Annotated in this window: 40 protein-coding genes, 1 tRNA gene and 1 rRNA gene (1 of these 42 cut by a window edge); 17 read left to right on the top strand and 25 right to left on the bottom strand. The window is 40.4% G+C overall.

Annotated elements, in window-relative coordinates:
- The 3 genes from J4N25_RS19670 to J4N25_RS19660 all read right to left on the bottom strand — a co-directional run.
- Positions 1–79: ribosomal RNA gene (locus tag J4N25_RS19670) — 16S ribosomal RNA — on the bottom strand; the annotation flags it as partial.
- Positions 80–274: 195 nt separating this feature from the next.
- Entirely contained in the window at positions 275–490 is a 216-nt protein-coding gene (locus J4N25_RS19665) for a hypothetical protein (protein ID WP_207423502.1), read from the bottom strand.
- 572 nt (positions 491–1,062) lie between these two features.
- A complete protein-coding gene (locus tag J4N25_RS19660; protein WP_207423501.1) occupies positions 1,063–1,203 on the bottom strand; it encodes a hypothetical protein in 141 nt (46 codons plus the stop codon).
- 1,018 nt (positions 1,204–2,221) lie between these two features.
- Here J4N25_RS19660 and J4N25_RS19655 point away from each other — a divergent pair.
- The 3 genes from J4N25_RS19655 (at position 2,222) to J4N25_RS19645 (ending at position 6,165) form a co-directional block, all read left to right on the top strand.
- Complete coding sequence (locus tag J4N25_RS19655) at positions 2,222–2,968, top strand: rhamnogalacturonan acetylesterase (protein ID WP_207423500.1); 747 nt, start codon at positions 2,222–2,224, stop codon at positions 2,966–2,968.
- A gap of 83 nt (positions 2,969–3,051) precedes the next feature.
- Positions 3,052–4,491, top strand: a complete 1,440-nt coding sequence (locus J4N25_RS19650; protein WP_207423499.1) for a pectate lyase — start codon at positions 3,052–3,054, stop codon at positions 4,489–4,491.
- Positions 4,492–4,509: 18 nt separating this feature from the next.
- Positions 4,510–6,165, top strand: a complete 1,656-nt coding sequence (locus tag J4N25_RS19645) for a glycoside hydrolase family 43 protein (RefSeq protein ID WP_207423498.1) — start codon at positions 4,510–4,512, stop codon at positions 6,163–6,165.
- 127 nt (positions 6,166–6,292) lie between these two features.
- Here the strand turns inward: J4N25_RS19645 and J4N25_RS19640 are convergent, their stop codons facing one another.
- Complete coding sequence (locus J4N25_RS19640) at positions 6,293–6,763, bottom strand: Lrp/AsnC family transcriptional regulator (RefSeq protein WP_207423497.1); 471 nt, start codon at positions 6,761–6,763, stop codon at positions 6,293–6,295.
- Between the two features lie 101 nt (positions 6,764–6,864).
- Between J4N25_RS19640 and J4N25_RS19635 the strand changes: the two genes are divergently transcribed.
- Positions 6,865–8,736, top strand: a complete 1,872-nt coding sequence (locus J4N25_RS19635) for an Nramp family divalent metal transporter (protein WP_207423496.1) — start codon at positions 6,865–6,867, stop codon at positions 8,734–8,736.
- A 797-nt stretch (positions 8,737–9,533) separates the two neighbouring features.
- Here the strand turns inward: J4N25_RS19635 and J4N25_RS19630 are convergent.
- Positions 9,534–11,747, bottom strand: coding sequence for a TonB-dependent receptor (locus J4N25_RS19630; RefSeq protein ID WP_207423495.1), 2,214 nt, complete (start codon positions 11,745–11,747; stop codon positions 9,534–9,536).
- A 92-nt stretch (positions 11,748–11,839) separates the two neighbouring features.
- Between J4N25_RS19630 and J4N25_RS19625 the strand changes: the two genes are divergently transcribed.
- Together J4N25_RS19625 and smpB are read left to right on the top strand one after the other, a co-directional pair.
- A complete protein-coding gene (locus J4N25_RS19625; protein WP_207423494.1) occupies positions 11,840–12,496 on the top strand; it encodes a metal-dependent transcriptional regulator in 657 nt (218 codons plus the stop codon).
- 42 nt (positions 12,497–12,538) lie between these two features.
- Positions 12,539–12,988, top strand: coding sequence for an SsrA-binding protein SmpB (gene smpB, locus J4N25_RS19620; RefSeq protein WP_207423493.1), 450 nt, complete (start codon positions 12,539–12,541; stop codon positions 12,986–12,988).
- Between the two features lie 42 nt (positions 12,989–13,030).
- Here the strand turns inward: smpB and J4N25_RS19615 are convergent, their stop codons facing one another.
- On the bottom strand, positions 13,031–13,690 hold the full coding sequence (locus J4N25_RS19615; RefSeq protein ID WP_207423492.1) for a protein-L-isoaspartate(D-aspartate) O-methyltransferase: 660 nt from the start codon (positions 13,688–13,690) through the stop codon (positions 13,031–13,033).
- 146 nt (positions 13,691–13,836) lie between these two features.
- On the opposite strand from J4N25_RS19615, the gene J4N25_RS19610 reads away from it, so the two are divergent.
- Complete coding sequence (locus tag J4N25_RS19610; RefSeq protein WP_207423491.1) at positions 13,837–14,574, top strand: hypothetical protein; 738 nt, start codon at positions 13,837–13,839, stop codon at positions 14,572–14,574.
- On the opposite strand, the gene priA is transcribed toward J4N25_RS19610, so the two are convergent.
- Positions 14,571–17,051, bottom strand: a complete 2,481-nt coding sequence (gene priA, locus J4N25_RS19605; RefSeq protein ID WP_207423490.1) for a replication restart helicase PriA — start codon at positions 17,049–17,051, stop codon at positions 14,571–14,573. The two genes, J4N25_RS19610 and priA, sit on opposite strands and share 4 nt — an antisense overlap.
- A complete protein-coding gene (locus J4N25_RS19600; RefSeq protein ID WP_207423489.1) occupies positions 17,038–17,430 on the bottom strand; it encodes a DUF423 domain-containing protein in 393 nt (130 codons plus the stop codon). Before J4N25_RS19600 ends, priA begins: the two co-directional genes overlap by 14 nt.
- Positions 17,431–17,455: 25 nt before the next feature.
- Between J4N25_RS19600 and J4N25_RS19595 the strand changes: the two genes are divergently transcribed.
- From J4N25_RS19595 to J4N25_RS19585, 3 genes are read left to right on the top strand one after another with little or no spacing between them, the layout of a single operon-like run.
- Positions 17,456–19,111: a DUF3352 domain-containing protein gene (locus J4N25_RS19595; protein WP_207423488.1), complete on the top strand. Its 1,656-nt coding sequence runs from the start codon at positions 17,456–17,458 to the stop codon at positions 19,109–19,111.
- Positions 19,108–19,506 (top strand): hypothetical protein, encoded by a 399-nt coding sequence (locus J4N25_RS19590; RefSeq protein WP_207423487.1) that lies wholly within the window; start codon positions 19,108–19,110, stop codon positions 19,504–19,506. The genes J4N25_RS19595 and J4N25_RS19590 overlap by 4 nt, the downstream gene beginning before the upstream one ends.
- Position 19,507: 1 nt before the next feature.
- Positions 19,508–20,932: a DUF5723 family protein gene (locus tag J4N25_RS19585; protein ID WP_207423486.1), complete on the top strand. Its 1,425-nt coding sequence runs from the start codon at positions 19,508–19,510 to the stop codon at positions 20,930–20,932.
- Here the strand turns inward: J4N25_RS19585 and tsaB are convergent.
- The 7 genes from tsaB to J4N25_RS19550 all read right to left on the bottom strand — a co-directional run bounded on the left by tsaB (position 20,918) and on the right by J4N25_RS19550 (position 24,232).
- Positions 20,918–21,610: a tRNA (adenosine(37)-N6)-threonylcarbamoyltransferase complex dimerization subunit type 1 TsaB gene (gene tsaB, locus J4N25_RS19580; RefSeq protein WP_207423485.1), complete on the bottom strand. Its 693-nt coding sequence runs from the start codon at positions 21,608–21,610 to the stop codon at positions 20,918–20,920. The genes J4N25_RS19585 and tsaB overlap by 15 nt on opposite strands.
- 45 nt (positions 21,611–21,655) lie before the next feature.
- The gene (gene yidD / locus J4N25_RS19575; protein WP_207423484.1) at positions 21,656–21,901 is read right to left on the bottom strand and encodes a membrane protein insertion efficiency factor YidD; all 246 of its coding nucleotides are present in this window, start codon (positions 21,899–21,901) and stop codon (positions 21,656–21,658) included.
- Positions 21,882–22,274 (bottom strand): ribonuclease P protein component, encoded by a 393-nt coding sequence (locus J4N25_RS19570; RefSeq protein WP_207423483.1) that lies wholly within the window; start codon positions 22,272–22,274, stop codon positions 21,882–21,884. Before J4N25_RS19570 ends, yidD begins: the two co-directional genes overlap by 20 nt.
- Before the next feature lie 55 nt (positions 22,275–22,329).
- On the bottom strand, positions 22,330–22,488 hold the full coding sequence (rpmH, locus tag J4N25_RS19565; protein WP_013632808.1) for a 50S ribosomal protein L34: 159 nt from the start codon (positions 22,486–22,488) through the stop codon (positions 22,330–22,332).
- A gap of 114 nt (positions 22,489–22,602) precedes the next feature.
- The gene (locus tag J4N25_RS19560) at positions 22,603–23,196 is read right to left on the bottom strand and encodes a hypothetical protein (protein ID WP_207423482.1); all 594 of its coding nucleotides are present in this window, start codon (positions 23,194–23,196) and stop codon (positions 22,603–22,605) included.
- Entirely contained in the window at positions 23,183–23,680 is a 498-nt protein-coding gene (locus J4N25_RS19555; RefSeq protein WP_207423481.1) for an RNA polymerase sigma factor, read from the bottom strand. Before J4N25_RS19555 ends, J4N25_RS19560 begins: the two co-directional genes overlap by 14 nt.
- A gap of 30 nt (positions 23,681–23,710) precedes the next feature.
- A complete protein-coding gene (locus J4N25_RS19550) occupies positions 23,711–24,232 on the bottom strand; it encodes a hypothetical protein (RefSeq protein WP_207423480.1) in 522 nt (173 codons plus the stop codon).
- Positions 24,233–24,365: 133 nt separating this feature from the next.
- Between J4N25_RS19550 and J4N25_RS19545 the strand changes: the two genes are divergently transcribed.
- The 3 genes from J4N25_RS19545 to J4N25_RS19535 all read left to right on the top strand — a co-directional run bounded on the left by J4N25_RS19545 (position 24,366) and on the right by J4N25_RS19535 (position 26,872).
- Positions 24,366–25,742 (top strand): dicarboxylate/amino acid:cation symporter, encoded by a 1,377-nt coding sequence (locus J4N25_RS19545; RefSeq protein ID WP_207423479.1) that lies wholly within the window; start codon positions 24,366–24,368, stop codon positions 25,740–25,742.
- A 200-nt stretch (positions 25,743–25,942) separates the two neighbouring features.
- Positions 25,943–26,016 (top strand) — tRNA-His (locus J4N25_RS19540).
- A 283-nt stretch (positions 26,017–26,299) separates the two neighbouring features.
- A complete protein-coding gene (locus J4N25_RS19535) occupies positions 26,300–26,872 on the top strand; it encodes a hypothetical protein (protein WP_207423478.1) in 573 nt (190 codons plus the stop codon).
- Between the two features lie 92 nt (positions 26,873–26,964).
- Here the strand turns inward: J4N25_RS19535 and J4N25_RS19530 are convergent, their stop codons facing one another.
- The 3 genes from J4N25_RS19530 to J4N25_RS19520 all read right to left on the bottom strand — a co-directional run bounded on the left by J4N25_RS19530 (position 26,965) and on the right by J4N25_RS19520 (position 29,779).
- Positions 26,965–27,330, bottom strand: coding sequence for a DUF2200 domain-containing protein (locus J4N25_RS19530; protein WP_207423477.1), 366 nt, complete (start codon positions 27,328–27,330; stop codon positions 26,965–26,967).
- A 22-nt stretch (positions 27,331–27,352) separates the two neighbouring features.
- Positions 27,353–27,742 carry a DUF1801 domain-containing protein gene (locus J4N25_RS19525; RefSeq protein WP_207423476.1) on the bottom strand — a complete coding sequence of 130 codons (390 nt, stop codon included), beginning with the start codon at positions 27,740–27,742 and terminating at the stop codon, positions 27,353–27,355.
- 462 nt (positions 27,743–28,204) lie between these two features.
- Entirely contained in the window at positions 28,205–29,779 is a 1,575-nt protein-coding gene (locus tag J4N25_RS19520; RefSeq protein ID WP_207423475.1) for a glycoside hydrolase family 43 protein, read from the bottom strand.
- Positions 29,780–30,110: 331 nt separating this feature from the next.
- Here J4N25_RS19520 and J4N25_RS19515 point away from each other — a divergent pair, with 331 nt between their 5' ends.
- The 4 genes from J4N25_RS19515 (at position 30,111) to J4N25_RS19500 (ending at position 36,385) form a co-directional block, all read left to right on the top strand.
- Positions 30,111–31,898 (top strand): glycoside hydrolase family 43 protein, encoded by a 1,788-nt coding sequence (locus J4N25_RS19515; protein ID WP_207423474.1) that lies wholly within the window; start codon positions 30,111–30,113, stop codon positions 31,896–31,898.
- A 166-nt stretch (positions 31,899–32,064) separates the two neighbouring features.
- Positions 32,065–34,458: a glycoside hydrolase family 127 protein gene (locus J4N25_RS19510; protein ID WP_207423473.1), complete on the top strand. Its 2,394-nt coding sequence runs from the start codon at positions 32,065–32,067 to the stop codon at positions 34,456–34,458.
- A 23-nt stretch (positions 34,459–34,481) separates the two neighbouring features.
- On the top strand, positions 34,482–35,306 hold the full coding sequence (locus J4N25_RS19505) for a CE1 family esterase (protein ID WP_207423472.1): 825 nt from the start codon (positions 34,482–34,484) through the stop codon (positions 35,304–35,306).
- A gap of 188 nt (positions 35,307–35,494) precedes the next feature.
- Positions 35,495–36,385, top strand: coding sequence for an alpha/beta hydrolase-fold protein (locus J4N25_RS19500; protein ID WP_207423471.1), 891 nt, complete (start codon positions 35,495–35,497; stop codon positions 36,383–36,385).
- Positions 36,386–37,035: 650 nt separating this feature from the next.
- Here the strand turns inward: J4N25_RS19500 and J4N25_RS19495 are convergent.
- The 7 genes from J4N25_RS19495 to J4N25_RS19465 all read right to left on the bottom strand — a co-directional run.
- Positions 37,036–39,174 (bottom strand): endo-1,4-beta-xylanase, encoded by a 2,139-nt coding sequence (locus J4N25_RS19495; protein WP_207423470.1) that lies wholly within the window; start codon positions 39,172–39,174, stop codon positions 37,036–37,038.
- A 23-nt stretch (positions 39,175–39,197) separates the two neighbouring features.
- Positions 39,198–40,169, bottom strand: coding sequence for a DUF5627 domain-containing protein (locus J4N25_RS19490; protein ID WP_207423469.1), 972 nt, complete (start codon positions 40,167–40,169; stop codon positions 39,198–39,200).
- Between the two features lie 38 nt (positions 40,170–40,207).
- Complete coding sequence (locus tag J4N25_RS19485) at positions 40,208–41,971, bottom strand: RagB/SusD family nutrient uptake outer membrane protein (protein WP_207423468.1); 1,764 nt, start codon at positions 41,969–41,971, stop codon at positions 40,208–40,210.
- Between the two features lie 31 nt (positions 41,972–42,002).
- Positions 42,003–44,909: a SusC/RagA family TonB-linked outer membrane protein gene (locus tag J4N25_RS19480; protein WP_207423467.1), complete on the bottom strand. Its 2,907-nt coding sequence runs from the start codon at positions 44,907–44,909 to the stop codon at positions 42,003–42,005.
- Positions 44,910–44,938: 29 nt separating this feature from the next.
- Positions 44,939–46,834: a RagB/SusD family nutrient uptake outer membrane protein gene (locus J4N25_RS19475; protein WP_207423466.1), complete on the bottom strand. Its 1,896-nt coding sequence runs from the start codon at positions 46,832–46,834 to the stop codon at positions 44,939–44,941.
- A gap of 9 nt (positions 46,835–46,843) precedes the next feature.
- Complete coding sequence (locus tag J4N25_RS19470) at positions 46,844–50,020, bottom strand: SusC/RagA family TonB-linked outer membrane protein (RefSeq protein ID WP_207423465.1); 3,177 nt, start codon at positions 50,018–50,020, stop codon at positions 46,844–46,846.
- Between the two features lie 516 nt (positions 50,021–50,536).
- A protein-coding gene (locus J4N25_RS19465) for a hybrid sensor histidine kinase/response regulator transcription factor (RefSeq protein WP_207423464.1) crosses the window boundary here: on the bottom strand, positions 50,537–50,703 show its 3' end. The gene runs 3,871 nt beyond the window's last position; the window shows 167 of its 4,038 coding nt (coding positions 3,872–4,038); its start codon lies beyond the right edge, outside the window; the stop codon is at positions 50,537–50,539.

Here is a 50,703-nt window from a genome sequence, read left to right as displayed (position 1 = left end):
CTCCCCAATCGCGTTCGACTTGCATGTATTAGGCCTGCCGCTAGCGTTCATCCTGAGCCAGGATCAAACTCTCCATTGTAATGAATGTTTGTTTCTCTGACCCTATTATATCTCAAATAGAATCGTTGTTTTCCGAATTGCTTCGGTTATTTTGTCTATCCGAGGGAATTGATTTTGGATAAATTTTCTAACGAAAAGTTTCCTTCCCGTTATGCTACATGATTATTTCTTTTTAAGAACTTTTGCGCCTCTCCATCTCGGTTCAGCTTTATTTTCAAATGATTTCACCGATTTGACCTGGCGATTTCACTGATTTTACTTTTTCAATTTTCGCTTTCTGCGTTGCGCTTCGGCGACCCTTTTTGTTTGGGACTGCAAAGATGAGAAGTTTTTTGTTTCTCTGCAAATTTATTTGAAGATTTTTTTCTTCGTTTTCATTTGCTCTTTGCTGGTTTTCAGTAGCGTTAAAGCGTTTTGCTTTTGCTTTCAAACCTCCCCGTTTCGGGACTGCAAAGGTGAGAATCTTTTTTTAATTTGGCAAGAACTATTTTAAAATTCTTTTTGCCTTCTTTTTTCTCTCTTCTTTCAACTCCGGTAAGCCTTGCGCTCTTCCGTTTTACCCAGTCCTGTTCGTTTTGGGACTGCAAAGGTGGGAGTTTTTTCTTTAGCCGTCAAGCTGTTTTTTAAAATAGTTTAAAACAAGTTGATGATCTGCGTGTTAGTGTTGGTTTTCCCCTCAGCAGATCTCCCATTCCTGTAAAACCTATTCCTAAACGAGGGGATTTTGTCCTTTAGTATCATATATCCTTTCTTTTTTATTCTTTTCAATTTAGTGCTTTCCATCGGACTATCTATGCTTTATCTGTGCTTCATCTACGCACTATCTATGCCTTTGGTATTCATGAGAAATGTCTTTGCCGGAATTGTTGAAGGCAAAGAAGTATCAAATCCGCTAATTGGTACACTTCATACCTAATCTTTCAGAAAGAAGACCAGCTTAACCTGCACATTCTCCCCCCCTTTGTTCAGTTCTCGCTCATACCTTGGTTACCCTTTCTTCAGCTAAACAGGCCGGAAACGGGGTTTGAACTGAACAAGAACTAAAGAAGGACTGAACAAGAGCTGAAGAAACCACTCGCCAAGTGAGTGGATTGTCATCACTTCACCGCCAAGTGCCGCCATTTCGCCGCCAGATACCGCCATCGATTTTCTTGAATGTCTGGTTGTTTTACATTTGCCCAGAAGAACCTTCAAAAACTTTTATCCGCCGTTGTGAGCTTCTGTTCATGGAGGTTTTTCCGGAAAATTAGCAGCAAATCCCTACCTGCTTTTGTACTGCTTCGGATCTCTAGCCATCAGCTTCCGATCATCTGCAGATATCGTGCGCTGAAACCGCACGTTATCGGCAACTGATAAGCAACTGAACGGAAGCAGACCGCACCAGATCCGAAGGGGGTAGGAAGCATATAGGAAGAAGGTTCTCAGCCAAAACTCACTAAAGCCTGAACAAGAATTTAAAAATCCTGGCAGCTGGACATTTCCAGCCAGTCAGAAAGGGGTCAGATTCGGGAAAGGTTCGAGGCAGCTTCGGGAAAGCCCCCCAATTTTCCGAACAAAGTACCCCCTTTACCCGAACACTCCCCGAAGAAAGTACCCATCCTTCCGCATCTGGCCGCAAATACCCGCAATTCTCCGCAAAACGCCGCAAGGGCCGGTTTCTTTGGTAAAAATGCTTTTTGACTTCCTTACATTTGTGCTGTTGGAATTTTCTTTGCTGTAGCCGTTACCTGAGTAAAGATAAATAGCCATGCGATACAACTTCCCGCCTTCGCTGTCCAGTTTTCGAAAAACATCTATCGCCGAAGGACTTGATCTCCTTGTCTCGATATTTTTTGGTATAATTTCCGTGTGGCCATTTTAGATTGTTGTGATCTTAATTTTCATAATAATATACCATAGGAGAAAAATTAGAAAGCTAACAGGAAAACAACTATTAATGGAAGTTTATCTAGTGTTACTTTATAACATTACGGGCCACTATAATAAAGAACCTAATCCAACTCAATTGTTACCAAACAATTCCACTAACACAGACACGGGAACGTTTGCATAAAAAATTATAGGCATACAATAGTATGTCATTAAAATTGTTCATAATCTTGCGTAGGGTACTTCCCTTCAAACAACCATTTTATTAATCATTTATACTAATATTTATTAAATGAAAGCTTTTGCCCTAAAAGGAAGCCTATTTTCCTTACTTATTCTTTTAAGCTCTTTTCTACTAAAAAAAGATAAAATTACGCTTTACATTATCGGAGATTCGACTGCTGCTAACAAGGAGGCAAAGTTTTACCCGGAAACGGGATGGGGCATGAAGCTGCAGAATTTCTTTAATAACGATGTTCTGATTGATAATAGAGCTTTAAACGGTAGGAGCACTAAATCCTTCCTTACGGAAAACAGGTGGCAGCCAATCGTTGATCAGTTAAAGGCAGGCGACTATGTTTTTATAGAGTTTGGCCACAACGACGAGAAGATCAACAAACCAGGAACCGGTACAACGTTGGAGGAGTTTAAGATCAACCTCATTAAATATGTAAATGAAACGCGTTCAAAAAAAGCTAATCCTATCCTTCTTACACCTGTAATGAGAAGATCTTTTATAAACGGAGTGTTTCAAGATTCGCATGTTGGGTATCCTGCTGTAACCCGCCGGGTTGCTGATTCTCTAAATGTCCCTTTAATTGATATGCATAAAAAAACCGAAAGGCTTATCCTTAGTCTGGGCGAAGAAAAAGCAAAATCCCTCTTCAATTATGTCGACTCCGGGCATGTTAACTATCCTAAAGGAAAAAAAGACGATACGCATTTCAGTCCTTACGGCGCACAAACGATGGCCGAACTAGTGGTTGAGGGTATAAAAGAGCAAAAACTTGGTCTTATTAAGAAATTGAAAACTAAATAGTCGGGATGTAAGCGAACAAGGTCTTTAAAGCCTAAAGCGAATACAAGTAAACAAAGTCAAAAACAGTATAAAGAGAGGGAAATATGGGCAATAAGGTCGGAGTGTTCGCAGCTATCTTAGGAATTTGCACGTTGACTGCGTGCTCAAAAAAAAGCGCAGTAGCAGAAAAGGAACCGGAAATAGTTCCAAAGGTTAGGCCTGTTGATGAAACAGCTTTAGCATTTCCAGGAGCTGAAGGATTTGGAAAAGAAACGACAGGCGGACGTGGTGGCAGAGTTATTTATGTAACAACTTTAGAAGACGGACCTGAGCAGGGAACGCTACGTTATGCTATAAATCAAACAGGTGCGAGGATAATTCTATTTAAAGTTTCGGGTAATATTGTTCTTAAGAGTCGCCTTCAGATAAAGAACGGTAATGTAACTATAGCCGGGCAAACTGCTCCCGGTGACGGTATATGCATTCAGAATTACGATGTTAATATTGATGCGGATAATGTAATAGTACGCTATCTCAGGTTCCGATTGGGGGATCTAACGCAGTATGAGCAAGATGCGTTTTGGGGAAGATATCATCAAAACATTATCATTGATCATTGCTCTATGAGTTGGTCTATTGATGAGTGTGCGTCGTTCTATGCAAATAGAAATTTCACGATGCAGTGGTGTATCCTTGCAGAAAGTTTGAACAAATCTTTTCACGGGAAAGACGACCATGGATATGGAGGAATTTGGGGCGGTAATGGAGCTACCTTCCATCATAATTTGCTCGCACATCATAATAGCAGGAATCCGAGGTTCGACGGCGGATTCAGGACTGGAACAGGGGTAAGTCCTGTAGGGAAAGACCGGGTGGATTACAGGAACAATGTGATCTATAACTGGAGCGGAAATAGCGCATATGGAGGAGAAAACGGTCAATATAATATCGTTAATAATTATTATAAACCAGGCCCTGCAACTCCCTCTTCAAGAAACAGGCGTATTATGCAAATTTCGATGGAAACTACGAATTTGTCAGCTTACAGTCCGGGTTATGGTACTTTCTTCATCAATGGCAATTACGTATTTGGGAATACTACCGTAAGTGCCGATAACTGGAATGGAGGCGTTAATTTAGATGCCGGAGTAAATACAACTGCGGCAAGAAGAACAACTGCCTTTGACTTTGCCGGCATCACTTCTTATACGGCAGAACAAGCATACAACGCCGTACTTGACTCTGCTGGTGCAAGCTATAAACGGGATGAAATTGACTCGCGAGTAGTTAATGAAGTAAGAAATGGCACTGCCACTTATAGTGGATTGAAAACGGGACTTCGCGGAATTATTGATTCGCAGACTGACGTTGGCGGTTGGCCAATTCTTAAACAAACCACTCCCCCAACGGATACCGATGGAGATGGGATGCCCGATGCATGGGAAATAGCGAAAGGTCTTAATCCTAATACGCCAAATGCTAACGGAAAAGATCTTAGTACCGCTTATGACAACATTGAAGTATATATAAACAGTATAAAATAATACCACTCTAGCACACAGATGAACAACCTTAAAAACTTCCTTCTAACAGGTACACTAGCGGTTGCGGGACTAGGGCTTTACGCTCAGACCAGTAAACCAAATTATGTATCAAAAGTATGGGTAGCAGACCAGGGAAATGGAACCTACAAGAATCCTATTCTAAATGCTGATTACTCAGATCCTGATGCCATTCGTGTTGGTGACGATTATTATCTAACTTCTTCCTCGTTCGAAGATATCCCTGGATTACCTATTCTGCATTCAAAAGACCTCGTAAACTGGACTCTCATCGGTCATGCTCTTTTGAGACAACCACCTTTTGAGCACTTTATGAAAAGCAGACATGGAGAGGGTGTATGGGCTCCATCCATCCGGTATCATAAAGGCGAGTATTACATTTACTATCCTGATCCAGATTTTGGAATTTACCTGGTAAAAGCAAAAAATCCTGCAGGACCATGGTCGGCCCCTGTAATGGTTGCAGAGGGAAAAGGCTTAATAGATCCTTGTCCGCTATGGGACGAAGACGGTAAAGTATATCTGGTTCATGCCTATGCTGGAAGTCGAGCGGGAGTTAAGAGCGTTATTGCTGTACGCCAGTTGAATGCTGAGGGCACTAAATCAATTGATGAAAGTGTTTTAGTTTATGATGGTCACGAGATTGATGTAACCATTGAAGGTCCGAAATTCTATAAACGCAATGGATATTACTACATCTTCGCTCCTGCGGGTGGTGTACCTACCGGATGGCAGCTTGCGCTAAGATCAAAGAACATTTATGGCCCCTACGAGCGTAAAGTTGTAATGGCACAGGGAAAAAGTACAGTGAACGGCCCACATCAGGGTGCATGGGTAACTACACAAACGGGAGAAGACTGGTTCCTTCACTTCCAGGATAAGGAAGCCTATGGCCGGTTGGTGCATCTAAATCCGATGAAATGGATCAATGACTGGCCAGTGATTGGTGTGGATGCTGATGGAGACGGAACCGGAGATCCTGTTCTTACCTATAAAAAGCCAAATGTTGGCGGGAAAGTATATCCTATTGCCACGCCGCCAGAAAGTGACGAATTTAACGGCGTGAAATTAGGATTGCAATGGCAGTGGCAAGCTAATCCAAAGTCAACATGGGTGTTTACAAACCCGGGAAAAGGCGCGTTAAGACTTTTCACAGACAAGGCTCCTGAAGACTCAAGAAACCTGTGGGAATCGCCAAATGTATTGCTACAGAAGTTCCCTGCCGATAATTTTATGGTCACTACTAAAATGGAATTCACTCCCAATGAAAAGCTTGAGAATGAAAAGGCGGGACTAACTATAATGGGCTTCAGCTATGCCAACCTTGCGTTGAAAAGCAGGAAAGACGGCGTTTATCTTGTTTACACACTGGGCAAAGATGCTGTAAAAGGTAAGCAAGAGGACGAAAAAGTAATCAGCAAACTGGATAATAAAAAGCTGCCTGTTTACTTCCGGGTAAAAGTAACCGCCGGAGCTAAGTGCCGGTTCAGCTACAGCCTGGACGGCAACCAATTTACGGAGGTTGGAGATGAATTCCAGGCTGAAGTAGGAAGATGGAAAGGAGCAAAAGTCGGACTATTTGCTACTCGTGACGCCCAAACTAATGACTCAGGCTATGCAGACTTTGATTGGTTCAGAGTAGAGCCAGTTAAATAATTCATTAAGGTTAATAGATAGGGCAATAGTGGTTCACACTGTTGCCCTATTTTTTTGACCAATTGGAAATGCAAAATATCCGGGATTAATACTAATGTCTCAAGTATTATTGCCAGATTTAGTTACACTAATAATCCAGTGGCATCACCGGGTCCTGTTTGCTGGTGGAGAGGATCATCATGGTCTGAAAAGTTTTCACCACACTGATGTTGCTGATCTTTTCCATGATTAACTTCTCATAAGCTTTGATATCCTTCACGTAGACTTTAAGGATGAAGTCACAACCACCCGTCACGTGATGACATTCCACAACTTCCTTAATTTCCCTCACCTCGTCGGCAAAGGTTTGAATGGTATTACTTTTATGAAAATCAAGCTGAACCTGAATAAACGTTTTAATGCCGAGGCCTAGCTCTTCTTCGTCGATTACGGCGTGGTAATTCTTTATCACTCCTGAATTTTCCAGCTTTCGTACGCGTTCCAATGTAGGCGCAGGCGAAAGCCCTATCATATTAGATAACTGAAGGTTGGTAATCCGTCCGTTTTCCTGCAGTATCTTCAATATCTGAAGGTCAATTTTGTCGGGTTGATAAGACATGGGAGTCGATTTTAAGACGCCAAAATAAAACAATTTAAAAACTTCTCTTATTGTTAGATTGACCTAATTTAATTATTAGATTTGCAAAACACGTAACATCCATGGTTGCAGACAAATACAGTGAGTCATTAGAAGAAGTTCATTCGTCGGTACATACAAAAGGCAAAACAGGTTGGCGTAAATTGCTGGCTTATATTGGTCCCGCTTATCTTATCAGCGTTGGTTATATGGACCCAGGTAATTGGGCCACTGACCTGGCCGGGGGAAGTCAATTTGGCTACCAGCTAATCTGGGTATTATTAATGTCGAACCTGATTGCCTTATTGTTGCAATCCCTAAGTTCCCGTTTGGGGATTGTAAGAGGTTTAGACCTCGCGCAAGCGTCTCGTAATGCCTATCCTCATTGGGCTAATATTCCTCTTTATGGCCTAGCTCAAATAGCTATAGTAGCCTGTGATCTGGCTGAAATCATCGGTATGGCCATCGGCTTGAACCTTCTTTTCGGACTTCCGCTTATCTGGGGAATATCCGTCACGATCCTCGATACATTTCTGCTTCTCTTTCTATTGAACAAAGGGATGCGCATGATGGAGAGCTTTATTGTGTCGATGGTTTTCATTGTGGGTGTTTCTTTTCTTGCAGAGATGTTTATCGTTAAACCCGGACTGGCTGAAGTTGTCGGTGGTTTTAAGCCTTCACTTCTTAGTGGAAACGCACTCTATATTGCTATTGGAATTATTGGGGCTACCGTAATGCCTCATAATCTTTACTTACACTCGTCTCTTGTACAAACACGGAAAATAGAACGAAGTCCTTCCGGAATAAAGGAGGCACTCAAGTTTAACTTTATTGATACAACCGTTGCACTTAATCTCGCATTCCTGGTAAACGCATCGATCCTTATCCTTGCCGCCACTGCTTTTTATAAAAACGGATTTTACGAGGTTGCCGAAATTCAGGATGCCTACAAATTACTCGAAGGGATTTTTGGTTCCCTTGCTCCTACCCTATTTGCTGTAGCATTAATAGCTTCAGGTCAAAGCTCGACTATAACCGGGACGCTTGCCGGCCAAATTGTAATGGAAGGTCATCTTAACCTCCGCATACAACCTTGGTTAAGAAGATTAATCACGCGTGTACTTGCTATCGCTCCTGCGTTTTTTACAATCCTTTATTTTGGCGAAGATTCATTAGGGAAACTTCTTGTATTAAGCCAGGTAGTACTTAGTCTTCAGCTAGGTTTTGCGATTATACCTCTAATACACTTTACCAGTGATAAAACACTGATGGGCCAGTTCGCCATTAAAACCTGGACGAAAGTATTGGCATGGTTAAGCGCAGCGGTGATCATAGGATTAAATGCAAAACTGGTTTTTGAGGAAGTTTATGGTTGGATAAAAGAAACTGAAGGTAGCTGGTGGATCTATGTATTTGTTCTACCTCTAATTCTTGCAATATTCATGCTTCTTTTATATACGCTTGTGATGCCATTGTTTAAACCTTCACAAGCAAAGCTTCTAACGGTGCCACATGGCGATGCCAGCGATATTACAGAGATCCATTCGGTCCATTACCGCGAGATTGGGATTACTCTGGATTTTACTAAAAAGGATAAAGACAGTATTAGACATGCAATTTTACAAGGGCGAAAAGACGCGCACTATTATCTAATCCATATTGTAGAAACTGCCGGTGCACGATACCATGGTGAAAAATCTATGGATTATGAATCGAGAAGTGATCTGGAGAATGTACAGAAGTATCAGCAAAGTCTTCAAAAATTAGGATATGACGCCACCGTATTGATCGGCTATGGCAATACTGCTAAGGCTATTACAAAGCTGGCAAAAGAGAATAAGCTTGACTTATTGGTAATGGCTTCTCATGGTCATAAAGGCTTGAGCGATCTTGTTTTTGGAACCACGCTAGAATCGGTGAGGCATAATGCGGGGATACCGATATTAATAGTGTAAGTAAATAGAGAGACAAAAATTTAGGAGGATTTTCACGAAATCTCACTAATGCATAGATGAAGGCGAATTAAATGAGAAACACGAATTACGGGGATTTTCACGAATTTTCACTAACGAAATGGGTAAAGAGCACTAATTTTAAGAGACACCAATTACGCGAATTACACTAAGCATAGTTCGAAAAGGTGAAGGGTCACGAATTAAGGGGATTTACACGGATTCTCATTAATGAAATGGGTAAAGAGGACTAATTTTAAGAGACACGAATTACTCGAATTTCACAAAGCATAGTTCAAGAAGGTGAAGGGTCACGAATTAAGGGAATTTACACGGATTCTCACTAATGAAATGGGTAAGAGCACTGATTTTAAGAGACACCAATTACGCGAATTACACTAAGCATAGGTCGAGAAGGTGAAAATACACGAATTGAAAAGGATTTTCTCGAATTCTCACTAATGCATAGTGTAAGAGCACTAATTTAAAATAACACGAATTACTCGAATTACACAAAGCATAGTTCGAGAAGGTGAAGGCTGCACGAATTAAGGGAATTTGGACCTATGTTTACCCTATTAGGCCTCCATGATTTTTTCTAATTTAATCTATTCGTGTTTCATCTTTGTGCGATATGCAGGTTCGTGTAATTCGTGTAATTCGTGTAATTCGTACCACTCCTTTAATTCGTACCGCTCTTTAGTTAGCACCACTCCTTTAATTCCTAATACGCCTTCAATTCCTTTTGTGCGCTATGATTCGTGAAAATTAGAGTAATCCGTGAAAATTCGTGATCATATCTATCTTTTTACATTTACCCTTACTCCCAGAAATCCCCTTATCCCCTGATTTGGCGCATAAACATAAGTTGGATCGAAACCATCATCAAAAGGCTTATCTGCCCCTGCAATCAGATAAGGAAGACCTTTATTTGGGGTGAAGTTTAAGATGTTTTTCACTCCTCCGTAAAGTTCAAACTGACGGTAGTTGTAAGTTAACTGCACGTTTTGTAAGCTCCATACTGGTGACTTGCCGGGGCGCGGGTCGTTCTCCATCAAAGGTAATCTCATTGGGCCATATATATTTCCCGTATAGTCAAATGAGAGCTTGTTTTTCTTTATCGGGATAGTCAAGGCCCAGGTACCCATCCATGGCTCTGTCAGCATTTGCCGTTCCTTTGTTTTGTTTCCCGCAACATTGTCAATAGTAGACACATCCATTAAAGTAAAACCAGTGATCAGCTTGATGGCATGGGCAAAGCTTAAGTCGAGATTAGCGCTTACTCCTCGGGAAACAGCGTATCCCCTTAAATTATCGTAGATGATCTTATTCACATCTGTTTCATAGTCGGCTACAATCCGATTATTGAAATAGGTGTACCAGGCTGAAAGCTCGAGGTTAGCGGGTGAATGAGACTCTCTGGCAATGGTTGTGTTGAAATTCAGATTTAGATTGTAACTTTTCTCCGGCTTTAGGTCTTCAAGTATTACAACTTCGCGAGCTCCGGTTAATGCAGCATGATCTTCTGTGAATAAATTCACTACCCTAAAGCCTGTTCCGGCATTTAATCGCAATACATTGTAGTCATTCATTTTCCATTTCCAGGCAAAACGAGGAGTCATGATGTTGCCGTGATTAGAGTTGTAATCGTACCTTAAGCCGAATAGTATATTGTGTTTAGGATGAACAGAAATATCGTCCTGAACGAAAATTCCAGGAAGCCAAACGTTCTTAGTTTGAGCATTTGCACCTCTGGAAGCACTTGTATTGTCATCATAATAAGTGTAACGGAGGGCTGTTCCTGCTAGTAGGTCGTGCTTCTTAATCTTCTTATCCCAGACAAGCTGGTTGAATGCAATCCTTTGGGTAGCCACAAAGGGTGTAAGCCCATAAGCCGAATTCTGATGGTGATCGTTGTAGGAGAATGAATAAATAATTCGCTCTTTCAAGGGTAGCTGATAGTTCCCCAGCAATTCCCATCTTGATGTATAAATACTTTCGCCGTATAAAACATTGCCCCCCCGGTAGCTCCTGTTCCAACCCATTTCTCCACCCCAGCGATCTTCATAGAAGTAACGGCCAGCCAAATTGAATAAACGGTTTTCCTTCCGTTGCAAAGACCATTTTTCAAAAAATGATATGCGATGTTGCTGGGTTACGTCGGTAAAGCTATCATGATTTTTATCAATGGGATTCTGGTAGGTGAAATAGTTTATTCCGGTGAGGAAAGCACTTTTTCCAGAGCCTAATTTAAACCCAACATCAGTATTCAATTCGCCCCATGTAGTTGAAAAAACATCGGCGGAGAAAGTGGGAGCAGTGCCTGTTTTCTTTGTGATAATGTTAATTAGTCCCCCTACTGCTTCCGATCCATAGAGAGAGGACGCTGGCCCTTTTACTATTTCAATTCTATCAATCAATGAGTTTGGGATTCCTGACAGACCATAAACGGTAGAGAGGCTACTGACAATCGGCATACCATCAATTGTGACCATAGTATACGGTCCTTCCAAGCCATTTATATGAATATCGCCAGTATTACAAATATTACAATTTACTTGTGGCCGTACGCCATTAACGTTCTGAAGTGCATCGAAAATGCAGGCAGTGGGATTCTTTTTGAAGAAAGTTGGTGTATAGACTTCGACAGGAACCGGACTGTCAAGCCTGCTTACTTCCTTCATCGTTCCAGAAACAACTACTTCCCTCAATTGCTTGGACGAAGCTTTAAGATCGAAGTTAACTGTTAAGGTATCATTTCCCAACAGATGAATAGTTTTAGTAGCATCTTCATATCCAACTGCTGTAACATTCAATATATATGTCCCTTCTGTTAATTCATTTATTCTGTAATAGCCATTACTGTCGGTAACAGCAACCTGCCGGTTACCATTTTTAATGCCCACAAATTCAACTGCTTTTTTACTGGCTGTTACTTTTCCCTGGATCAGCCCAGATTGGGCAAATGCCTGCCAAGAAATAAGAATTAGATAAAACAAAAAACAAGAGCGCATAGGACAAAATATTTATTGCAATAATAACAAAACAAATCAAATTAGGTTTATCTAACTTTTATTCTCCTGATTTTTTGGTTAATTTTATCGCCATGCTGTCATTTACGGAAGAAAATTATCTTAAAGCTCTTTTACATATTACGCTTGAGATAGAGCATAAAGATGAAGCTGGAACTAACGAACTAGCCTCATACTTAGGGGTTAAGCCTGCTACCGCAACAGACATGCTGAAGAAATTGAAGGATAAAAAACTAATATCCTACGAGAAGTATGGAAAGATCTCCTTATCGGAGAGTGGTAGAAATAAAGCGATAGAAATACTTAGAAAGCACCGCCTTTGGGAAACTTTTTTATATGAAAAATTAGATTTTACCTGGGATGAGGTGCACGAGGTTGCGGAGCAATTGGAGCATATTCAATCCCAGAAACTAGTAGATAAACTGGATAAGTTCCTTGGTTTTCCCGAGTACGACCCACATGGAGATGTTATCCCAAATGCTAAAGGTGAGCTAAAGCCCTCTTTTAAAAAGACGCTTTCTGAAGCAGAAGAAGGTACACTTTGCAGGATGGTTGCAGTAAAAGACAATACGGTAGCATTTTTAAAGTATGTAAGTCAGCTTGACTTAGGAATCAATACACACATAAAAGTATTAGCACGCCAACCCTATGACGGGTCTATGGAAATCTTGATAAACGATAGCAAGATCACCGTTTCGCAGAAATTTGCCGAAAACATTCTCATAGTTTGATGTTTTGTTGATACCACAAAAATAACCTGATCTAAAACTAATATGGCCAGCGATTTAAATATCAGAAATAAGAAAGCTTATTTCGAATATCATATACTTGATAAATATGTAGCAGGAATACAGCTGCTAGGAACGGAAATAAAATCTATCCGGCAGGGTAAAGCGAATATCAACGACGCCTTTTGTACATTTCTAAATGACCAGTTATACATTAGGAATATGCATATCGCCGAATATTCTCACGGATCCTTCTATAACCACGAACAGAAACGTGACCGTGTGCTTTTGCTTACGAAAAAAGAGATGAAGAAGTTAAGGGATAAAACAGAAGAAAAAGGCTTTACAATAGTTCCTCTGGCTTTATTCATTTCTGAAAGGGGATTTGCAAAGCTGGAAATAGGACTTGCACAGGGAAAGAAATCCTTTGATAAACGAGACTCTATCAAAGAACGGGAAAGTAAAATTGAGCTTGACCGTGCAATGAAGAGATAAAAAATCATTTGAGGGAAGTATTGCTTCCCTCTTTTTCAACCCTTACCAGGCTTGATCACCAACCAACGGTACAAAGCGGAAGGTATCCAATTCAATTCGCTCATAGTCGGTTTCGCTTACCCTGAAAACAGTTATCATCTTTTGAGATTGTTCGTCGCCTACCGGAATAACACAAAGGCCTCCAACTTTAAGTTGTTTTAATAACGTTTCGGGAACAAAAGGAGCACCGGCTGTCACCAGTATTTTATCGTAAGGGGCATACTCAGCAATTCCCCTTGAGCCATCACCAAGAAAAAACTCGGGAGTGTATCCCATTTTTCCCAGGAATAACTTGGCTCTTTCGTAAAGTTTCTCCTGGCGTTCTATTGTGAAAACTTGCGCACCTAATTCCAGAAGGATACAGGTCTGATACCCGGATCCTGTACCTATTTCAAGCACCTTATCACCCTTTTTCACATGAAGTAACTGGGTTTGGTAAGCAACAGTATAGGGCTGAGAGATAGTTTGCCCCTCGCCTATTGGAAAAGCGATATCTTTGTAAGCCTGAGCCCAGAAAGTCTCATCAAAAAAATAGTGTCTCGGCACCCGTCCAACAGCATCCAACACAGCCTTGTCTTCAATCTTCCGCTCCTCTTTAAGCAATTCCACCAATTTTTTACGAGCACCTTTTTCTCTGTAATTGTCAACAAACTTATAAGCCATGTAGGTACAAAAATACGGTTATAGAGGCATTTCAAAGAAAAGCATAGCAACGTTAGCGCCTATTTAACTAAAAATGAGTGTTATAAAAACAGCTCCCTTTTAAAATCGGAAACTTTGGTTATTTTCGCGGTCTGAATAACCCCCTCATGAAGAAACTGTTACTCTCTTTCTTATTATTTCCATTCCTGTCCCAGGCTCAAATAGTTACTATTGATTCTGTAAAAGCTCCGGCACGAAAACCAGTTATTCAAAAAATGAGATCCCAGAAGCTTTACTCTTATTCTCTGGGAGTTAAACTCTTTAGTTATGAAGAGCTGCCGCAAATATTGAATCAGGTTAATAATACTAACTTTCAAAGGGAATATGTTAGTGGTTTTATCTTCAAATTCAATGATAACCAGATCAGTTACAGGGTTACCGGAAACTTCTTTTCGGACGATGTAGCCTTTAAAAATGACTGCGAGGAGTGCGAGGAAGCTAAAGGAAAACTTAGGGACAATGCACTACGCCTTGGTTTCGAAAAAAACATTATTTATGGTAACGTTCAGCCTTATTTTGGATTTGATCTGGGGTATAGAAGGAATAGCTTCAAAGGCAGTTCGTCAAATGCCACTTCGTTAAACTACACTACACCTTATGATGTCAAAACACAAAAAAACGGGTTTTCAATTTCTCCTTTGGTTGGTATAAAGTTCAACGTCATCGATCATATTACTATTGCTGCAGAGAGCAGTCTCGACCTCTTATACAGCTACGAAAAGCAGGAAAGAGCATTTAGAGACGGCAACTTTACAAGAACAGTAAATAACTATTCGAAATGGGAGTTCTTGCTAAGACCTGTAGGTTTGCTCACTTTACAGTATAACTTTGCAGAGAAGTACTAATAGGGATCAACATCTACCTGTATAAACACCCCTTTATTAGCTTTATCAGCCTCAAACTTCAATAGCGTGTCTTTGAGGTACTCTTTAACTTTAGTAAGAGAAATTCCATTCCTTTCTATCTTTAGATAGATGGACTTTATATAAAAGTTGCGGATTCGGGATACCAATGGATCTTCCGGACCCAGAATACGAGGACCAAAACTCTTCTTCAATTCATTTGCAAGCCTAAAAGCAATATCACTTAAAAGCATTGACTCTTTATGCTTTACGTCCAGTTTTATTAATCTATACAAGGGTGGGTACTGGAAGCTGTTCCGTTCAATGATTTCGGTCTTATACAGCTCCTCATAATTATTATTGATCACCTGTTCTAACACCCTATGTTTAGTGTTATGGGTTTGGATAATTACTTTTCCCTCTTTGTCCCTCCGGCCTGCGCGGCCCGCTACCTGGGATAACAATTGAAAGCTACGCTCGTAGGCCCTGAAATCGGGATAGTTCAGCAGCCCATCGGCGCTAATAATGCCGATAACTGTTACCGCACCAAAATCTAATCCTTTAGCTACCATCTGCGTTCCTACCAGAATATCGATCTTACCATCTTCAAAATCACCTAGTATCTGCTGGAAGCCGTGTTTGGTCCTGGTTGTATCCAAATCCAGCCGGGCGACTCTTGCATCGGGAAAAATATATTGTAAATCATCCTCAATCTTCTCGGTACCGAAGCCTTTTTGTTCTATATGCACCGAACCGCATGCAGGGCAAATTGAAACCGTATCTTGCTTATACCCGCAATAATGGCAATGTAGCTTTCCTGAACTTTTGTGGTAAGTTAAACTTACATCGCAATTGATACATTTAGGTAAGTAGCCGCATGTACGGCAAAGGAGCACTGGGGTATATCCCCTTCTGTTCTGAAACAAAATGACCTGTTCCTTATTCGCGAGGGCGTTGTTCATTTGTTCAACAAGGACACTAGTAAAATGAGACTGCATGGTCTTCTTACTTGTTTCTTCAGAAATACTTACGATCTCTATTTTAGGCAATGTAGAAACCCCGTAACGTTCTGTGAGCTCCACTAATCCGTATTTACCACTCTGCGCATTAAAATAACTTTCTAATGAAGGAGTTGCCGATCCCAACAAAACTTTTGCTTTATGTAAATGAGCCAAAAAAACAGAGGTGTCTCGGGCATGATAGCGAGGTGCTGGATCATATTGCTTAAAAGAGTTCTCGTGTTCCTCGTCAACTACGATCAAACCTAGGTCAGAGAAAGGAAGGAAGACTGCAGAACGGGCCCCGAGAACGATCTTATACTCATTTTTTAAAACCTTGTTCCAAACCTCAGCTCTCTCATTGTCGCTAAACTTAGAATGGTAGATACCAATTTGGTTGCCAAAATATTGACGAAGTCGTTCTATCAGTTGTGTTGTGAGGCCGATCTCGGGAAGTAAATAGAGTACCTGCCTGTCTTGTTGCAGAATCTCCTCGATAAGGCGAATATAGATCTGCGTTTTACCAGATGAGGTGACGCCATGTAATAGAACCACCTCTTTCTCAGTAAAAAGATCTTTAATACTATTGAAAGCTGTTTGCTGGCCAGTGCTCAATTGAAAGTTTTGCAGAAGCTCAACCTCCTGGTCACTGAATCGACTTACAACACGATGGTCAAGAATAAATATCTCTTTTTCTACCAGGCCTTTTATCACATTGGCGCTACATCCGGATTCTTCTTGTAAAGCCTCCCTTGTGATTTCTTTTGTATTTTTAGCTAACTTGAAGTACGCCAAAAGAGCATCTAATTGTTTTGGTGCACGCTCGAGCACTTCAAACAGTCCCCTTCTGCTGTCGGCATCCTCATACAGTGGATTCAACATTATGTAGGCTTTTCTACGCGGTTTATACCGTTCAACTACCTCTTCAGATATATGTATTACCCCTTTGTTAAAAAGAGACTTAAGCAAGGGAAAAACTGTTTTTTGGCCTAATAACTTTGCTATATCTCCAACCTTTAGCTCTGGCTGTATCTCAAGTGCGTCTACCACCAAAAACTCCTTATCCGTTAACTGCGACTTATCATACTCAGAATCCTTCAAAAGCAGTATTCGAGTCTCGCTCGCAAGTTTTAGCGCGGCAGGCAAGGCCGCTTGCATTACCTCGCCCAAGTGACACATATAATAATCAGCAATCCAGCTCCACAGCTGTAACTGAGTGCGATTAACTATAGGCTCGTCGTCAAGAACATCCAGAATGTATTTCGCTTCGTAAAGTGTTGGGGCCTGCTCTGTAATTGCATAGATTATAGCCGTATAGATCCTGCTCTTTCCAAATTGTACAATCACCCTTTTACCAACCCTTATATGAGAATTCAAGGTGGCAGGTACTCTGTAAGTGTAGGTTTTTGATATAGCAAGAGGAAGAATGACCTCCACAAAATAAGTTTGCCTTCCGGCCACAGTCTCGTTAAACTCGAGCATCACCTTTTTTTAGACCTGTTACCAATAAAGAAACCCATCCCACGATAAAAAGAAGTCCGCCCAGTGGAGTTACCGGCCCGAGGAAAGCCCAGTTTAAACCAGTTATTGACCTTGTACTCAAAAGATAGATCGACCCTGAAAAAAGTATAATTCCAATGGTGAATGACCAATAAGCAATTGTACTTACCTTGCTTCTGGTAGCTGTTAATGAAAGGAATAACAATGCGAGTGTATGATAAAAATGGTAGCTTACAGCTGTCCTCCAGTTCTCCAGATCCTGAGATGTAATATGCGCCTTTAATCCATGAGCTCCGAATGCTCCGAGAATCACGGCTATAGCACCGAAAACGCTTGCCGTAATAAGAATCTTTCTATTCATATGGTGTGCTAATTTAACTATAGTAATGAGATTTCTTTCGCTTAAAAAGCTAATTTTGTGGAATCCAATGAGAAAAACCATCGCACTAAGCATCGTTCTGCTCATAGCAATCATTGCTATGGCCATCAAATATTTTTCTGCTCTGGCTGTGCATAATAATAACGTTTCAAAAGCCCTTAAAAATATTCCGGAAGATGCTGCTTTTATCCTGAATTTCAACAATGACCAGTCGTTTTACGATATATTTCAGGACTTTGAGCTTTTTGATGCAGTAGTGGGTGAACAGAGGGCAAACGAAATCAAGCAGCTACAACAAGCCCTCCTCAGACATCCTGCTTTTGAAGAAGCCATTTCCAATGAGAATATTTTTATCTCATTGCATCCTAATAGGGCGGATTCTGTAGATTTCCTTTACTCCATAAATCTAAATGAAGGTTTTGATGTTTCGGATGTTGAGGACGCTTTTGAAAAAAACAGCGAGGCTTCCATTAAAAAAAACTCTGGCACAAGTGTATATGCTATCTCTATTAAATCTTTAAATAAGCCTTTTTTTATCTTCCTTGACGGAGGGGTGGTAACAGGAAGCTTTTCTGAAGAACTACTAAATCGAAGTATAAAGAAAGGAAGTGCCAGGATAGACGGCGACTTTGTTAAAGAGATTGATTATTCTGTAAACCATAATCAAAACTCACCGGTAAATATCTTTATTAATCATAACCGTAGCGCCGACTTTATTGGTCAATATACCCAAAACAAGCCCAACGGTGCGCTTACTTTAATTACAAGGGTAAAAGGTATCTCCTCTCTGAACATGAACTTTAAAAGTGATGCTTTGATGTTTAATGGCATTAGTAAGATTGACAGTACCGCTCCAACGTACCTGGGTTTATTTTTAAATCAAGAACCTGTAAAGAACGATTTAAAACAAATAATGCCCCATAACCTCTCTTACTTTATTTGTTTTGGAGTCTCCGATTATCAAGCCTTTGAGAACAAGCTGCATAACTTTTTTGACCGTAGAAAGGAATTGTCGAAGCTTCAGAACCAACTGAACTTAGTTAAAGAAAAAACAGGAGTTGATCTTGACAAAGAGCTAAAACCTTACCTTGGAAACGAATTTGCTGTTCTGGAAACAGAAGGAAGGGAACGACTTGCGCTCATTAAGGTTAAGAACGGAAGAGAAGTAAGGTTGACGCTGGAACAAGTTAGCGACGAGTTTAACGAGCAGATAGGGAGGCTTAATAATTCCAATCTGTTCTACTACTATCTCGGGGATCCCTTAAAACAGTTTTCACGTCCTTATTTCTCCGTTGTAGACAACTACCTTATATTGTCAAACAACACCAGCGTTATTACAAACTATATCAATAATTATAATGGTGATAGGCTATTGGTAAATACACCGGAGTTTGCAGACCATAATCAATTTATTGCTAATCAGAGCAACATATTCTATTTCGTCAACAATAAGAATGCACAGAACCTTTTAAAAGCTTCTATAAAAACCAATTACTTTAATATATTTAAGAGTGATGGTTATGGCTTAAAAGGTTTCTATGGGCTATCCTACCAGTGGAGCAGCGATGATGGGCATTTCTTCACGAACCTTTACGCCAATTACAAATCAAGCACCAGCCTCAAACCATCAGAGGTATCGAAAAATACAATAAGCAATAAATGAAAGGGACGATAACGAAAAAACAGGCTCCCGATAACAAAGGGACATGCTCGTTTGCTTATGCAAATGTTGTTGGCGACGAGAAGCCTGAATATATTTTTCTTAATGAACGAAGCCTTTCTATAACGCGTTTGGATGGGACTGTTGTCTCAGCAAGTAGCTTCAATACAAGATCAAAAAAGAGTCTGTTTTTATTTAAAAAGAACAAATTTTCTTCACTGTTTGCAGCCCTTGATAATAGTGTAAATGACTTGTTTTTATTCAATGAAGACGGTAACTTGTTACAAGGTTTTCCTGTAAAAGGAGATGGTTATACTCTAGCTGGTCCAGTCAATAATTACAAGCCGCATTATTCAATTTCGGGAGTTGGAAATAACTTTGGCCTTTATAAATTCTAGCATGTACAAGTTTGCTCTCCTGACAATCCTTTTAACCGTTTCAATCACCATACAGGGCCAACATTGGGGTTTATTCAATACTGGTACACTTTATGATTCATTTGAAAACCCTGCTCAAAAAGCATTTATAGCGGATACCAGCAAGCGTATAGCCTTCAACTTCCTTATCCCTACCGGAGGACTTTCAGTGGCAGGACGTGGCCCTGCTGATAACACAATCAGGCAGTTATTTTACTCTGGGCCGCTTGATACAAAAGGTTTAGATAATAACAGCACTCAATACAACAGGATCTTTGCAGATCAAAACATATATCTGGGAATGCTCCGTATATTCAAAACGGTCAAGTATAACCGGGAGTTCGGTTTATCCTGGCAGGTAAAAACGGAGGGAGATTATGCCATAACCAATCAAACGTTTACCACTTTTCAAAACCCGCTAGTAGAGGATAAAACATATTATAAAAACACTTTGAATGATTATGGAAAGGCCCAGTCGTATCACCAATTCAGTTTAACCTATCGGGAAGACTACAACAAACGGTTAGCCTTTGGCGCAAAATTAAGCTACCTAAGCGGGATGCTCTTTTCAAAGTTATCGATCAGTCAATCAGAATTGGCTATAGACCAAGATGCCCAAGTGTTTAATGCTTCCCTAAAGGGGTACTATCTTACCAACTTCCTTTATAACAATTTTAGCAAGCGATCCCTAATCCCTCATATTCAAAATCCAGGACTGGCCTTGTCGGCCGGCTTCAACTACCGTACATTAAGTGGACTCTATATACTTGGAAATATAAAAGACCTTGGCTTCATTATGTGGCGTAAAACTCCTTATAAATATACCATTGACGAGCAAATAAGTATAGATGCCTCTAGCCCAAAGGATATAGATAAGCAATTGACAGAAAGCCTGAAAGACGATGTCCTGAAAGATCCCACTAACGAAAGGTTCACATCCAGTATCAACGGAAAGGCCCAGATCCTTTTAAGCAAGACCTATGATAGGTACCAGCCAAACCTCATCCTTTCGAAGAACCTATTCAACCAATATGGGAACGCGGTATTAGTGAACAATTATAATTACCGGGCCTGGAAGTTCAGTCTCACTTCTGGCTATGACTTCAGAGGAATATTTGAATTAGGAGGGCAAATCATGTACAAAAAGCCAAACGTAGAGTTTTTCCTTGGCAGCGACAGACTATTTAAGACTATTGCATTGAGTAATGGAATATCAGCAATGCAAGCAGATCTGGCAGACAGGCGTCAAAACGATATACCGAAAGGAAAAGGATATACAGGAGCCTCTGCTTATTTAGGATTTGCTTTAAAATTCGGGAAAGTGCTCTACCATTGGCAAAACAGCAGCGAGATACCGGGAGTTGAGCCTGCCTTTAGTAAAAAGCCTAAAAAATCAGGAAAGCTGTGATTTAGGCTTTGCCACAAGGAAGTCTTTAAGGTAATAGGGCTCGAAATAAGCGACATCTTCAAACTGCTGGGCCCTGAATTTATTAAGAGCTATTTCTGAGAAGTGTGCTGCCGAATTATAAAAATCGGTTACAAAAAGAGCTTTCCCTGAGTTACCTAAAACATCCTGGCACTTCTCTGCACCATCTCCAAAAAAGACAATGGAATATGATGTAAGAAACTCTGAGAACGACTCTTTATCGATGATCTTAGCTTCTATTGGAGAAACCTCTGTTAGCTCTTTATCGAATAAAGCTGTATAAACTTCCATTCTTCGGGCATCAATCATTGGGCAAAACAAAAAGTCTTCCTCAGTAAATTTGTTACAAATACCTGCAGCCATGGCTTGTAAGGTACTTACGGCAATAAGCGGGATGTCGAGCGCGTAACATAATCCCTTGGCAGCAGATACTCCAATTCGCAAGCCTGTGTAAGAACCAGGGCCTTTACTAACAGCTACCGCATCCAGTTCTGACATTGACTTTCCAGAAGCCTTTAATACTTCTTCAATGAAGAGTGTTATATGACTGGCATGAATATTTCTTTCGTTCAATTCCTTTACGAATAACAAAGAGCCATTTTCTGCAAGTGCCACAGAACAAGAAGTAGTGGAAGTTTCTATTTGAAGAAGGAGTGCCATAAGAGCTGCAAAGATGCAATTTTTAATGTAAAAGGAGAATGGTAGTTAAGGCACAGGATCATGGCCGTGTGCTCCCCATGGATGGCACCGACCGATCCTTTTGATAGTTAACCACCCACCCTTAAATGGGCCATGTTTTTTAATAGCCTCTACTCCGTATTGGGAACAGGTTGGAGTGTAGCGGCAGGATGCGCCAAGTATTGGAGAGATAAGTAATTGATATATCCGTATAAGCAGAAGGAAAACTCCTCCAAGTGCCTTCAAAAATAGATCAATCAGTTTTTTTAACATAAGCCTTTGTAAGCTGCGATAAAGCTACTTTTAATTTCTTCTCTATAAATGAATAGTCGGCAATTTCTTTCCCTACAAAATGGACAGAGAAAATTAGCTGGATGTTATTCTCGCGAAGGAAGCTATATAGAAGTTCTTCTTTGTTTAAACGAAAAGCCTCTCGAATTCGTCTTTTCAATAAATTCCGGTCAACAGCGTGCTTGAATTTACGCTTTGCCACCCCGATAACTATTTGGGAAGGAAGGATTCCTGATGAGGAAACAGGCAGGTGTACAATGCGAAACGGATATACTAAAAAAGAAGAACCGTTATGAAAAAGCTCATCTAAAAGCTTTTTACTGCATAACCGCTCTTCTTTTCTAAATTTGTACATTTTGATTGATAGTGCCTTTTGCAGCTTGCGCTACAGGCTGCAATCAAAATAAAAATTATGCTTTGTGACGACGCTCGTCAGAAACTGTTAATCTCTTTCTACCTTTAGCTCTTCTAGACGCTAAAACTCTTCTACCGTTTGCTGTAGCCATACGCTCTCTGAAACCGTGTTTATTTCTTCTTTTTCTTTGAGAAGGCTGGAATGTTCTTTTCATGACTTTATATCAAAAATTGTAGCTTTTTAAAACAAGAGCGCAAATATAGCCGCATTTTATTGTAAATCAAACATTAGTTGAGAAATTATTTTAAGAGGCAAAATTGGGAATAGATTACCCCTCAAATTGCCGCTCAAGATTCTCCAGGTTGACGATCAATTCCTGTAACCTTTCCTGCTCCCGTTTCTTATAAGATTGCATCAGCACCCAACTAAATACGAACCACGCTATTGTAAAACCAACAGCAGCGATGGTTTGCCATAAAGGTGCAGCAATAAATACCTCTACAAAATAGAGGGCAAAAGCAATTCCAATGGCAATACTGTAAGCACTGAAGGTCCGCGTATTTAAATTATAACGACTTCTTTTATAACTCTTTAAATAGGCTATATATTTCTCGGGTTGCTCCAGGAAAGAATTATTATTTTGAATGCTTTTGTAATCTCTAAACTGGATGAACATGTAATATGTGCAGCTAAGGATCAATATAAAAATTGATAAATGAGAGGTCCATAGAACAAATGATTTAAATACCCAAAGGCCGACCAAAAGTAATACTACAGCCATCATTACGAGGCTTTCAAAAAGCAGCTTTTTTGAGTAGCCCGCTTTATTTTTCTTCACCTGCTTTAGAACGTCTGCGGAATTAAGTTTGGGAACAGAAGCCTGACGTGTCCATATATCTTTCAGTGCATCAAAGTCTTTCATAACGATTATATATTTCTGTCAGCTTGTTCTTTATACGATGTATCTTAACTCTAAGGTTTCCTTCAGAAATTCCTGATATTTCTGCAATTTCAGGGTAAGGGACTTCATCCAATACCATAGTTATTATTATCCTTTCACTCTCTTCCAGTTTTGAAATGCATTTATAGAGCAGAGCAATTTGTTCGTTCTTCTCAGACAACTCTTCTCTCTTATTCTCAATAATGTTATCTGTTAAAACATCCTTGGCCTGCCTCTTTTCTACCCTTAGCCAGGAAAGACAGGTATTTACAGCGATACGGTAAATCCATGTTGAGATCATGGCCTGGTTTCTGAACTTATCTAAATTCTGCCACACTTTCATGAAAGTCTCCTGCATCAGGTCGTGTGCAATATCCTCATCACCTGTATAACCGAAACAGAGATGGTAAATTTTCCGGGAATTGGTCTGAAAAATTTCTTTAAAGACAGCTTCTTTATTAAGCATTTCGTTTTCGACAGATGTTATAACATTTTGTTACAGCTCAAATGATTTTTTATTGAACCACCTTGCTTTCCCTTCTGCGTCATCCAAAACTTCCTGATATTCGGAAGAATAGTCGAACTGCAGATCTTCGTGTAACTTCGGGAAAAGTTTTTTCAACTTCTCCATTTGTCTTAGGAATATATTTTGCAATGGCTTATAATGCGATTTTAAGTCAGCGTAGAGCAGGTAGTTCTTAACAAACCAAAGTAGCAAAATAACTTCGGCTTCAATTGATCCGGTATATTTTGCGTGTTTTGCCACAAGTCGCAGGATTTTACGCAATTGCTTTGCGCTATGGTAGTCAAACTTCCTTAGTGTATGAAACTCTTCAACCAGTGTAATTTTTACCGATTCTGCATACCTGACCGGATCATCAGCATCGTACAAAAGGAAGCTTAGTAATTCCTTATTTTCCTTTTTATATTTTGCGAGTCGCAGACAAACATCGACAAGTTGCTCGCGGCTAAGCGAGTTCAATTCCTTTTTTATATCACTTAACTTCTCAGCCTTCATTCAATTCATTTCCAATGGACGACAAATCTATATTGTTTTTACCTCTTGCATATCTGGAATTTTAAATCAGAACAACCACAAAAAATTTCCTACTTTAACATCCGTTTACTATTTTTCGATCTAACACATTTTCATGAAGCTAAAACAGGCTGCTTTGTCCGCTATTATTGGGGTTTTCTTAGTTATTCTACTAACTTTTCTTAATTCGACAGGGATTATAGCACTAACTCCGGATGTTCTACTCACATTGCGATGGATTGCGATCATTCCTATTCTTATTTATGCAATAAAAAAACGTTCATTAACCACTTGGATATTAGTTTCGATGATAGTGGGAGCAGAAATAGGGCATGATTTTCCTGAAGCTGCCAAAAATCTGCAGGTTCTTAGTAAAGTGTTCCTCAAAATGATCAAAACAATTGTAGCCCCTCTCCTTTTTGCTACCCTAGTTTATGGAATTGCAGGTCATGCCGACTTAAAACAGGTAGGGCGAATGGGATGGAAGTCTATTGTTTACTTTGAACTTGTAACAACTCTTGCCCTTTTTATCGGTCTTGCAGCTATAAATCTTTCACAGGCTGGCGCTGGAATTCAAGTACCAAAGGGGATCCATGAAGAACTTCCTCATGTTGCACCTCAGAGCTGGCAGGATATTATCCTCCATATTTTCCCTGAGAATATTGCCAAGTCGGTAAGTGAAGGACAAATATTACAAATTGTGGTATTTAGCGTATTGTTTGGGATTGGGCTTGCAATGGTAAGAGAGGACAAACGTATGCCTATGCTTCAATTTACAGAAAGCCTGGCGGAAGTAATGTTCAAATTTACTAATATCGTTATGTACTTTGCTCCTATCGGTGTCGGAGCAGCTATTGCCTACACTGTTGGACACATGGGCATTGAGATTCTTGAGAACCTTGCAAAACTGCTGGGCACCTTATATCTAGCGCTAATTGCGTTCCTTGTGTTGGTGCTATTACCCATAGCGTTGTTTGTTGGAGTTCCTATAAAAAGATTTATCCAGGCAATATCAGAACCTGTTTCTATAGCCTTTGCCACAACCAGCTCCGAAGCTGCCCTGCCAAAGGCCATGGAAAATCTTGAAGCTCTGGGCGTACCACGAAAGATAGTGGCTTTTGTTATGCCAACAGGATACAGCTTCAACCTGGATGGGACTACACTTTATCTTGCACTTGCATCTATATTTGTATCGCAGGCGGCCGGACTAAACTTTACTATCGGCCAGCAATTACTTATAGTATTTACGCTGATGCTGACAAGTAAAGGTGTAGCAGGTGTACCCAGAGCATCTTTGGTGATCTTACTAGGAACAGCGGCTTCTTTTGGAATGCCTTCATGGCCTATTTTAATCATTCTGGGTATCGACGAGTTGATGGACATGGCCCGAACATCCGTTAACGTAATTGGAAATTGTCTTGCTACGATCGTTATTGCAAAATGGGAGGGTGAATTCAATCCTGATCAGGGGAAGGATATTAATGAGATTTAATAAGCTAATTTTTGTTGCACTCCAGGAATGCAAAAACCAGTCGACTCAACTAAAAAAAGCTTTTTTAAGAATAAGTTAACCCCTCTTTTTTGAGCTTTTTTTACAACAAAAACATAACGTCATGATTCTCAACCAATAAAAAATACTTAAGAAATTTGCAGTGTATCAGAATTGGTATATCTTTGCATCATAACAAAACGGTAGGTATAGCTCAGTTGGTTAGAGCATCAGATTGTGGTTCTGAGGGTCGTCGGTTCGAGCCCGATTACTTACCCAAAAGTTTAATAGAAAGCCCTCAACGATAAGTTTAGGGCTTTTTTATTTTCCGGTCCATTATCAAATAACCGATAAGGCCCACCGCCAGGTGTGGAAAAGCTTATTTAAAAATTTAAAAAATTAGCGATAAATTAGCACTATCATGGCCCGTCTGTTAAGGAATAAAAGAAGTTCGATTGAAACCGCTCCACTAAAGATATTAATTTCCGATGCGTCTCTGCAGAAGAGCTTAGCTTAACTAAAGAAAATACAAATACTGTTCACTTTTTTACTTGCACACATTGAATCGACTAGTTCTTCTGAAAAGCGTTTTAAGGGATAATTTTACCGAGCAATTTATAAACAGGTACGAAGCCTTTCAATTAAATACTGAAGAGGTTCAAAGGATTTCTATTAAAGCTCAGGCGATTTTAGAAATGTTTCCCAAAGTAACTGACGCGGCTCTTCTAAGTTCAATGTGTGCTAATGAGCTTTCTGAAGTTTTTCCTGTTGCCGTTCTTGCCGGCACCTTATCTTACAAAGGAGTAGAGCTGTTCTCCGTTACTCAGGCATTTCCTACCGGCGGCAAGTCATTAAACACACAAGTAAGGAAAAAAGCCCATTTCTGGATAGAGTTTGGGGGATACATTATTGATAGCTCCTTTTTCAGACGGTTATATGCTGGTGACGTTAAGGCCCCTTTCCAACATGCAATAATGGGTGATTTTGGCGCAAGCAGAGGTGCTATCATCTCGAAAGCAGAGCTAGTAAGCAAATATGGGTTCAACTACGAGCCACAATTTTCTTTGTCTCAGTATCAAATATCCAAATTACTTGAGGAGACAAAGAAAACAGCAGCAATTACAGGTAACTAAACTTTAAGACTTAAATTGAGCCTCTAAAATAATTCATCAATAGAAAGATATCAGAGCTCGCAATAGCAATAGATCTGAAACATCCTTAACAATTAAGCTTTCCTTAGGATCTTCTCCATCTTTCTACCTTTTGCCAGTTCATCCACCAACTTATCCAGGTATCTAACTTGTTGAGTTAAAGGATTCGTTAGTTCTTCAACTCGATACCCACAAATAAGGCCCGTGATAAGGTGTGCATTAGGATTTATTTCTGCATTTTGAAAAAAAGTCTGAAAGGTTACCTTTTGCTCAATTAATTGCTGTTGCTTTGCTTCGTCAAAGCCTGTTAACCATTCGATAACTTGATGCAATTCTTCTTTTGTTCTACCTTTCTTTTCTACTTTTAATAAGTAGTGGGGATAGACAGAGGCAAAGGTCATTTTGGCGATACGGTCGTCATGATTGCTGGCATTGTTCATATAATGTTCCTTTTTATTAGAATTATTTCAGGCGTTCTAAACGTCCCTTTCTTTTCACGAGGTTTTTATAATCCCACTGAATATCTCTTGCTTTCTTCAACCACCTGAGTAAGTCAGTTGGATCCACTTGCGATGAGTTGGTGTAACGAAACTCTGCTGCTTTGAACTTTCCTTCATTAATTAGATGTTCTTCCTGGAAGCTCTGGCCGCTCCAGAAGAGCAATCTCACGCTATCCTTCAATTTGCTATACCCCACTATAGGATTACCATCCAGAAACCATACAGGATGAGCATGCCAAATTTTACTTTCAGCATCGATGAGCTCGTTGTGGATGGTAGAAGCGAGAAGGTCACAAATTTCTTTATCTCCGGCAGACTGTCTGTCATTATAAGTTTGAATTTCTTGGTTCATGGTTAATTATTAATAGCATTCAGTTTGCTATCAATGTAAAGTTAATGATTGGGTTTTTAAGAACATAATTACACTTTTCCAGAACATCTGTGCTATTCTTAGCAAAGTCATACCGCTACTTTTGAAATAGTAAACTCGGAGGCAAAACCTTTACACTTCCTTACATCCTCCTATTAATTGGTTATAAAATTGGTTTATGCCGCTCCTCATCAGGAGCGGCTTCTTTTTTCCTCCTACCGCAACCAGCAGAGACCTTCTAACTTCATAATTTGGTCTCCGCGGACGAGAAGTAACAAATGGATACTGAGAAAGGACATAATGAATTGATTCACGGAGAACTTTACAAGTTGAGGCTGAAGTAATCTGAATGCTGCTCACAAAAAAAGGCCGAACAAATTGCAATGTTCAGCCTTTACCATTCAAACACTTAACCTTAAAAAACTCTTTCCAAATCAATTCGATCTATTGCGATACCTTGATCTTATCTTCTAACCTGAAGAAATCAAAGTCTGCATACCCTCCTACATCTTTCGTGGCGTAATTAAACAGGCCGAAACGATAACCCATAAAATGAGGGATGGAATAGGACATTGAAAGCGGAGAACCTATTCTCTCCCATAATTTTCCATCGAGGCTATAATAAAAGTATCCTTTGTCTGCCCTATTTTTAAAATCGCTATCAGCCCTCAGATATACGACATTCTGATTTAAAGAAGGGCCCTGGATTTCGACAATTTTACGATTAACAGTGTTCACCATTACTATGGATTTGCTTCCACCCTCAGCTTTTACACCTACCCAGCCGTAATCTCTCTGTAATAACATAATACCAGCCCTATCTCCATCCTTCATTCCTGATACATCCATGGCAGTAATCGCTGCGCTTTCTGGACCGAAAGTGCGTTGCGTTAATGTATTGCGAGCCAGGAGAATAGATGTGTCGACCCTGCCGGTTTGTAATCTTAAAAAGCCAGGTCGCGATTTAACAGACCAAAGGCTGTTATCAGGATTGTGGTTCCATTGCCATACCAGCGGTAGATCTGCATCACCTTTCCTCCGTGAAAATTCATCAGAAGCCACTATTCCAGGATTAATTCCTTTGCTTGTAGGTAAATTAAGAGTTTCTGGTACCTTTCCCTGAACTCCGTGTACAGGCCAGCCGTCTTCCCATTTCACCGGTACCCAATACGGGATCCTTCCTACAGCTCCAAAATCCCGAAACAAATAAGCATACCACTCTCCTTTAGGGGTGCTGATTAATCCACCCTGAGCAACACCCTTGTCTTGTAAAGCTATCCTCCCCTCATAAGGACCGCTAATTTTGTCGGCCCTATGTACAATAACAGTTCTCATACCACCCTTTGGCCAACTGATATTGAAAAGGTAGTATTTACCGTTAACTTTAAACATTTGTGATCCTTCTGCCGGTAGTCCCCCAGCATCAGGGCCGGCAGGCAAACCGGCATTCTCTATAATCACCTTTTCCTTTCCAGCTTTAACTCCAGTCAAATCCTCTGTTAGCTCTCTCAAAGAAATTCTTCCGCTTCCATTGATCATGTAAGCCTTTCCATCATCATCGAAAAACAAAGAGTGATCGTGTAGAGCAGGTTTGAAAGAAACTGCTTTCCAGGGTCCTTTCTCTATATTTTTGGTTGAATAGATATACGTCTTGTTCGTAGTTTGAGCAAACGTAGATACATAATAAGTTCCCTTATGGTAACGAAGGCTGCTTGCCCACGAGCCGCGACCATAGGTGCTTTTCCCATTTGTAAGATTTAACTCGTCAACATCATCTAAAGTATTATATGCATAACTAACAAGCTGCCAGTTTACAAGGTCTTTAGATTTCATTATTGGTACGCCTGGACTCATATGCATAGTTGTACTACTCATATAATAAGTATCTCCAACTCGTATCATCGATAGGTCGGGAACATCAGCATGAATAATTGGATTTTGCGCAGTTTGGCCATAAGCCGATAAACTAATAACGACGCCAAGGGTGAAGAGATAAAAATTTAAAAAAATTCCTTTCATAAAATCGGTTGCGTAATTTAAGGAAGTATCTGATCAGGAGCAATAAGATTACCTCCAGAAGTGATGCTTTAGAGTTGCCGCCAAGGGGAGCAATTCCCGCAAAACAAATCTATTTCGGATAGTAAATGAAAGCCTGCATAAATGTGAAAAGATATATAACAAATGTACAAGAGATGACTTAAGGCAGGCCAAGGACCACACTTTTAACATTTGTGCTATAAACATCATCACCTGTACCCCTAAGAGAATAAAGCTTCTGCGATTTTTGATCAGGTAATAAAATAACTAGCAATAGATACTTTTTTCAAATCAATTAAATAACCTTTTATTAATGAGTTCAACTAAATTGTCGACCTTTTGGGGGAGCAAACTAGCCGCTACATTTATCTCCTCCATCATTATCTGCTCAAATGCATCTTCGCAAACTACAGTTAAAACATCCAAAGATGCACCTGTATTCTCTCAATTCACCTACAAAGGGAACGATCGTATTTATAACGAAAACCCATTGAAAGACGATGAGTTTTACACTCCAATACTGCAAGGATGCTATCCAGATCCAAGTATTACACGAAAAGGGAATGATTATTATCTGGTAAACTCATCTTTTGCAATGGTCCCCGGTGTTCCTATTTTCCATTCAAATGATTTGGTTAACTGGAAACAAATCGGACATGTATTAGACAGACCATCCCAACTTAAAGTACAAAATACTGGAATCTCGGCGGGAGTTTATGCACCCGATATCAAATACAATAAGAATAATAATACTTTCTATATGATCACTACCCAGATCTCGGCGGGCATGGGTAATATTGTAGTGAAAACCCAGGATCCTGCTAAGGGATGGAGCGATCCGGTTAGGCTAAAATTTGATGGTATTGATCCTTCCTTATTTTTTGATGATGATGGAAAGGCCTATGTATTACATAATGACGCGCCACCAAAAGGAAAAGCACTTTATGAAGGTCACCGTGTTATTAAAATTTGGGACTATGATCTGGAAAATGACAAAGTGATTGAAGGTTCTGATAAGATCATTGTTGATGGAGGGGTTGACATAAGTTTAAAACCTATATGGATCGAAGGGCCGCACCTTTACAAAAAGAATGGACGGTATTACCTGATGTGTGCAGAAGGAGGTACAGGCGACTGGCATAGCGAGGTCATTTTTGTTAGTGATAGTCCCAAAGGACCTTTTAAACCAGCGCCAAGCAACCCTATCCTAACTCAAAGGCATTTTCCTAAAAACAGAATGAACAAAATGGATTGGGCGGGCCACGCTGATCTGGTAGAAGGGCCAAACGGTAAATACTATGGAGTATTCCTAGGTATCCGACCGAATGAGAAAGACCAGGTAACAACTGGACGGGAAACCTTCATGTTGCCTGTAGACTGGAGCGGAGAATTTCCAGTTTTTGAAAACGGCCTTGTTCCTCTTAAACCAAAGATTAAAATGCCTGCAGGAGTAAAAAATCAGACAGGACAAAATGGTTTCCTTCCAAATGGAAACTTCAGTTTTACTGATAATTTTACTACTGGAAAACTAGATTATAAGTGGATTGGCATTCGCGGACCAAGAGAAGGCTTTGTCTCTCAGACAAAAAATGGTCTGACAGTTACACCGTTCGAGAAAAATATTAAAGCAGTGGCACCAATTTCAACGCTCTTTTATCGTCAGCAGCATAATACCTTCGATGCTACAGTCACCCTCAAATATGCTCCTAAATCAGATAAGGATATGGCGGGGTTGGTTTGCTACCAAAGTGAACGTTTCAATTATGTTTTTGGCATCACTCAAAAAGGAAACGATAGCTATATTGTACTGGCCAGGACGGAAAAGGGAAACACTACAGTACTGGCGAGCAGTAAGGTCGATACAAAGAAGCCAGTTCAGTTGCAGGTAGAAGCCCAGGGAGATAACTACAGGTTTAACTACTCTACCGATAAACAAAATTTCAAAAACCTTGGCGGCACTGTTTCCGGAGATATTCTTACAACCAATGTTGCCGGCGGATTTACTGGAAGTCTGATTGGCCTGTATGCCACTTCAGGAAATGACATTCAAGCGAACACAGAAGGGCAACCGGTAGTTAAAAGCTCCGCTAATCAACCTTAGTTTGCTATAATAATTAAAGAGGAGTCTGTATCACAAGAAATTGGCTCCTCTCAGTTTATTTTGTAGTAAGTTCTCTCAAAATTTTTATTGAAGCAAGGACTCCGTATCTTAGGTGCTGTTGGGATAACTACTGCTAACAACAACACACAATTAGACCTAATTAAAAATGAAAAGTATCTTAAGAAAACTTGCTGTTGCGCAGGCAATCTTCTGCTTATATTCTGCGTCAGCTCTAAAAGCGCAGAACAAGCTCTACTCAAATGCATTTTCACTAAATGACGTAAAGTTACTGGAAAGTCCATTTAAACATGCTCAGGACCTTAACATCCAAACCCTTCTGAAATATGATGTAGACAGGCTATTTGCAGGCTACCGTAAAGAAGCAGGCCTTCCTTCCAAAGCTGCTATTTTTCCTAATTGGGCCGATCTGGATGGACACGTGGGAGGCCATTATATTTCTGCCCTTGCCATCCATTACGCTGCAACTGGAAATATGGAGTGCAAGAAAAGACTGGATTATATCATAGGAGAATTAAAAGTCTGTCAGGATGCCAATACGTCGACCTACCCTGATTGGGCCAGGGGCTATGTTGGAGCTGTTCCAAATGGCATCGGGATATGGCCGAAAATTAAAGCAGGTGATGTTAGCCTGATCTGGAAGTATTGGGTGCCCTGGTATAATGTCCATAAAACATATGCAGGTTTAAGAGATGCCTGGTTGTATACAGGTAATGAGCAGGCAAAACAAATGTTCCTTAGGTTCTGCGATTGGGGAATTGATATTACATCCAGTCTTTCAGACAGTAAAATGAATGAAATGCTCGGGAATGAACATGGAGGGATGAACGAAATTTACGCCGACGCCTATGCAATGACCGGTGAAAAAAAATATTTGACTGCAGCAAAAAGGTTTTCACATAAAATGCTGCTAGATGCCATGGCGGCTTCAACCGATAATCTCGACAACAAGCACGCTAATACCCAGGTACCAAAAGCAATAGGTTTTGAAAGAATTGGAGAAGTTGCAAAGGATGAGACTTATAAAAAAGCCGGAAGCTTTTTCTGGGAGACTGTGACAACCAATCGCTCAATTGCACTCGGTGGGAACAGCCGGAGGGAATTTTTCCCCAGCCGGGGAGCCAATATAGATTTTGTGAATGATGTAGAAGGGCCAGAATCCTGTAATACTTACAACATGCTTAAGCTTACGGAAGATCTGTTTCGAGAAGACCCACAAGCTAAATATGCTGATTATTATGAGAAGGCACTTTATAATCATATTTTATCAACTCAGCATCCTACTCATGGAGGATATGTTTATTTCACTCCTGCTCGTCCACGCCATTACCGGGTATACTCCTCCCCCAATGAAGGAATGTGGTGTTGCGTAGGCAGTGGAATGGAAAACCATGGTAAGTACGGCCAATTTATTTATACCCATAGTGATAATAATCTGTTTGTCAATCTCTTTTTGCCTTCAGAGTTAACATGGAAAGAAAAGGGAATAAAACTTAAACAACAAACAAGTTTTCCAGATCAAGGTCAGACAAGACTTGAAATTACCGAAGGGAAGAGCTCTTTCACGTTGAAGATCAGGTACCCACAATGGGTAAAAGAAGGGGAATTCAAAGTATTGGTAAATGGAAAGCCCGTAGAAAGCAAGGCGCAACCATCATCCTACATGGCAATAAATCGCCTATGGAAAAAAGGTGACCGGATAGATGTTTCGCTTCCAATGCATACAACCATTGAACATTTACCAAATGTTCCGAATTACATTGCTTTCATGCATGGTCCAATCCTTCTTGGAGCTAAAACTGGAACAGAAGACCTAAGGGGTATAGTTGCTGGGGATAGTCGCTGGGGGCACATTGCCAGTGGTAAAAAGCTAGCAGTTGATAAAGCTCCAATACTAATAGAAGATAACATTGAGTTGCTCGGAGATAAATTAACTCCGGTTTCAGGAAAACCCCTGACATTTAAATTAGCAGGGGTTAAGATAGAAAACCCGACAGATGTAGTTTTAGAGCCCTTCTATAAGATCCACGATGCAAGATATATGATGTATTGGATGGGCTTATCGAACAACCAGTACAGATCGTATCTCGACTCGGTAGCGAAAATTGAGGAATTTAATCTTGCTCTTCAAAAGAGAACAGTTGATTTTGTTGCACCAGGAGAGCAGCAACCTGAAGCAGATCATTTTGTTCAGAAACAGAACTCGAATACTGGGAATAATATGGATCAGTTCTGGCGAAGCGCACAAAATGATGGTTTTTTCAGCTATTCCCTCTCTACGAATAAGGAAACCAATCTAAGCCTTATTGTTCGCTACTGGGGAGCAGAATCAGGAAATCGAAAATTTGACATCTTTATAAATGATAAGAAGCTTGCATCTGAAGACATTTCTGGAAAATGGAACCAGCAGAAGTTCCAGGAAGTTGAATATTCCATTCCCGAATCAATATTGAAAGGGCAAGAAAAGATCATTGTGAAATTTCAAGGCAAACAAGGAAATATTGCAGGACCTGTTTACTATGTAAGATTAGTAAGGAAATAGTTAGACCTATTATAAAGCATATAATGAAAATTATATCATCAAAATCCATAAGAAAGCTTTTCTCTGTTATATGTTGTCTGGTATTTTTAACACTTGCGGTGAAAGCTGAAGAAATTCAGGTGGGTGGCGTAACACGCCACTTTCTTGTACATGCACCAGCAAATCTTCCAGCTAAACGACCCTTAATTATTTCAATGCATGGTTTTAACCAAGACGCAGCTTATCAAAAGGCACAGGCCAAATGGGAACAGGTGGCGGATACGGCTGGTTTTGCTGTAGTATTTCCCGATGGGATTAATAAAAGATGGGATATCTCAGGTTCAACGGACCTTGATTTCATTCTTTCAATTATTGACAACATGGCTGCCCGGTACAAAATCGATCGTAACAGGGTTTATCTTTCAGGCTTTTCGATGGGCGGTATGATGACTTACTTTGCGGCAAATCGCATTTCTGATAAAATTGCAGCCTTTGCTCCTATTAGCGGTTATCCGCTCAGGGGCCAAAATACAGACAGTGCCCGACCAGTACCAATTATTCACACTCATGGAACTACTGATGATGTTGTAAGCTACAGCGGAGTAGAAGTTTGCATGAATGCCTGGCGAATCAGAAATGGTTGCTCTGAAACACCCATTATTACCAACCCCTACCCTGCTAGTAATCCTAATTCAATAGCTAGTAAAACTTACTGGAATGCCGGAGAAAATGGAGTTGCAATGGCATTATTAACATTGAAGGGAAAAGGCCATTGGATTTCTAATGACGTAGTAAATGGAGTACATACGAGTGAGGAGATCTGGAAGTTTTGCAAGAATTATTCTCTTCCTACATCCTCAAAACGTTAGTTTATCAGCATTAGCACTATTTTAGACCTGGGCAACACACCCTTATTGCAATTATTCTTACTTACCAATGCCGGGTGAATCTACCCTCCGGGATAGATCCTTGAACATTCCTGCTAGAAGACTGAACAATTTTAGCATTGTTGCTATTGAGCCTGCCTTACTTTAGTTCTTTTAACTAGCAAACTGATATGAACCTTAAATTTATTACTATTGCTTTATCTCTCGTTTTAGCGACCGGACTTTGCGAGGCACAAACCACTTCTGAAAGTGTAAGGGATGACTTCAAACCCTCACCTTTAAACCAGCCAGGACAAGAATTTCCACAAGTTAATTCACAGGGCTACGCGCGATTCCGGATTCATGCTCCCAAAGCCGATAGTGTAAAAGTTAGCCTTGGATTAGGAGGCCAGGGAGGTACCCGCCTTGCTAAGGGAGCGGATGGTTTCTTTACCGGCACCACTTCTGGACCTATGGATGAAGGCTTTCACTATTACCATTTAACCATTGACGGAGGAACTTTCAATGATCCCGGCGCTTTGAACTTCTACGGCTCTACCAGATGGGAAAGTGGCATCGAGATCCCTGCGAAGGATCAGGATTTTTATGCGCTTAAAGATGTGCCGCACGGGAATGTTCAACAGATTTTATTCCCTTCAAAAAGTACTAATACCTCGCGAAGAGCTTATGTATACACCCCTCCAGGATATGGAAAAAGCTCAAAGAAATATCCGGTACTATATCTTCAACATGGATGGGGAGAAGATGAGACAGCATGGAGTAATCAGGGCCGCGCAAACTTAATCATGGATAACCTTATCTCTGAAGGAAAAGTTAAACCATTTATAATCGTGATGACTTACGGCATGACGAATGAAATAAAATGGGGAGGAATGAGAAATTTTAAAATTGATGCATTTCAAACAGTACTTACTGAAGAACTTATCCCATATATAGATGCAAATTTTAGCACACTCGCTAATAGAAATAGCAGGGCTATGGCCGGCTTGTCTATGGGAGGCATGGAGACGGATACAATAACACTTAACAAGCCTGACTATTTGGTTATTACGCCTTATTAAGTGGTGGGACCTTTAACCCAGCCGAACTTAAGGATAAAGCAAAGCCCCGTCTAATTTTTCTTAGCTGTGGCAGTAAAGAACGGCCAGAAGGTGTAAAAAATGCTGTAGCAACATTAAAAGAGGCGGGTTATAATGCAGTGTCGTATGTTTCTGATAATACTGCTCACGAATTTCTTACCTGGAGAAGAAGTTTAAGAGAACTAGCTCCGCTTCTATTTAATTAGGGCCTTCTAAAGCTTAAGCTCAGAGGAAGATGCAGGATCATTCTCCATCTGAGCTGCTCCAATCTAATTTATCGAAAATTTAACAAGGTCCATAGTCTCTGCAGTTACCCTCCTACCTAAGCAAATGCACTTAATTACACAACAAGCAAATTCAGATCCGATTAATTCGTGCATTTGAGAAGGCGGGAGTTACATTTTCGGCTCCTTCAACAGGACAAGCAGAGGTTCCTTTCCAGGAGTTGTTACGTAATAAAAATCATTAGAACTAATATAAGGAAGAAAAATTTCTATTTAGCTGGAGAGATGGCAGAGCATTAAATACAAGCAATGGCAGCTGTTGGAGAAATATTTATAAAATTTCCTGATAAAAAAAACCAGGAGTTATTCTCTTAAAAGAATCACTCCTGGTTAAAAGATCAGTAATTATTATTTGTCTTTTAGAGCGTCGGCAACACCCATGTAAGCTGGTTTGCGTGTAAAACCTTCTGTCCAAAGGCCAATTGGTTCTCCTGCTCTCCAACTTGAGCTTGCAGGACTATCTGTAGGGCTCCAGATCGTAATTCCATATCTCTGAGCTTTCGGTACAAGCTCGAAATATTTCTCAATTACATATTTATACATGTCTAACTGCGCCTTATACTGCGCTTCTGTAGCCTCAGGCGTTTTAACATTGCCCAAACCTAAATCTAATTCTGACACCTTGATCAACTTCCCAGTAGCAGCGAGTAAAGTAAACATCTCGGCAATTTTGGCCTTGTCAGTATTGATATCAATGTGCATTTGAGTTCCTATACCGTCTACAACGGCACCTTTACTTTCTATATATTTCACATATTCAATCAGGCCACGGCATTTGGGAATACTATATTCCAGATTATAATCATTAATAAAAAGCTTATCTCCTTGATTGGCATGTTGACGAGCTATCTTAAATGCTTCCACTGCATAATCTTTACCCATGTAATCCTGCCAGTAAAACTCATCTTCCGCGAGCTTTTTACCCACGCCCGTTTTTAATTCGGATGGACGGCCATCATCCATGGGCTCATTGACAACATCCCAGGCTTTAACATAATATTTGCAGGTATCAACCATCCCCGAAATAAATTGGTTCAGAGCGTTGGTGATTATTGTTTTCTTTTCTGCAGGTGTTTTTTCAATGATCTGATCAAGTGCACCACCAAAACCCTGGCCTTGAGCTGAGAGACCACGAGTTGATCCGTTACCCCAACCACCCCAGCTACCTACTCCTGATTCGAAATCAGAAGTAGCGATTAGATTTTCAGTACTTCCACTTGCAGTTAATTTTACGTTGTCTATATTAACAGTCCCAGCATAATCGCCGAAACTAATAATGAACCTATTACGATCAGCCTTTGAAGTAGTAACTTTCAGTTCATACTCTTTCCATGCATTGCCTAAACTAAGGGTTCCAAAAGAGTTTGAAGAATAATCCGACGAGGACTGTAACTCTGCACGTATAGCACCTTCAACACTTCCCTTTGCCACAATCTTTAAAGTATACTCTTTGTTGTTTTGTAAAGCGGGGAAATCATAAGCAACCTGAGCATCCCAAAAGTTTTTGGCCGATGGATTTGTAAAAAAGAACGAATAGCCTGCATTCCCACTGCCTTTGGCATTATACTTTTTCAAAGAAATATTATCAAAATAATAACTTGTCGCATTTTTACCTAAATTAAATGCGATAGCTCCACTCGCAGCCATGTCCTGGGTGACTGTAATAGTTTTAGTGTATTTTGACCAGGTAGTTTTAGCGGGAATACTTCCAAAAAAGTCATAAAATTTATAAGAATAAGGAACAATATGCGCCTGAGTTGGGAAATCTACATCTGCGTCAGCCTTTACATCCATACTTAACTCATATTGTTCCCCTACAGCTACCACAGGACTGAATTTAATAAAAAACTGCGCATCCCAGTCGTTTGCTCGAACCACGTCATTCGTTATCTTCAATGCTCTTCCCGTTCCCCCTTCGCCTTGCCCTGCAGGGGTAAAAGAAAGTTTTGCATTTGCATTTGACTCGTAATTTGAATTGTTATCTGTCTCAAAATTTGCTTCGATAACAGGGTCCCAGGTAGGCGTACTTTGGCCGGGAATTATTAGTGGTGCAATAAGTTTATTTAAATAGGTAGCATTCTGATTTGCATGCCACGTAAGCGTATGTCCATAAACCGCCATCCCTGCGTTTTTTGCAGTCTCCAGCAGGGTTTTTACGTTATCAAGGGATAATTTTCCGTCCGCCTGAACTACCGCTCCATGTTTCATTTCATACCCCAGAACAATTTCATTGAAGTTGGTATTAGCTAGTCTATACTTCACGCCTTTGTTAACATACTCTGAAAGAGACAAGGCAACACCAAGTTTGAAGTTAGAGGCCGGGTCGGCTTTCATATAAGTTTTCAATGGTTGGTATGCGTCAATTAGCTCCTGCTGGGCGAAACTTGCAGGTTTATCGACATGATAATCAAGAAGCTCACTTTTTGTACAAGAAGTCATCAGCGCTGAGGCAGCGAGGCTTAGTGCCAATATATTTATATTCTTCATTCTAATATCTTTTAAAGCTTAAACTATTTGCTTACAGGAGTAAAAGTTTCCATCTTTACCCCACGATCGCGTACAACCAGCGTATCTGTTGAAACAACATGCATGGAGGCTAGATCTACCTGGTAATTTAGATATAGAGCATCCCGGTCTTTAGCTCCCCAACTGTTCTTCTCGCCCTTCTTCACAAACTTCCCACTTCCGGATGCTGTGAAACTATTATCTCCACCATTAGTAATGGAACAATTTCCGTTATTATCGAAATTCAATTGAAGCTTACAAGTGATATTTTGGTTATTCTGATCCTTGAAAATAACAGGGAACTCGGCAACGGCAAGAGAATTTGTCTTTAGTCCCGAAACTTCGTCGTCTTCTACGTATTGCTTATGTCTTACGATCGTTTTATTCAGTGATGTATTTCCATTTTTTCCGGTTACTACATCCTTTCCTCTTCTTAGATAGTTTGCATGCCATGGATTAATATATTTCACGGCATATAATACATAATTTTTACCCGCTACTATTGAGTCTGCATTTTGAACATTGGTCATTCGCACCGGAATCACATAAGTATTTTTTAAAGAAAGAGGATCAGCAAAAAAAGCATCAGATAATTCTACCTGCACCCCTCCCGCTATTTTACCCTTAGGAATAATAATTTGATTAGACGTAAGGCGGTAGTAACTTGATGGCATTGCAACAATATCGCCACCCGTATTGAAAGCTTTATTAGCGGCAAGTGAATTGTCAATCTGAACGCCAACTGTTACATCAGATTTGTTAGAGTATACTCCTCCCATTGTTGCAAAAATTTCAAACTTATGCTCATTATCCAGGGAGGTGTCGAAGACATCCTCACCTAGTGTTATAGTTCTTACAGGCCCCTGGTAGGCGAAATAAACCGATTGAAACTCATAATCATCAAACTCCCAGTCACCGTTCTTACAAGAACTTAAACAAACGGATGCTATCAGTACCATTAATAATATCTTCTTCATTTTTTCTTTCTTAAAATCAATAGTGTTTAATACCGTAATTATTGCCAGCCGGCATTTTGTAATAGATTAGTATATTTAACCGTTTCGGTATAAGGAATTGGACCATAAATCATGTAGTTATCATAGGACCTGTTTTCCACATTAATGATGGAGTAATTTGAACCTGAAATACTAATCCCTTTCGCTGTTTCATTCAGATTGCTGTTCCATCTTCGCAAATCCCAGAATCGGAAACCCTCAAAACATAGTTCTAGTCTTCTTTCGTTCCTGATTAAGTTTCTCATCGCATCTTTATCAGCCTTTATTGATTCCAAATAGGGATCGCCATTAGAAGTTCCTACTCCTGCTCGCCTACGGAGGGCTTTAATCACATCGTAAGCAGAATAAGTATGTTCTCCGGTGGCCAAAGGCCCCCATGCTTCATTAGCAGCCTCAGCATATGCAAGGTACATTTCTGTATACCGGATATGAGGGCTAAAGTGCTTTTGAGTTGTGGTAGATGAAGGGTTGAGGTTTACATCCTGCCTTAAAAGCTTTCTCAAGTAATAACCAGTTCTTGTTGATGTTTCAACTTTATTTAAACCGTCATTGGTGGGGCTAGTGGCTGAAGTGTTTATTACCGAATTCGAAGTCCCGGCAGTGCTGCCGTTTACAAGAATAAAAAGGTTTAATCGTGGGTCGCGCCCGGTATATGGAGTACCAGCATTAAACCCGGAGTTTGCCAGATCAGAAATGGGATAACCGTTAGCCATAGGGAAAGCATCAACGAGGTTTTGAGTTGGATTAACCCTTCCGCTACCATTTAAAGTTGGGGGAAAGTTGTTCCTTTCCAGATCGTTGCTTGTACCCACATTTCCCCTCCATAAAATATCAGGGGAATTCGCACCGGCAGCAAGCGCATCAATACCTCCCGTTGTAGTATACCATTGAAGGTCATTATTGCTATCTCCTCTCGTTAAATTAGATAATCCGCCACCTAGGTCGATCACCTCTGCCGCATAATTTGCTGCGGCTTCCCATTTAGAAGCTCCGCTATTGAAGGCTGGACTTGCAGCCAATAAAGCTGCCTTTGCTCTGATTGCTTTCGCTATACGCCCCGTCATACGGCCCATGAAACTTGCCCCGAAAACCCGGTGATAATTATCAGGATTTACGCCTGCATATTTTGCGGGTACGGGACTATTATCTGTATAATCGACAGGCAATAGCTCTTCGGCTTTATTTAAATCTGAATATAACTGTTGCAAGCAAGCTTCAAAAGTGGCACGAGGTTGATTGAAGTCGGACGTCACTGTCTCATGCTGTAGCAATAGCGGAACTCCAAGTAATTCTCCGTTAGCTGCCTTACCAGCATGGCTCTGTAGTAGATAAAACATAAATAGAGCTCTTAATCCATAAGCCTCGCCCTTCATCCTGTCGTTGAACATTTTGCTTATGACAGGATCTACTGCCCAGGTAACGCTGTCGGTTACGGCGAAAAACTGGTTAAGGTACTGAATGGCAGACCTGCTATTTCGCCACTGATCGAAGGGGTTGTTCATAGAGGTCCACTGCCCGGTAGCCGCTTTGAGAAATCCACTGTTACGGTCATTTGTAACTGCATCATCGGTAGCTACTTCATTAAACGACCATGAATTTGTTGGAATACGTGTATACCCATTTAATAAAAGGCCCTGAGCATATGTTGCATTGGTATAAGCGTTTTGCAGCTCCAGGTTGTTTTCAATCTCTGGCTCGAACATATCCTCACAGCTGCTAAACAACACTACGATTGATAAGCAGATTAATAATATCTTTTTCATTTAAATAAAATTTAGTTTATCGATCCCTCAATTAAAACATGGCTTTCACGCCCAAATTGTAAAATCTGGTCTGTGGAGCGGAGCCGATATTTAGTTCCATAATTTCTCTTTCTTTTGCTACAGTCAGCAAATTAAACCCGTTTACGTAGGCTCCAAATTCCCTGATAAATCCCTTACCTAATAAGCGGGCGGGGAATTGATAAGAAACCTGCACCTTTGCAAGGTCAAATCTGTCTGTGCTGTATAACCAAAAATCTGAGTTACGATAATTGTTATCACTGGTACCGGTAGTAAGCCTTGGGAAAGTGGCTGTGCTTTTTGTGTCCTCGGTCCAGCGATTGCGCACCACAGCTGAATATTTGTCCTGTCCGTCGACCCAGAAATAAGAATTGTTTTTCATTGCAAAAGCTCCAAACCGTCCTGTTCCAAGGGCAAAAAATGTAAGGTTTTTCCATTTTGCAGTAAGGTTTAGGCCTAAAGTTAAAGGTGAGCCAGACCATCCTCCCCTTCCAAGGTAAACTTCGTCGCGTGTATCTACAATACCATCATTATTCTGATCTTTATATTTAATATCGCCTGGTTTAACGCCACCTGAAGCTAAAGTGGATTGGCTTGGAGAGTTGGCAATATCTGAAGCATCCATGAAGAGCCCCGCGCTTTGCAGTCCAAATATAGCGTCGAGAGGTCTTCCTACTCTGAGTTGATATTCATCCACAAATTGGTTATCTGAAGCTCTTACTCTTGCTTCAGTTTGATAGTAAGTACCGTTCAAACCAAGGCTCCAGTTCGTCTGTCCCAGCTTCTTATTGAAATTCAAACCAAGATCAAAGCCTTTGCGCTGGTCGTTATCATAATTTACAAAAGGGATATCTGAATAGACAGGAAAACCAGTTGAAAAATAATTAGGATAAAGTGAAGTAGGCTGAACAATGTTCCCCTTCGTTTGACTGAAAAACGCATTTCCAGAAAATGATATGGAATTGTTGAAAAAGGAACCCTCCAGGCCAAAGTTAATCTCCCTTCTTTGCGGAAAAGTCATGTCAAAATTATTACCCCGTCTTCTATCAAAACTATGAACCAACTGCCCATCTTTCCAGCTGTACCAGGCGGCGTCGTTATAGGTATAATAACCCTGATATAAATAGTAATTTGTTATATCCAGATCGGTGTTTAAAATACCTGCAGAGGCTGTAAGTTTCAGGTTATCAATTGCGGAGTTATCTTTAAGGAAGCTTTCCTCACTTAATCTCCAACCAAGGCTTATAGTAGGCGAAAAAGCGCCTCTGTTTTTCTCGGGTAGCCGGGCTGAATAAACATATGCACTACTGAAATCAGCGTAATATTTCTGACTAAAGTTATAGGCTAACTGCAGGCCCAGATTTGCATTATTAGTTTTATGATAACTGCCTGATTCTCCAATGTGGAAGCCATACCCTAATAAAGTACCAGAAAAATTATGTCTTCTATTAAATGAACGATTATAGTCAAACTGACCAGAGAAGGCGATATTCTGACGATAATAACTGCTACTGATGTTCTCTATACCAGTTTTAGAATCATCACCAAATTTAGTAAGAGCACTGATCTGATCAAAACCAGCATAATTATTCCAGGAAGCTTGATATGTAGCGTAATTGTTATTGTACCCCTGCGTAAAGGAAGTTAAATAATCGATGGCTAGAGCTGATTTAAAAGACAGTCCCTGCAGCAATCCATTCAAATCGAAATCCACTCCCGTGTTGAACTGGAATTGCCGGCTTATACTTTTATTTGATCCCCCGGCATAGATGGTTCCGAACACATTTGTCTGATCCAATTGTGTTCCACCCAGCAGATATTTTCCGTCTATTATATAATTACTGTTATTAACATAGATCGTGGAAGGATCATCACCATTTTCAACCATGCTAATTGGAATAAGCGGAGAAAACCTGTTCGGACGGACGGTAGCGGCACTTCCCCAGTAATCTGCATTAACGCCTTTTCCGGTATAAAAGCTTGCTGTTGCGTCTACATTTAATTTGATGATCCGGTTAAGCTTCATGTCAATATTTCCCCGCAAGTTGAACCTATTAGCTCCTCCATTATCGGCTGCTTCGCCAAAGTTTAGCAGGGATCCGTTTGACCAGTAACCAAGGTTGGTATAATATTGTGCCTTATCATTACCACCTGAGATCTCCGTTGTTACATCATAGCGATTATAACTGTCTTTCAAATAATCAGACGAGTAGAAATTGAGATTAGGATAACGGTATGGATTAGCACCGGCAGAAGTGTTATAGATGTCGTTGGGAGTATATAAACTGCTTAACCCATCGTTTCGAAGTGCTTCGTTGTATAGCGTCATGTACTCTGCTGATCCCAAATATTCCGGGTAGGCTGTTGGTACATTTACACCCGCATTTGCTCTAACATTCACTCTCTGACCATAATTTCCGCCTCTTTTGGTAGTGATATAAACCACCCCTTTAGCTGCCCTGCTTCCGTAAAGAGCAACAGAACCAATCCCTTTCATCACCGTGATCTGGTCTATCTCGGTAGGCATTATATTGTTTGCATCGCGTGGAACTCCATCAACCAAAACCAGATAGCTACTGTTTCCCCAAATATTTCCATGAAATCCAGGGGCCAGGGCTTCAAGGTTTTCTAAACTGTACGTTGCATAATTCTTTTCCATAAGTTGAGAAAGATTTACAACTGAAACTCCTCCCAGCAAGTCAGCCTTTTTAATTTTTCTAAAAGCTACCTGGACAAGGGAATCTTTGTCATTTTTTACCCCTAGCGAATCAAGTTCTTTTATTTCTGAGCCTTTCGGGCCTTTTTTTATTTTAATAATCGACTTACTCTTTATATCGATCGCAGCCTTTGCCGAACTTAACCCTGACAATCCCGTTGCGACAGTGAGGCATAGTGCTATTCCTATTTTTAATTGCTTCATTTTCGTCTCTTTTAGATATTTAAAATCTACTACCAACCTGGGTTTTGTTTAAACTCGGCATACATGTTCACATCGTTATTTTTAAGAGGTAACCAGTAATGCTTTTCTGAGAAATTCCTTTCCAGCAGTGTTACTTCACGTAAGTTGGCCACTTTGTTTTGGGTAGGATCGGCAGTATTAAAAGTTCCTGTACGATCAAATTCCACAGACTTCTTCAATGTGTAAGGTTGCTGAATTAGTAAAAGCCACCTTCTCAGGTCGTTAAAACGATGTCCTTCAAAAGCAAGTTCAACAGCTCTTTCTCTCCGTACCTCTTGTAAAAAGGCTTCCGTAGAGTTGAGGAACTTAGGATTTACGGCATCAACTCCAGCTCTTGCCCTAATCACATTAATGGCTTCCACCGCATTTTTACTAAAGGCCGGATCTTTACCAGTTGGAGAATTGTAACCCATCAGAGCCGCTTCAGCATACATTAAATAAACATCGGCTAATCGCATATAAGGCACATAAATGTGCAAGTTGTACCCCCAGTCGTAGCCATTATCGTACTTGTTCGCTGTAATTGGAATGAATTTACGAAGTACATACCCGGTACGGCTTCCTGTTCCAACGTCTCTGTAACTACCTCCTGTATAGAGGTTAGCATACCGGTTTCCTTGCTCATTTACGTTTGGAATTGCCCCCTGAACAAATTTCACACCATCGAAAACGATATCATTATAAAAACGAGGATCTCTATTTTTCCATGGAAATTGCGGGTCGTATCCTGATTCAGCATCAGCCTTTGTTATATCAGGAATTGGAAGGCCGTTCTTCATCCCATAATTATCAACGTAATTCGCTGTTGGTGTAAATTTTAAATCACCCTCGGAAATAACAACAGGTGTATACTGCTTACTAGTACCCCAGTTCGAGTTATTAGCGGAATAATAGGGGCCTCTGAAAATAGCTTCCGAACTTCCTGGAAGCGCCCAACCTTCGCCAGTGGTATAAAAGTTCTTATAATAATTTGCAAAGGCTACCAGGCTATACTGAGTTGTTCCCCCTTCCGTTAAATTTAATAACTCAGCGAAAGCTGCCGCGGCCTTTTTACAATATTCGGCATTATAGGTTCTGCTTCCCGTAGACTCGTAATTCATTAAGGGACTTCCCGCCCATAAGTAGTTCTTACCCAAATAGGCCAATGCCATAATCTTATTTATACGAAGCGCATTTTTACCCAAGGTTCTTCTACCAGGAGCGGTGTTATCCCAGTTTACCGGCAATAAATCGGCGGCAGCTCTAAAGTCGGCAGCAGCTTTATCAGCACATTCACTGTATTTAAGACGAGGCAATCGCACTGCTCCCGCGCTGGGAAGCACATAGTCGATATAAGGAAGACCACCAAAATACTCCATCAAGCGGTGATGGAACCATGCCCTGAAGAATAACAATTGTCCCTTTACCAAATTCCTTTCTTCAGGTGTTGCATCTGTCATCTTATCCATATTTGCCAGGCCGATGTTAGCTTTACGAATGCCATACCAGGCTGCATTCCAAAGGTCTTTGTTAAAACGGTTATCCTGAGAGGTGCTGGTTGTAAAATCGCTCTGATTCATCCACCCTGAACCCCAGCCGTCGAACTCAGACTGCCAGCCCCAAAAGTTGCCGTCGTCTATCTTATGTATAAAATGAAAATTTCCAGCAGTAGAAGTTATTTCATCTTCTCCCCAGTTGAAGGAGTTTGTCCAGTAGTTATTACTGAAGTTAACAATACAGTTATACAATTCTTCCGTAAACCCCTGGAAATTGGTAAAATTCTTAAATGCTTCCTTTTCGGAAATATTCGTTTCAGGATCTTTGTCAAGGTACTTTTCGCATGATGAAAAAACCATACAAGTCCAAACGATAAGGCATGATATAATCGGTTTTATATACTGTTTCATGGTATAATCTTAAAAAGTGATATTTGTGCCTAAATTGAAGCGCTTAACAGTAGGGTAAGCACCCTGAGAAGCCCATCCAGTGCCGGCAAAATTTGATTCTCTGTCATCGGGCATTTTAGTCCATACAGCGAGATTATTCCCATTGAAAAACACCCTCATACTTGCAATCCCTATTTTTTTCACAAAGCTGTTTTCCCTCCGGAACGTATAAGCTATCTCAGCATTTTTTAACCTGATATAAGACCCGTCAAACATAAACCTGCTCCCGGGATTATAACTACTAGGCGTAGATAACCAACGAGGTAGGGGTACATCTGCATTTGTATTTTCTTTCGACCAGTATGATCCTTCGTTATAAACCAAATGGTTCTGGCTGGATAGACTTCCAAACACTACCTGACGAGTAACATTATTTACTCCGTAAACCTGAACGAATGCACTGAAACCTTTCCAGTCAAAGCCCATTGTGGCATTAAAGGTATGTTGAGGGACTGAGGGGAATGCATATGGAATGTTATCCTTCGAATCAATGACGCCATCCGCATTATAGTCCAGAATATGGAAATTCCCAGGAAGCTTCTGCGCATCGCCATTATCAGTCATGGTACTTGCGTAAAGTTCATCCCAAGTATTATAATAACCTGCGCTTACGTGGGAGTAGGTTTGACTGATCTGCATATCTTCGCGCTTTTGATATCCTGGCAGTAACAGTGCGTCATCGGCATTAAGGACCCTATCTTTTGCCCTCGTGTAATTAACGTTTCCCCAAACTCTCCAATCCGGATTTAATTTTTTATCGACAGCTACCTCCACTTCATAGCCCTTGTTCTCTACTGCCCCTAGATTTGCTGTCGGCGCAACAGCTCCAAAAAACGTGGGAATTGCCCTTCTGTTTCCTGTTAGGAGAATGTCGGAACGCTTGTCTTTGAAGAAATCGACCTTTCCAGAAATAAAGCCTTTTAAAAATCCGAAATCAACACCAACATTCAATTTCTGAACCTTCTCCCAACGGATGTCCGGGTTTCCCAACGCGTTTTCCTTATACCACACATAAGGGCTTGTTTCTGAGCCTTCACCGGTAATTCCCAAATCTGTTTGTCCGCCATACCCCCATTGAGTCAAGTATAACCAACGATCGCCGCCGCTATCATCACCAATCTCTCCATAAGAGCCCCTTATCTTCAGATTATTAATGAATGTCAAAGGCTTCATGAATTTTTCTTCCGATAGTGTCCATCCTAATCCACCTGAGGAGAAAAAGGCAAAGCGGTTCTCAGGACCGAATTTGGATGATCCATTATAGGATCCATTATATTCGATCATGTATTTGTTCGCATAGTTGTATGTGGTTCTGAAAACCCAATCTTCACGATTGAAAGGGATAGCGCTACCTGTTGCATCCTGATTACGATTGAAAAGGCCCATCGCGGTAAAATTGTGTTTGGCAAAGGATTTGGAATAGTTTAGCTGGGCTTGATAGAAGAGGCGACGAAAGGTTGCCCAATTCTGAACAGATCCCGCACTTGTAGCCCAATTAATACTGTTTTGAAAATCGAAACGGTTGGTGGCATCAAAAGCCAGTTGGTAAGTTGTTTGTCCGGTTTCAGGGTCTACCCATTTCGACTGAACATCATTATAAAGGTCATTAACACCACGGTCTCCCTCAACAAAAGTGTTATCAAGGGCAATTGTTCCTTTAAAGTTTAAGCCTTTTATCACTTTACCCAAATCCTGGTCTAAGGTAAAATCAGTTGTTATACGATTAGTAGTAGTAAACTCTAGTCCGCTTACTGCCAACAACCGCGCAGAATTAAGGCCTCTTTGTACATTAGGCGCATGATACCCCCAGGTTCCGTCTGCATATCTTGGCATAAATACATCCGGAGCGGTAGAGTATGCTGCTATCCAATAAGAGTAATCACTGTTTGAAGCGCCCCAAGGCATCTTTTTTACCCCTCTTGAACCGGAGAGATTTGCCCGAAGAACTGTCGACTTAGACAACTGGAAATCCAGGTTACTACGCATATTCAAACGATTAAAACCGTAGCCGGGTTCGTATCCCCTGTTATTTTCGAACTTCCTAAACAAGTCGCCCTCATATAAATAATCTGCACTGGCGAAATACTTTACTTTATTGGTGCCACCGGAAATATTAAGATTTGCGTTATGCGCTGTAGCGTAGCTTTTAAACAAAACGTCATCCCAGTTAACATTAGGATAGCGTTCTGCCTCAGTCTGATTTGCAGGGAAACGATACTTATCAATAACTGCTTGAGGAAGATAGTCGTTCCAACTTTCTGGCCTCAGAGCCAGCTCATATTCAATTACTTGATTTCTAATTCTTAAAGCATCGTAAGCATCATATTTACCAGGCAATTTCGAAGGTACTTTAGCCACGTTATTAACAGTTCCTCGAATACTTGCCTGGCCATCGCGACCTCTTTTGGTGGTAATGAGGATAACCCCATTTGCTCCCCTTACCCCAAAAACGGCTGTAGCAGAAGCATCCTTCAGTACGGAAACCGATTCTACAGATCCAATATCAACACTTGTCATTGGCCTTTCGATCCCATCCACCAGGATTAAGGGACTCGTATTATTCCATGTACTCCTTCCCCTAATTAATATTTCCGGATCTTCATCTCCTGGCATGCCTGTACTTGCCGTTGTTACCACTCCAGGCACATTACCAGTTAGTGCAGCTCCAATACTAGATACCCCTCCGGCCCTTTCCAATACTTTGCCAGTTGTTTGGGCGATGGCGGCTACTACACTGGCTTTTTTCTGAGTACCATAACCAACCACGACCACTTCGTTAAGTTTTGTCAGGTCATCCTTCATGATCACCTTAACATAATTGTCGCTTCCAATATTAACCTCCTGAGCGATCATACCTACATAAGTTACTATCAAACTTTTAGCATCAATAGGCACATTAAATGAAAATTCACCCTTTGCATTGGTTGAGGTGCGAGAAGAAGAACCTTTAACGGCCACGATTGCTCCTATTACTGAATTTTGCTGCTGGTCAATTACTATACCTTTTACATTACGGACCTGCTGCCCGTAAACAGTATTTGCTAGCAGGCCGATAATTATCAGAGCTAGAAAGAATCTGGTTATAGGATGTCGGGAGTTACTGTATTTGTGGTCGTAGTTATTAGATAACTTGGCATTTTTTTTCATTACTTCACTTCATTTAGAGAAAAATAGAATTGGTTCGAATCACTTTCATACCTCTGCAAGGAAGACAGGTATAGTACTGATGGCAGAAGAAACCACCACCTTTCGGAAACATTGCGACTTGTTTTCATATAATTTTTGTTTAGTCAATAATTGGTTCAATTAATTTACAATTGAAGCCTCTTCAACTGTAGCAGACTTAATTAGGGATAAAGTAAAAATCACAATGACGTAGGTTCCATCATCACAATTCTAATTCATCACTAGATCAAAGTCATTTTTTCCATTGCTCTACGTCAAGTGTCTGTAATAGGAAGCATCATAGTTAGTTCAATAGGTTATAATTTCGTTTGTTCGAAGGTAGCCGGAAGGAGTTTTAAGAGGTGCAAGATTTGAATAAAAGGATGAAGCGATTGTTCAAAAAATAAGGTTCTAAAGGGTTTTGAGGCGGTTTACAAGGAAACAGTGCAAACGTTAGCATGAAATATAACTTCTGCAGATGCAACTTATAATTTGTTATCAATTACTTCCTCTTTTTGATATGATGTATTCTGAAGGTAGCATGTTAAAACGTATTTTGAATGCGCGGGCAAAATAATTTGGAGCCGAGAAGCCAACCGAATAACTTATCTGAGCAATATTCATATCACTTTTTTCCAGAAGAACGGCAGCTCTATCCAGTTTTA

The sequence above is a fragment of the Desertivirga brevis genome (genome assembly GCF_017355835.1).
This window is presented reverse-complemented; position numbering and strand designations above follow the sequence as displayed.

Bases quoted from the DNA above. Each gene is read 5' to 3' on its own strand.
- J4N25_RS19500 (WP_207423471.1), top strand. From the start codon at position 35,495: ATGAACCTTAAATTTATTACTATTGCTTTATCTCTCGTTTTAGCGACC.
- J4N25_RS19475 (WP_207423466.1), bottom strand. From the start codon at position 46,834: ATGAAACAGTATATAAAACCGATTATATCATGCCTTATCGTTTGGACT.
- J4N25_RS19655 (WP_207423500.1), top strand. From the start codon at position 2,222: ATGAAAGCTTTTGCCCTAAAAGGAAGCCTATTTTCCTTACTTATTCTT.
- J4N25_RS19480 (WP_207423467.1), bottom strand. From the start codon at position 44,909: ATGAAGCAATTAAAAATAGGAATAGCACTATGCCTCACTGTCGCAACG.
- J4N25_RS19660 (WP_207423501.1), bottom strand. From the start codon at position 1,203: ATGGCGGTATCTGGCGGCGAAATGGCGGCACTTGGCGGTGAAGTGATG.
- J4N25_RS19470 (WP_207423465.1), bottom strand. From the start codon at position 50,020: ATGAAAAAAAATGCCAAGTTATCTAATAACTACGACCACAAATACAGT.
- J4N25_RS19550 (WP_207423480.1), bottom strand. From the start codon at position 24,232: ATGAAGGCTGAGAAGTTAAGTGATATAAAAAAGGAATTGAACTCGCTT.
- J4N25_RS19530 (WP_207423477.1), bottom strand. From the start codon at position 27,330: ATGAACAATGCCAGCAATCATGACGACCGTATCGCCAAAATGACCTTT.
- J4N25_RS19585 (WP_207423486.1), top strand. From the start codon at position 19,508: ATGTACAAGTTTGCTCTCCTGACAATCCTTTTAACCGTTTCAATCACC.
- yidD (WP_207423484.1), bottom strand. From the start codon at position 21,901: ATGTTAAAAAAACTGATTGATCTATTTTTGAAGGCACTTGGAGGAGTT.
- J4N25_RS19490 (WP_207423469.1), bottom strand. From the start codon at position 40,169: ATGAAGAAGATATTATTAATGGTACTGATAGCATCCGTTTGTTTAAGT.
- J4N25_RS19645 (WP_207423498.1), top strand. From the start codon at position 4,510: ATGAACAACCTTAAAAACTTCCTTCTAACAGGTACACTAGCGGTTGCG.
- rpmH (WP_013632808.1), bottom strand. From the start codon at position 22,488: ATGAAAAGAACATTCCAGCCTTCTCAAAGAAAAAGAAGAAATAAACAC.
- J4N25_RS19485 (WP_207423468.1), bottom strand. From the start codon at position 41,971: ATGAAAAAGATATTATTAATCTGCTTATCAATCGTAGTGTTGTTTAGC.
- J4N25_RS19495 (WP_207423470.1), bottom strand. From the start codon at position 39,174: ATGAAGAATATAAATATATTGGCACTAAGCCTCGCTGCCTCAGCGCTG.
- J4N25_RS19520 (WP_207423475.1), bottom strand. From the start codon at position 29,779: ATGAAAGGAATTTTTTTAAATTTTTATCTCTTCACCCTTGGCGTCGTT.
- J4N25_RS19590 (WP_207423487.1), top strand. From the start codon at position 19,108: ATGAAAGGGACGATAACGAAAAAACAGGCTCCCGATAACAAAGGGACA.
- J4N25_RS19615 (WP_207423492.1), bottom strand. From the start codon at position 13,690: ATGGCTTATAAGTTTGTTGACAATTACAGAGAAAAAGGTGCTCGTAAA.
- J4N25_RS19515 (WP_207423474.1), top strand. From the start codon at position 30,111: ATGAGTTCAACTAAATTGTCGACCTTTTGGGGGAGCAAACTAGCCGCT.
- J4N25_RS19505 (WP_207423472.1), top strand. From the start codon at position 34,482: ATGAAAATTATATCATCAAAATCCATAAGAAAGCTTTTCTCTGTTATA.
- J4N25_RS19625 (WP_207423494.1), top strand. From the start codon at position 11,840: ATGCTGTCATTTACGGAAGAAAATTATCTTAAAGCTCTTTTACATATT.
- J4N25_RS19595 (WP_207423488.1), top strand. From the start codon at position 17,456: ATGAGATTTCTTTCGCTTAAAAAGCTAATTTTGTGGAATCCAATGAGA.
- priA (WP_207423490.1), bottom strand. From the start codon at position 17,051: ATGCTCGAGTTTAACGAGACTGTGGCCGGAAGGCAAACTTATTTTGTG.
- J4N25_RS19640 (WP_207423497.1), bottom strand. From the start codon at position 6,763: ATGTCTTATCAACCCGACAAAATTGACCTTCAGATATTGAAGATACTG.
- J4N25_RS19650 (WP_207423499.1), top strand. From the start codon at position 3,052: ATGGGCAATAAGGTCGGAGTGTTCGCAGCTATCTTAGGAATTTGCACG.
- J4N25_RS19510 (WP_207423473.1), top strand. From the start codon at position 32,065: ATGAAAAGTATCTTAAGAAAACTTGCTGTTGCGCAGGCAATCTTCTGC.
- J4N25_RS19560 (WP_207423482.1), bottom strand. From the start codon at position 23,196: ATGAAAGACTTTGATGCACTGAAAGATATATGGACACGTCAGGCTTCT.
- tsaB (WP_207423485.1), bottom strand. From the start codon at position 21,610: ATGGCACTCCTTCTTCAAATAGAAACTTCCACTACTTCTTGTTCTGTG.
- J4N25_RS19600 (WP_207423489.1), bottom strand. From the start codon at position 17,430: ATGAATAGAAAGATTCTTATTACGGCAAGCGTTTTCGGTGCTATAGCC.
- J4N25_RS19635 (WP_207423496.1), top strand. From the start codon at position 6,865: ATGGTTGCAGACAAATACAGTGAGTCATTAGAAGAAGTTCATTCGTCG.
- J4N25_RS19545 (WP_207423479.1), top strand. From the start codon at position 24,366: ATGAAGCTAAAACAGGCTGCTTTGTCCGCTATTATTGGGGTTTTCTTA.
- J4N25_RS19630 (WP_207423495.1), bottom strand. From the start codon at position 11,747: ATGCGCTCTTGTTTTTTGTTTTATCTAATTCTTATTTCTTGGCAGGCA.
- J4N25_RS19570 (WP_207423483.1), bottom strand. From the start codon at position 22,274: ATGTACAAATTTAGAAAAGAAGAGCGGTTATGCAGTAAAAAGCTTTTA.
- smpB (WP_207423493.1), top strand. From the start codon at position 12,539: ATGGCCAGCGATTTAAATATCAGAAATAAGAAAGCTTATTTCGAATAT.
- J4N25_RS19555 (WP_207423481.1), bottom strand. From the start codon at position 23,680: ATGCTTAATAAAGAAGCTGTCTTTAAAGAAATTTTTCAGACCAATTCC.
- J4N25_RS19525 (WP_207423476.1), bottom strand. From the start codon at position 27,742: ATGAACCAAGAAATTCAAACTTATAATGACAGACAGTCTGCCGGAGAT.
- J4N25_RS19610 (WP_207423491.1), top strand. From the start codon at position 13,837: ATGAAGAAACTGTTACTCTCTTTCTTATTATTTCCATTCCTGTCCCAG.